This window comes from Paenibacillus sp. FSL R7-0331 (genome assembly GCF_000758645.1).
In the GTDB taxonomy this organism is placed as follows: Bacteria; Bacillota; Bacilli; order Paenibacillales; family Paenibacillaceae; genus Paenibacillus_AQ; species Paenibacillus_AQ camerounensis.
On the sequence record NZ_CP009284.1, the window covers coordinates 868,185 to 925,855 of the forward strand.

Annotated in this window: 45 protein-coding genes (2 of these 45 cut by a window edge); 31 read left to right on the forward strand and 14 right to left on the reverse strand. The window is 53.1% G+C overall.

Annotation, left to right across the window (positions count from 1 at the left end; translation table 11 throughout):
- The 10 genes from R70331_RS03775 to R70331_RS03820 form a co-directional block, all read left to right on the forward strand.
- Nucleotides 1-689: the 3' portion of an ABC transporter substrate-binding protein gene (locus tag R70331_RS03775; RefSeq protein ID WP_042172972.1), read on the forward strand. 397 nt of this gene lie to the left of the window's left edge; 689 of the gene's 1,086 nt are visible here — the last part of the coding sequence; the start codon falls outside the window, past its left edge; it ends in the stop codon at nucleotides 687-689.
- 2 nt (nucleotides 690-691) lie between these two features.
- A complete protein-coding gene (locus R70331_RS03780) occupies nucleotides 692-1,645 on the forward strand; it encodes a nucleoside hydrolase (RefSeq protein WP_042172974.1) in 954 nt (317 codons plus the stop codon).
- Between the two features lie 28 nt (nucleotides 1,646-1,673).
- Nucleotides 1,674-2,492, forward strand: coding sequence for an ABC transporter permease (locus R70331_RS03785; RefSeq protein ID WP_042172976.1), 819 nt, complete (start codon nucleotides 1,674-1,676; stop codon nucleotides 2,490-2,492).
- A 4-nt stretch (nucleotides 2,493-2,496) separates the two neighbouring features.
- Complete coding sequence (locus R70331_RS03790; protein WP_042172978.1) at nucleotides 2,497-3,285, forward strand: ABC transporter permease; 789 nt, start codon at nucleotides 2,497-2,499, stop codon at nucleotides 3,283-3,285.
- Between the two features lie 30 nt (nucleotides 3,286-3,315).
- Complete coding sequence (locus tag R70331_RS03795; RefSeq protein WP_042172980.1) at nucleotides 3,316-4,380, forward strand: ABC transporter ATP-binding protein; 1,065 nt, start codon at nucleotides 3,316-3,318, stop codon at nucleotides 4,378-4,380.
- Nucleotides 4,381-4,402: 22 nt separating this feature from the next.
- Nucleotides 4,403-6,124 (forward strand): adenine deaminase, encoded by a 1,722-nt coding sequence (locus tag R70331_RS03800; RefSeq protein ID WP_042172982.1) that lies wholly within the window; start codon nucleotides 4,403-4,405, stop codon nucleotides 6,122-6,124.
- 1,298 nt (nucleotides 6,125-7,422) lie between these two features.
- Nucleotides 7,423-7,917, forward strand: a complete 495-nt coding sequence (locus R70331_RS03805; protein WP_042172984.1) for a CYTH domain-containing protein — start codon at nucleotides 7,423-7,425, stop codon at nucleotides 7,915-7,917.
- A gap of 128 nt (nucleotides 7,918-8,045) precedes the next feature.
- Nucleotides 8,046-9,434 (forward strand): threonine synthase, encoded by a 1,389-nt coding sequence (gene thrC, locus R70331_RS03810; protein WP_042172986.1) that lies wholly within the window; start codon nucleotides 8,046-8,048, stop codon nucleotides 9,432-9,434.
- 306 nt (nucleotides 9,435-9,740) lie between these two features.
- On the forward strand, nucleotides 9,741-10,727 hold the full coding sequence (locus R70331_RS03815) for a Gfo/Idh/MocA family protein (RefSeq protein WP_042172988.1): 987 nt from the start codon (nucleotides 9,741-9,743) through the stop codon (nucleotides 10,725-10,727).
- A gap of 18 nt (nucleotides 10,728-10,745) precedes the next feature.
- Nucleotides 10,746-11,621 carry a radical SAM/SPASM domain-containing protein gene (locus tag R70331_RS03820; protein ID WP_042172990.1) on the forward strand — a complete coding sequence of 292 codons (876 nt, stop codon included), beginning with the start codon at nucleotides 10,746-10,748 and terminating at the stop codon, nucleotides 11,619-11,621.
- Between the two features lie 123 nt (nucleotides 11,622-11,744).
- Here the strand turns inward: R70331_RS03820 and R70331_RS03825 are convergent, their stop codons facing one another.
- The gene (locus R70331_RS03825) at nucleotides 11,745-12,749 is read right to left on the reverse strand and encodes a LacI family DNA-binding transcriptional regulator (protein ID WP_042172992.1); all 1,005 of its coding nucleotides are present in this window, start codon (nucleotides 12,747-12,749) and stop codon (nucleotides 11,745-11,747) included.
- Nucleotides 12,750-13,200: 451 nt separating this feature from the next.
- On the opposite strand from R70331_RS03825, the gene R70331_RS03830 reads away from it, so the two are divergent.
- From R70331_RS03830 to R70331_RS03880, 11 genes are all read left to right on the forward strand, one after another.
- Nucleotides 13,201-14,562, forward strand: coding sequence for an ABC transporter substrate-binding protein (locus R70331_RS03830; protein WP_042172994.1), 1,362 nt, complete (start codon nucleotides 13,201-13,203; stop codon nucleotides 14,560-14,562).
- Between the two features lie 206 nt (nucleotides 14,563-14,768).
- Nucleotides 14,769-17,660 carry an extracellular solute-binding protein gene (locus R70331_RS03835; RefSeq protein WP_052419283.1) on the forward strand — a complete coding sequence of 964 codons (2,892 nt, stop codon included), beginning with the start codon at nucleotides 14,769-14,771 and terminating at the stop codon, nucleotides 17,658-17,660.
- Between the two features lie 22 nt (nucleotides 17,661-17,682).
- Nucleotides 17,683-18,588, forward strand: coding sequence for a carbohydrate ABC transporter permease (locus R70331_RS03840; RefSeq protein ID WP_231576400.1), 906 nt, complete (start codon nucleotides 17,683-17,685; stop codon nucleotides 18,586-18,588).
- A 2-nt stretch (nucleotides 18,589-18,590) separates the two neighbouring features.
- Nucleotides 18,591-19,493 (forward strand): carbohydrate ABC transporter permease, encoded by a 903-nt coding sequence (locus R70331_RS03845; RefSeq protein ID WP_042172998.1) that lies wholly within the window; start codon nucleotides 18,591-18,593, stop codon nucleotides 19,491-19,493.
- Nucleotides 19,494-19,505: 12 nt separating this feature from the next.
- Entirely contained in the window at nucleotides 19,506-21,014 is a 1,509-nt protein-coding gene (locus R70331_RS03850) for an NHL repeat-containing protein (protein ID WP_042173000.1), read from the forward strand.
- On the forward strand, nucleotides 20,995-21,615 hold the full coding sequence (locus R70331_RS03855) for a YIP1 family protein (RefSeq protein WP_042173003.1): 621 nt from the start codon (nucleotides 20,995-20,997) through the stop codon (nucleotides 21,613-21,615). Before R70331_RS03850 ends, R70331_RS03855 begins: the two co-directional genes overlap by 20 nt.
- 14 nt (nucleotides 21,616-21,629) lie before the next feature.
- Complete coding sequence (locus tag R70331_RS03860) at nucleotides 21,630-24,209, forward strand: DUF5696 domain-containing protein (protein ID WP_042173006.1); 2,580 nt, start codon at nucleotides 21,630-21,632, stop codon at nucleotides 24,207-24,209.
- On the forward strand, nucleotides 24,206-25,105 hold the full coding sequence (locus R70331_RS03865) for a carbohydrate ABC transporter permease (RefSeq protein ID WP_042173009.1): 900 nt from the start codon (nucleotides 24,206-24,208) through the stop codon (nucleotides 25,103-25,105). Before R70331_RS03860 ends, R70331_RS03865 begins: the two co-directional genes overlap by 4 nt.
- Before the next feature lie 22 nt (nucleotides 25,106-25,127).
- On the forward strand, nucleotides 25,128-26,132 hold the full coding sequence (locus tag R70331_RS03870; RefSeq protein WP_042173011.1) for a carbohydrate ABC transporter permease: 1,005 nt from the start codon (nucleotides 25,128-25,130) through the stop codon (nucleotides 26,130-26,132).
- A 47-nt stretch (nucleotides 26,133-26,179) separates the two neighbouring features.
- A complete protein-coding gene (locus tag R70331_RS03875) occupies nucleotides 26,180-28,099 on the forward strand; it encodes a cellulase family glycosylhydrolase (RefSeq protein ID WP_081947456.1) in 1,920 nt (639 codons plus the stop codon).
- Nucleotides 28,100-28,220: 121 nt separating this feature from the next.
- Nucleotides 28,221-30,365 carry a class I SAM-dependent methyltransferase gene (locus R70331_RS03880; protein ID WP_042173013.1) on the forward strand — a complete coding sequence of 715 codons (2,145 nt, stop codon included), beginning with the start codon at nucleotides 28,221-28,223 and terminating at the stop codon, nucleotides 30,363-30,365.
- Between the two features lie 106 nt (nucleotides 30,366-30,471).
- Here R70331_RS03880 and R70331_RS03885 read toward each other — a convergent pair whose 3' ends face one another.
- The 4 genes from R70331_RS03885 to R70331_RS03900 all read right to left on the reverse strand — a co-directional run bounded on the left by R70331_RS03885 (nucleotide 30,472) and on the right by R70331_RS03900 (nucleotide 33,582).
- A complete protein-coding gene (locus R70331_RS03885) occupies nucleotides 30,472-31,026 on the reverse strand; it encodes an SMI1/KNR4 family protein (RefSeq protein ID WP_042182107.1) in 555 nt (184 codons plus the stop codon).
- Between the two features lie 174 nt (nucleotides 31,027-31,200).
- Nucleotides 31,201-31,551 (reverse strand): nuclear transport factor 2 family protein, encoded by a 351-nt coding sequence (locus R70331_RS03890; RefSeq protein ID WP_042173015.1) that lies wholly within the window; start codon nucleotides 31,549-31,551, stop codon nucleotides 31,201-31,203.
- Nucleotides 31,552-31,674: 123 nt separating this feature from the next.
- A complete protein-coding gene (locus R70331_RS03895) occupies nucleotides 31,675-32,586 on the reverse strand; it encodes a DUF1963 domain-containing protein (protein WP_081947458.1) in 912 nt (303 codons plus the stop codon).
- A gap of 78 nt (nucleotides 32,587-32,664) precedes the next feature.
- Complete coding sequence (locus R70331_RS03900; RefSeq protein WP_042173018.1) at nucleotides 32,665-33,582, reverse strand: helix-turn-helix transcriptional regulator; 918 nt, start codon at nucleotides 33,580-33,582, stop codon at nucleotides 32,665-32,667.
- 128 nt (nucleotides 33,583-33,710) lie between these two features.
- Here R70331_RS03900 and yicI point away from each other — a divergent pair, with 128 nt between their 5' ends.
- The 3 genes from yicI to R70331_RS03915 all read left to right on the forward strand — a co-directional run bounded on the left by yicI (nucleotide 33,711) and on the right by R70331_RS03915 (nucleotide 37,959).
- On the forward strand, nucleotides 33,711-36,032 hold the full coding sequence (yicI, locus tag R70331_RS03905) for an alpha-xylosidase (protein WP_042173020.1): 2,322 nt from the start codon (nucleotides 33,711-33,713) through the stop codon (nucleotides 36,030-36,032).
- Between the two features lie 371 nt (nucleotides 36,033-36,403).
- Nucleotides 36,404-37,579: an SGNH/GDSL hydrolase family protein gene (locus tag R70331_RS03910; protein WP_042173023.1), complete on the forward strand. Its 1,176-nt coding sequence runs from the start codon at nucleotides 36,404-36,406 to the stop codon at nucleotides 37,577-37,579.
- Between the two features lie 74 nt (nucleotides 37,580-37,653).
- Complete coding sequence (locus R70331_RS03915; protein WP_042173026.1) at nucleotides 37,654-37,959, forward strand: hypothetical protein; 306 nt, start codon at nucleotides 37,654-37,656, stop codon at nucleotides 37,957-37,959.
- 77 nt (nucleotides 37,960-38,036) lie between these two features.
- Here R70331_RS03915 and R70331_RS31800 read toward each other — a convergent pair whose 3' ends face one another.
- The 3 genes from R70331_RS31800 to R70331_RS03925 form a co-directional block, all read right to left on the reverse strand.
- Complete coding sequence (locus R70331_RS31800; RefSeq protein ID WP_197071388.1) at nucleotides 38,037-38,132, reverse strand: sporulation protein YjcZ; 96 nt, start codon at nucleotides 38,130-38,132, stop codon at nucleotides 38,037-38,039.
- Nucleotides 38,133-38,272: 140 nt separating this feature from the next.
- Entirely contained in the window at nucleotides 38,273-39,913 is a 1,641-nt protein-coding gene (locus R70331_RS03920; RefSeq protein ID WP_042173028.1) for a response regulator transcription factor, read from the reverse strand.
- Nucleotides 39,910-41,733: a cache domain-containing sensor histidine kinase gene (locus R70331_RS03925; protein WP_042173030.1), complete on the reverse strand. Its 1,824-nt coding sequence runs from the start codon at nucleotides 41,731-41,733 to the stop codon at nucleotides 39,910-39,912. Before R70331_RS03925 ends, R70331_RS03920 begins: the two co-directional genes overlap by 4 nt.
- Nucleotides 41,734-41,867: 134 nt before the next feature.
- Between R70331_RS03925 and R70331_RS03930 the strand changes: the two genes are divergently transcribed.
- The 4 genes from R70331_RS03930 to R70331_RS03945 all read left to right on the forward strand — a co-directional run bounded on the left by R70331_RS03930 (nucleotide 41,868) and on the right by R70331_RS03945 (nucleotide 47,140).
- Complete coding sequence (locus R70331_RS03930) at nucleotides 41,868-42,749, forward strand: carbohydrate ABC transporter permease (RefSeq protein ID WP_042173032.1); 882 nt, start codon at nucleotides 41,868-41,870, stop codon at nucleotides 42,747-42,749.
- On the forward strand, nucleotides 42,749-43,582 hold the full coding sequence (locus tag R70331_RS03935; protein ID WP_042173034.1) for a carbohydrate ABC transporter permease: 834 nt from the start codon (nucleotides 42,749-42,751) through the stop codon (nucleotides 43,580-43,582). The genes R70331_RS03930 and R70331_RS03935 overlap by 1 nt, the downstream gene beginning before the upstream one ends.
- 68 nt (nucleotides 43,583-43,650) lie before the next feature.
- Complete coding sequence (locus tag R70331_RS03940; RefSeq protein WP_042173036.1) at nucleotides 43,651-44,958, forward strand: ABC transporter substrate-binding protein; 1,308 nt, start codon at nucleotides 43,651-43,653, stop codon at nucleotides 44,956-44,958.
- Nucleotides 44,959-45,121: 163 nt separating this feature from the next.
- Nucleotides 45,122-47,140: a beta-galactosidase gene (locus R70331_RS03945; protein ID WP_231576401.1), complete on the forward strand. Its 2,019-nt coding sequence runs from the start codon at nucleotides 45,122-45,124 to the stop codon at nucleotides 47,138-47,140.
- A 77-nt stretch (nucleotides 47,141-47,217) separates the two neighbouring features.
- Here R70331_RS03945 and R70331_RS03950 read toward each other — a convergent pair whose 3' ends face one another.
- Nucleotides 47,218-47,457: a hypothetical protein gene (locus R70331_RS03950; RefSeq protein WP_042173038.1), complete on the reverse strand. Its 240-nt coding sequence runs from the start codon at nucleotides 47,455-47,457 to the stop codon at nucleotides 47,218-47,220.
- 190 nt (nucleotides 47,458-47,647) lie between these two features.
- On the opposite strand from R70331_RS03950, the gene R70331_RS03955 reads away from it, so the two are divergent.
- Nucleotides 47,648-48,571 carry a LysR family transcriptional regulator gene (locus tag R70331_RS03955; protein WP_042173040.1) on the forward strand — a complete coding sequence of 308 codons (924 nt, stop codon included), beginning with the start codon at nucleotides 47,648-47,650 and terminating at the stop codon, nucleotides 48,569-48,571.
- A gap of 731 nt (nucleotides 48,572-49,302) precedes the next feature.
- On the opposite strand, the gene R70331_RS03960 is transcribed toward R70331_RS03955, so the two are convergent.
- A complete protein-coding gene (locus R70331_RS03960) occupies nucleotides 49,303-50,139 on the reverse strand; it encodes an AraC family transcriptional regulator (protein WP_042173041.1) in 837 nt (278 codons plus the stop codon).
- Between the two features lie 120 nt (nucleotides 50,140-50,259).
- On the opposite strand from R70331_RS03960, the gene R70331_RS03965 reads away from it, so the two are divergent.
- Entirely contained in the window at nucleotides 50,260-52,290 is a 2,031-nt protein-coding gene (locus R70331_RS03965) for a beta-galactosidase (RefSeq protein WP_042173043.1), read from the forward strand.
- A gap of 105 nt (nucleotides 52,291-52,395) precedes the next feature.
- On the opposite strand, the gene R70331_RS03970 is transcribed toward R70331_RS03965, so the two are convergent.
- From R70331_RS03970 to R70331_RS03985, 4 genes are all read right to left on the reverse strand, one after another.
- A complete protein-coding gene (locus tag R70331_RS03970; RefSeq protein WP_042173045.1) occupies nucleotides 52,396-53,583 on the reverse strand; it encodes a Ger(x)C family spore germination protein in 1,188 nt (395 codons plus the stop codon).
- Nucleotides 53,576-54,679: a GerAB/ArcD/ProY family transporter gene (locus R70331_RS03975; protein WP_042173047.1), complete on the reverse strand. Its 1,104-nt coding sequence runs from the start codon at nucleotides 54,677-54,679 to the stop codon at nucleotides 53,576-53,578. Before R70331_RS03975 ends, R70331_RS03970 begins: the two co-directional genes overlap by 8 nt.
- 28 nt (nucleotides 54,680-54,707) lie before the next feature.
- Nucleotides 54,708-56,372, reverse strand: coding sequence for a spore germination protein (locus R70331_RS03980; protein ID WP_042182111.1), 1,665 nt, complete (start codon nucleotides 56,370-56,372; stop codon nucleotides 54,708-54,710).
- Nucleotides 56,373-56,544: 172 nt separating this feature from the next.
- Entirely contained in the window at nucleotides 56,545-57,255 is a 711-nt protein-coding gene (locus R70331_RS03985) for a hypothetical protein (RefSeq protein ID WP_042173049.1), read from the reverse strand.
- Between the two features lie 182 nt (nucleotides 57,256-57,437).
- Between R70331_RS03985 and R70331_RS03990 the strand changes: the two genes are divergently transcribed.
- Nucleotides 57,438-57,671, forward strand: the 5' portion of a protein-coding gene (locus R70331_RS03990; protein WP_042173051.1) for an SLOG family protein. The gene runs 324 nt beyond the window's last position; the window shows 234 of its 558 coding nt (coding positions 1-234); it begins with the start codon at nucleotides 57,438-57,440; the stop codon falls past the right edge of the window.

The window sequence follows — 57,671 nt, forward strand, 5'->3', positions numbered from 1 at the left end:
TCGCAAAAGCACCACTGGGTGCAGAATACGGTCCCGCGTACACGATCGGACGTCTGGGCATTGCCTATAATCCGGCTCTGACTTCAGGTGAAGTTACTGCATGGAGTGATCTGTGGAACAAGTTTGATAAAAACCTGGCGATGCCGGCAATTACCGCTACAGCAGGCCCAATGGTCGTTGATGCGGCATCCCTTGCTGCAGGCAACGCGGATTTCAATGAAGATACGGCCTTTACACAGCTTAAAGAGCTGGACAGCAATGTTGTGAAATACTACAGCCAGACCTCCGAGTACGTGAACATGTTCGGCCAGGAAGAGATTGCCGGCGGCCCGATTATGGAAATGTACTTCAAGGATCTGCAGGCGGCTGTGCCTGATGCCAAGTTCGTAGCACCGTCCGAAGGCGCTTATGCCGTAATGAATACTGTTAACGTCGTTAAGGGAAGTGACAATAAAGAGCTGGCCGAGGCGTTCATCAACTGGCAGCTGAGCGAGGAAGTACAGGATGCATCCGCCAAAGCAAAGGTAGATTCCCCGGTTAACATGAACGTAATGCTGACACCTGAAGAAGCGGTAGGCGTGACTTACGGTGCCGATGTTATCGGGCAGCTGCGTAAGCTGGATATGTCGTTTGTGAACCAGCACATCACAGAGTGGACGGACCGTTTCAACCGTGAGATTGGCGGCTAAGCATGACAGCGCGTAAAAAGGTCATTCTGGATGTCGATACAGGAGTGGACGATGCGCTGGCCATTATGCTGGCCGTAAGCAGCAGACAGCTTGATATTCTCGGGATCACCACGGTTAGCGGCAACGTCTCGCTGGATCAGGCGACCCTGAACACCTGCAAGATTCTGGAGCTGCTCGGTGTGTCCGGGCAGATTCCGGTCTTCCGCGGGGCGGACCAGCCGCTTGTCCGGGATAGCGTGTTCGAGCATCGTGTACACGGCTCTGACGGGATTGGCGGCGCACTGGCCGGTATGACGGTAACGAAGCAGGCAGAAGCAGAGCGGGCGGAGGATTTCATCATCCGCCAGGTGCTGGCGCAGCCCGGTGAGGTCACGCTGATTATGACCGCACCGCTGACCAACCTGGCACGTGCGCTGCACAAATGCCCGGAGCTGACGCAGCATGCCGCCGAGGTGATTGTGATGGGCGGTGTGGTGCAGGGCTTCGGCAACATTACGCCGACTGCCGAATATAACATGTACGTTGATCCGGAGGCGGCCAAGCTGGTGCTTGCGGCAGGGTTCCCCCGGCTGACGCTGGTCGGGCTGGATGTGACCCGCAGGGCGCTGCTGAGCGCAGACGATATAGCCAGGCTGCAGAATCCGGCGATCCGCGATTATGTGGAGAAGAGTACGGCGGATTACCGTACGCGCTATTTCGAACGAAACGGTGTGCAGGCCTGTGCGCTGCATGATCCGCTGGCTGTGGGGGTAGCGCTAAACCGCTCATTTGTTACTGTGCATGATTACCATGTGGATGTTGAAACAAGAAGTGATCTTTGCGACGGGCAGACCGTCTGCGACTTCCAGAACCGCCTGGGCAAACCGGTTAATGCCGGTGTCTGCCTGGAGGTGGACGCACCCGCTTTTCTGGAATGCTTCATTAATAGCCTGAACAGGCTTGAACCAAGAGTCTAAGAGCCGAAGAAGGACGGGAGTCATTAGAATGAACAAAAAAGCACTGTACCTGCTGCTGCCGGGCCTGTTGTTCCTGGCGGCCTTCATGCTGGTCCCGATTACGCTGACCATTGCCTCTACTTTTGTGCAGGACGGGAAGCTGACGCTGGAAGGGTATCTGCATTTTTTCCGGGACGGGTATTTTAACCGCATCCTGCTGACTACGCTCCGGGTGAGTGTGGTGACGACGCTGGTCTGCATGCTGCTCGGCTATCCGGCGGCTTATTATATCTCACGGTCTAGTGCCCGCAAGAAGAGTATTCTGCTGGCGCTGTCGATTTTTCCGCTGCTGACGAGTCCGGTGGTGCGCTCCTTTAGCTGGATGATTATTCTGGGCAAAAAAGGGCTGATCAACTCCTTTCTGGTCAACATCGGACTGATCGACAAGCCGCTGGACATCCTTTATACGCCGGTGGCGATGATGATCGGGCTTGTGCATCTGTTCCTGCCGCTGATCATTATCACCCTGCTCGGGGTTATGGAGAATCTGGATCACGAGCTGGTGCGGGCGGCACGCAGTCTGGGTGCTTCCCCGTTTGCCGCGTTCCGTAAAATCACCTTTCCGCTGACGGTGCCGGGCCTGATCATCGGCGGCATTCTCGTCTTTGTCGGCAGCCTTACGGCGTATACAACACCGGCGCTGCTCGGCGGTAAGGAACGGGTGGTCTCCACCTTCCTGTACCAGAACGCCATGACGCTGAATGACTGGCAGGCGGCCTCGGTCATCGCGGTCATTATGATTGTCATTACATTTGTGGTGGTGGGGCTGATGAACGCCTGGGCCAACCGCCTGAATCCGAAGGGGTGAGAACATGAAGGAAGGCAACCGCGTGCTGTCACTGTACACACTGCTGGTCTTTATATTTTTGCTGGGTCCGCTCGTGATCATCTCGATCACTTCCTTTGAGCCGGGCACAGTCCTGAAATTCCCCCCTGAGGGCTTTTCGCTGAAGTGGTACCGGAATATTTTTGAGGTCAGCGCCTTTATGGACACCTTCAAAACCTCCATTATCATCTCGCTGCTCGGCAATCTGCTGGCGCTCCTATTGGGTGTGCCTGCGGCCTACGCCCTGAGCCGTTACCGGTTCCGCGGGCGGGATACGCTGAATGCGATTTTCCTGTCGCCGGTGCTGATTCCCGGAATTGTGCTGGGCTTCACGCTGCTGCGCTACCTGATTGTCGTCTACGGGCTGCCGATTGTGGCCGGATTGCTGATTGGCCATACGGTGATTATGCTGCCGTTTATTATCCGGGTTATTGCTTCAAGCCTGGAGAATTTCGATTTCGCGGTGGAGGAGGCGGCTCAGAGCCTGGGAGCTTCGAGGCTGTATACGTTCTTCAAAATCGTGCTGCCCAACATCCGCTCGGGGATTCTGGCGGCGATTCTGATCGCTTTTCTGGAATCGTTCAACAACGTGGATATTTCCGTCTTCATGACCGGTCCGGGGATCAGTACCCTGCCGATTCAAATGCTGACCTATGTGCAAAACTACTTCGATCCTACAATTGCCGCGATCTCCGTCATTCTGATGGTGCTGACGGCAGCGCTGATGTTCGTCATCGAACGTCTGATGGGATTCGCTTATTTTACTAAACGATGACCTATTAAATAGTAAGGGGGGCCTAACGCAATGTCACTTTTAAGTCTTGAGCAGGTATCGGTTGCGTATGACAACCGTCTGATTCTGGAGGATTTTAATCTGTCGCTGGCCAAGGGCCAGCTTCTCTCCCTGCTCGGCCCCAGCGGCTGCGGCAAAACAACCACCCTGCGCCTGATCGCCGGGTTTCTGAATGCGGAAGCGGGAGCTTTTATGTTCGGGGGCAAGGATTACACCAAGGTTCCGGTCGAAAAGCGTAATTTCGGCTTCGTGTTCCAGAGCTATGCGCTGTTCCCGCATCTGTCGGTGTTTGATAACGTGGCGTTCGGCCTGCGGCTGCGCAAGCTGAAGGAAGCGGAAGTGAAGAAGCGGGTAACCCGGATGCTGGAGATTGTCAGTCTGGGCGGCTTTGAGAAAAGACTTCCGGCAGCCCTCTCCGGCGGACAGCGTCAGCGGGTCGCGATTGCCCGGGCGCTCGTCATTGAGCCGGATCTGCTGCTGTTCGACGAACCGCTGAGTAACCTTGACGCCAACCTGCGGGTGAACATGCGTGTGGAAATCCGCCGCATCCAGCAGGAGCTGGGCATTACCACCGTTTATGTCTCCCATGACCAGGAGGAATGCTTCTCGATCTCCGATCAGGTAGCGGTTATGAATAACGGTAAAATCGAGCAGCTAGATAAGCCGTCAGCCATCTTCAAATACCCGGCCAGCGAGTTCGTGGCCCGGTTTATCGGGTTCGGGAACTTTATCGCTTTTGACGGACGAAATGATGAAGGTTCGGATATTGAGCTTAGCCGCGGTGCGCTGAAGTTCCAGGCGGCTAAACGGCCGGGGGGCCTTGGCAATACCGGATTGCTCGGGGCAATCCGCCCTGATGATCTGCAGCTGTTTGCAGCTAGTCCGGAGCCGGGCACGGCCAGTAACATTTTGCCGGGAACGGTGCAGATCAGCACGTATCTGGGCCGCAGCTACCAATACCAAGTGGAGACGGAGCTGGGTGTGTTCACGGTGAATCAGGAGATGGGGCAGCCTTTTGTGCAGGGACAGCAGGTTACGGTTTATTTTCCAAAAGAGAAGCTGGTGCTGGTGCAGTAGCGCTTCATAAGGAGCAGACATGATGATTACAGATCAACTTATAATGAACGCTAAAGTGTACAACAGTTACTATAAACGGTTTGAGACGGCGAATGTTGCTGTAAAAGACGGGCGTTTTCTCTATATCGGCCAGCTTGGTGCGGAAACGTTCGCAGCTAGAGAGACGATTGATGCTGAGGGGCAGTATCTGGTGCCCGGGCTGATTGACATCCACCTGCATATTGAGAGCACGATGATTACACCGGAGACGTTCTCCTATGGTATTCTGCAGCACGGGGTTACGACGATTGTGCCTGAGCCGCATGAGATGGCCAATGTGTTCGGCGTTGAAGGTGTACATGAGATGATTCGGGCCAGCAAGGACTGTCTGGTGGATATGTTCTATGCGATTCCGAGCTCAGTGCCGGCGACTCCGCTGGAAACGACGGGCGGCTCGATTGAAATTGCCGATATTGATGAGCTGATGGCGACGGAGCAGATGATCTGCCTGGGCGAGGTAATGAATTTCGTTGATGTTATCCGTGATCCTAATTGTAAAAGCAACCAGATTCTCCAGCACGTCCGCAGCAAGTACCCCGGTTTGGTCATCGAGGGCCATACGCCGAAGCTGCTCGATCTGGATCTGCACCAGCTGATCTTTGCCGGGATTGATTCCGATCATACCCATCAGAGCATTGAGGGTCTGACCGCCCGGATTGCCGCCGGGATGTTCATCGAAATTCAGGAGAAGTCGATGACCCCGGAGGTTGTCGACTATCTGATCCAGCATCTGGTCAGCGAGCATTTCTGCTTCGTGACCGATGATGTGATGACCGACTCGCTCGCAGCGACCGGCCATCTGGACCATCTGGTCCGCAAGGCTATCGCGATGGGCATGGCACCGGAGGCCGCAGTCTATGCGGCTACCTACACGCCGGCTAAGCGGATGAAGCTGGACGACCGCGGCGTGATCGCGCCGAACAAAACCGCCGACTACCTGCTGCTGTCTGATCTCAGCAGCTTCACGATTGAGGCGGTGTACAAGCGGGGCGCGCAGGTCTGGGACCGCAGCCGGCCGCAGGCACAGCCTGAGCCTGCGCCGCGCTTCCCGGCGCACTTCTACAAGAGCGTGCAGCTTGCGCCGCTTAGCGCCGGTGACTTCGCGGTACGCCCGGAGCTGCCTGACGGCCGCTACGGCGCGCGCGTGATGACGGTCAACAACGTGTCCACGTTTACCGAAGAGAAGCATGTGGAGGCCGGGGTGAAGGACGGCCTGCTGCAGTGGCAGGACACCGGCTGCGGCCTGATCGCCACCTTTGAGCGGTACGGCAAGACCGGAGGCCGCGCCTACGGCCTGATCGGCGGCGATACGATCAAGCGCGGTGCGATCGCCACGACGTATTCTCACGACAACCACAACCTGCTCGTTGTCGGCCACAACGCCGAGGACATGGCGCTCGCCGCCAATACGGTCATTGCTGAGCAGGGCGGCTTCTGCGTCGTCTGTGACGGCGTAGTGCTGGCCCTGCTGGCGCTGCCGGTCGGCGGCATCCTGACCGAGGCGCCGCTCGCCGAGACGGCGGAGCGCGTGCTGGGGCTGCGCACAGCGATGGAGTCGCTGGGCTACAACCACTACAACCCGATCATGTCGATCAGCACGCATTCGCTGCCGGTCAGCCCGGCGCTGAAGATTACGGACTACGGTCTGATCGATGTCGTTGCGGGCAAGGTAGTACCGCTGCTGTTCCCGCTGGGGGAAGCGTAAGGGAGCAGCTGCTGGCGTTCCGTAGGTGAAGCGTGAAGGGGCAGTTGATGGCGTTCCGCTGGGTGAGGAGTTAGGGAAAGGTGCTTCCGCTCTGCCAGGTGAAACGTGAGGGAGATGCGCTGCCGTTGATTAGGGCGAAGCGATAAAGAAGGGGCGTCCCAAGCGGGATGCCCCTTTTTGCAATACAGTAATCGCAGCGGTAACAGAGAATCCGTGCCCGTTGCCGGGTCTGTGCTGCTCAGTAGTAACTTGGCTGAATTTGTGTGAATGGTGGATTAGCAATGATGGGCGTTTGTGCTGGGCTGCTGATGCTGAGTAGCTGAAGTTGAGTAGCTGAAGTTAAGTTGTTGATGTTGAGTAGCTGATGCTGAGTTGTTGATGTTGAGTCGCTGAAGTTGAGTAGCTGATGCTGAGTAGCTGAAGTTGAGTTGTTGATGTTGAGTTGCTGAAGTTGAGTTGTTGATGTTGAGTTGCTGAAGTTGAGTTGTTGATGTTGAGTAGCTGATGCTGAGCTATAGATGTTTTGTAGCTGATGTTGAGGTGCTAATAGTGAGCCTGATGTTAGTTGCCGATGTTAGCTGCTAATGTCGAGCTGTTGATGCCTCTCCACTGATGCTTATCCCCTAATGCTGGCCTGCCAACATTGCTCCGCTAATACGACGCTTACGGCTGGGCACATTTGTCCGTCAAACTAAATAAGTGTACTTTCTGCAGCTATATTGAGGAGAAACACTCTGTTTTTCGAAATAGCTGCACTTTGTACACTTAAAAAAGCATAAAAGCTCTTTTTTCCCCGAAACAGCCTGATATAGCTGCACAGAGTGCAGTTATTCTGAAAATAACACCGAAAAATGAAACTTTAGTTGTACAAAGTGCAGTTATCCTGAATTTCCTGTGTGTCTGGTTTAGGAGAATGATCTACAGGGGAGCGCCGACCGAGCTGATTGGAATTTCGTTGCGTATTCGCCGCCCAATGCTGAACCAGCTGGCAGGTTTGAAGAGGTCAGCGGGAAAACACCGTGTAATCCTGGGATTTTTGCTTGAAAAGGATAGAACGGCTGTATAGCGTCCCAAGCACGTCCGAGCACGTCTGAAGTATGTCGGAGCACATCCCAAGCACGTCCGAGCACGTCTGAAGTATGTCGGAGCACGCCCAAGCACATCCCAAGCACGCCCAACCGCAAATTCACAACCTGACCGATTGACTAACGTATGACCTGCCCCTATGATGATAAATAATATAAAACATCGCAGAGCGTATATTAAATACCGTACAGCGTATAGAGGAGAGAGACAGCATGTCTATGGAAATTGAACTCAAATTCCTGCTGCCGGAATATCCGGAGCAGCTGATTGAGGGCGGAGAGCTCAAGGTAATGACCCGGCACAGCATTGACCAGACGTATCTGGCGATTGAGGACGGGCAGGAGCTGCGGGTACGCAAAATTACTGATCTGGATTCGGGCGAGATAACCTTTACGCATACATTCAAGGACGGCAAGGGCATCCGCCGCAAGGAGATTGAATACAACATCTCGGAGGGGCTTTATAATCAGATGATCGAGGCGGTTAAGGCGGTTCCCCTGGTCAAAACACGCACCACAGCAGTATGGAACGGCATCACCGTAGAGATCGACGTCTACACCCAGCTTCAGCTTACTGTGATTGAAGTGGAGTTCGATTCCCTGGAGGAAGCGGAGAGCTTCAGCGCCCCTGAATGGTTCGGACAGGATGTAAGCGTCGAGAAAAAGTACAGCAATAAAATCGTCTGGAAAGAGCTGCAGAAGAAATAGGCAGCGGGATCACCATTTTTTCTGCAAAGTTAACACGGAAGTAACGGACTTTAACGCTTAAACGTGCTAATATATAGGGAAGTTCAATGCAGGATAAATAAAGAGGGGTTCAGGAGGATGAGGCAGGTATGGAGTATATAAGCACAAGAGGAAATGTAGCCCCACGGGGCTTTATTGATACGGTTCTGATGGGACTGGCGGATGACGGCGGGCTGATGGTGCCAACCCAGATTCCGGTTATTTCTGCGGATAAGCTGGAGGAATGGCGCAAGCTCAGCTTCCAGGAGCTGTTCCTGGAGATTTTCTCCTACTATACTAATGATGAGATTCCTTATAATGACCTCAAAGAAATGGTCTATACCAGCTATGGCAATTTCCGCGCGCCGGAAGTGACGCCTCTTCATAAAGTAACTGATTCCCTGTATGTGCTGGAGCTGTTCCACGGGCCGACGTTTGCATTTAAGGATGTGGCGCTGCAGTTCATGGGTGAGCTGTATTCCTATATTGCCAAGGTACGCGGTGAGATTATCCATATTCTCGGGGCAACCTCGGGGGATACCGGTGCAGCGGCAATTCAGGGCGTACGCGGCAAAGAAGGCATCAAAATCTGTATTCTGCATCCGCATAACAAGGTGAGCAAGGTGCAGGAACTGCAGATGACCACAGTGGATGACAGCAACGTGCTGAATTTGTCTGTGGAGGGTAACTTTGACGACTGCCAGAAGGTGATTAAAGAGCTGTTCGCCGATCTGGACTTCAAAGGGAAATACCATCTGCGGGCGATTAACTCCATTAACTTCGTGCGTATTCTGGCCCAGACGGTTTATTATTTCTATGCTTACCTGCAGATTGAGAATAGCGGTGACAAGAAGATCAATATCAGCGTGCCTTCGGGCAACTTCGGCAACATTTTCTCAGGCTTCCTGGCTAAGAAAATGGGTCTGCCGGTCAATAAGCTGATCATCGCCACCAACGAAAACAACATTCTTGAACGTTTCGTCCTGACCGGCGAATACAAACCAGGCGAATTTACAAGCACCTACAGCCCTTCGATGGATATCCAGGTGGCGAGCAATTTTGAACGTTATCTGTATTATTTGCTGGACGAGGATGCGGTGAAGCTGTCAGACTATATGGCAGGGCTTACGGCAGACGGTAAAATTACGGTGGATGGCAGGCTGTTTGCGCAGGTACAAGCAGATTTTGCCGCGCTTGGCGCGAAGAATCAGCAATGTCTCGATATCATCACCAAATATCAGCAGGAGTACGGCTACCTGCTTGATCCGCACACGGCCTGCGGAATTGCCGCCTATGAGGCGTTCAGCGGACCTGATGAAACTACGATTACGTTCGCAACTGCACATCCTGCCAAATTCGACGAGGCGATTGCCCTGACCGGCATCCAGCAGGAATTCCCGCCGCAGATTTCCGCATTGTCCGAAATGCCGCAGCATATGACGGTTGTGGAGTATGATAAGGCGAATATTGTACGAGAGCTGCAGGATTTTTTCGCATAAAAGGATCACTGGCATACCCGAAGGTCCGTTCTTGAAAAAGAGCGGGCCTTTTTATATTGTTCGCTGTCCACGGTTTAGCTTCTGAAGGTACTGCTGAATAGGAATGGGAGATGGCGGGTATTCTGCTGACAGCCGCTTTTTATAGCCCGATTGTGGGACGGAACAGGCCGGTTTGACAGGTGCATTTTTTCACATGAAAAATCTAGCGGAAATTGTCGGAAATTACCCTTCAAAAAGTGGACATCCCTGACATGGAGTGAGAAAATAGCAGTTATAGATCAATAAGACAAAAGGACGGGATCACTCATGACAATTCGTTTCGGGGTCGTTGGCACCAACTGGATTACAGACCGTTTTATTCAGGCAGGACTGGAGAATGAGGATTTTATTCTGACCGCGGTATTTTCACGTACTGAGGAAAAAGGCCGGGCTTTCGCCGCCAAATATGCGGGAGCCGCTATTTATACGAATCTGGAAGATATGGTGTCCAGTCCGGAAGTGGACGCTGTGTACATAGCCAGTCCTAACTCCATGCACGCTGAACAGGCGCTGATCTGCATGAATCACGGCAAGCATGTCCTGTGTGAAAAGCCGGCGGCCTCCAACAGCAGAGAGCTGAAGCTTATGATCGAGGCGGCGCGTGCTAATGATGTTCTGCTGATGGAAGCGATGAAATCGACGATGATGCCGAATTTCAGTGTGATCAAAGATAATCTCTATAAGCTGGGCACAGTGCGGCGTTACTTCGCGAGCTATTGTCAATACTCCTCCCGGTATGATGCTTACCGCCAGGGGAATGTGCTCAATGCCTTTAATCCGGAATACTCCAACGGTTCCCTGATGGATCTGGGCATCTACTGCCTGTATCCGATGGTGGCGTTGTTTGGTAAGCCGGATGCGGTGAAGGCGGCAGGCCATATGCTGACCTCCGGGGTTGACGGGGAAGGAAGTATGGTTATGAGCTACCCGGATATGGATGCCGTTATTATGCATTCCAAAATTACCGACTCCTATCTGCCTGCTGAAATTCAGGGGGAGAACGGGACGATGGTGATCGACAAAATCAACCAGCCCTATCAGGTCAAAATCCATTACCGCGACGGGACGATCGAGGAGCTTACCGTGCCGCAGGTATATGAGGCGATGTATTATGAAGCACATGAGTTTATTGAGCTGCTGAAAAGCGGACAGCGCGAGAGCAGCATCAACAGCCATGATAGCTCGCTGGCGGTAGCAGAAATTATGGAGGAGGCCAGAGCGCAAATCGGTCTCCGTTATGCGTCGGATCTATAGTGAAATGGGGAGCAGCACTTGAAGACATTTAAAAAGGTATACATCGAGATTACAAGCGTCTGCAACCTGGCCTGCAGCTTTTGTCCGCCTACGGAACGGCAGAAAAACTTCATGAAGCCTGAAACCTTTAGCAAAATTCTGGATGAGATCAAGCCGCACAGCAATCATATCTATCTTCATGTTAAGGGAGAGCCCCTGCTGCATCCAAAGATCGGCGAGCTGCTGGATATAGCGCACGCCAAAGGGTTCAAGGTTAATATTACAACTAACGGGACTCTGATTCATAAGGCCGGACCGAAGATAATCGGCAAGCCGGCGCTGCGCCAGATGAATTTCTCGCTGCACAGCTTTGACGGGCATGAGGGTTCAGAGAACCGCGGGGGCTATCTGCGGGAGATTGTATCGTTTGTGCGCGAAGCCTCAGCGCAAGGCGTGATCATCTCCTTCCGGCTGTGGAATCTGACGGAGGACAATCAGACGAACGTGACGCGGATGCGCAACCGCGAGACGCTGGCGGTGCTGGAGGAGGCCTTCAATCTGGACTACCGGATTGAAGAAAAGGTGGTTCCCGGCAGCGGCGTCAAGATTGCGCCGCGCGTCTATCTGAACCAGGACCACGAGTTCAGATGGCCGGCCCTGCATGAGCCGGAGGATGACGGCAAAGGCTTCTGCCATGCACTGCGCAGCCAGGCGGCGGTGCTGGTCGACGGCACGGTGGTGCCGTGCTGTCTGGACGGCGAGGGCGTCATCAACCTCGGCAATCTGCATGAGCGGCCGTTCTCCGAGATTATCGAGGGCGAGCGGGCGAATAATCTGTTCTACGGCTTCTCCCGCAGGGAAGCGGTGGAGGAGCTGTGCCGCAAGTGCGGGTACCGCCAGCGGTTCGGGACCTGATAAGAAGTCTGTCTACAACAAAACCTCTCTTTTAGCGAAATGGAGTATGACTATCCATTCTGCTAAAGAGAGGTTTTTTAGTTGTGATGCGTAGTGATGCGTAGCGTAGTCCTGCTCCAAATGTCAGCCTCTGATGATCAGATCAGCCTGGATAAGGATTTTTTCAAAGCTGGCGCCGGGATTAAGGATTCGCCACAGCATCTGGTCAACAGCCCGCATGCCAATCTGTCCCTTATCGACATTCACGGTAGCCAGAAGAGGCAGTGCAGGATAAGTGTTGTCAAAGCCGGTGAAGGCCAGATTGGCGGGAACCGGCAGGCCCATGTATTCCAGCGTTTCGATCGCAAACAGCGCGTAAGTGTCATTGGCACATATGAAAATGTCCGGCAGTCCGTGCTCGGTGACAGCAGCAGCGAAGGTCTCCCTGAACTGGTCAATCTCCGGCCCGATCAGCGCAGGAATCTGGCTGAGTCTGATCCCTTTGTCCTCTAGTGCTGCACGGAAGACTAGAAAACGTTCATAGAAGCTTTCGGCATCGCGGATGTTGCCGACAAACTGGAAGCGGGTGTATCCCTTCCCGAGGGCCAGGTCCATCAGCTCCTTCATCACAGTCAGGTTATCAGTAAAGATGGAGTCGCTTCTGAAGCCGGGGTCAGCGTGATCCACCATCATCACAGGAATCCCGAGGCTCCTGATCTCCAGCAGAATGGGGGTTGAAATCGAGCCGACGGTAATCACGCCCATGATAGCTTCTGGATGCAGGAGAGAGAACAGGGAGTCGCCCTTGGGTTCGGTTAACGTCACCACGTTGATGCCCCGCTGGTCGAGCCTGGAGGAGATGCCGTTAAACACCGGACCCCAGTATAGGGATTCAGGGTTCTGGTAGCGCACGTTAGGAAACAGGATTACAATGCTTCCCGACCATTTGCGGATATCCAGATCAACCGGGCCGCCTGGAGCCTGCGCCGGCAGAGAGTCCTTGAAATAACCAAGCTGGCCGGCGGCTTTGAGTATCGTATCCCGGGTCTGGGAGCTGACTCCGGGTTTGTTGGATAAGGCCCGTGAAACCGCAAATTTGGACAGTCCTGTGAAATCGGCTATAGATTGAATCGTTACTTTGCGTCGCATAAAATCATCCTACTCTAGTGAGATTGGTCAACATATCAAAAGGAAGCCGCATTACAATTTTACATGAAGCCGGCCGGACTCACACATCTTTTTTTAACTGATAATAATCAAGGGGAGAGGCAGGAAAAAGCTGCAGGGAATAAAAAAGGAATATTTATGTTTTGTTAAATGTTATTTTTGTTATTTATGAATCAATAAAATATAGATAAAACGTTCATTAAATTAGGTTTTGATACATAAATTAGAAAATGAAAGCGCGTTAAAACCGAAAAGTCGTCAAATTTTGATTGACCGTTTGCCTAACGGGTGGTAATATTTGTTATGCAAAATAAAAACAAAAATAATAACAAAAGAAAAGGTGGTATGCCGAAAAGAACGGGTTTTCTGCAAAGTTGTTATTTTTTTATACATGTCTGTAAGCGCTTTATTTAAATTATGGGAGGTTATACGAATGAAAAGAGTGAAGGGGTATTCCGTTTTAATGCTGTGCCTGGTTTTTCTGCTTACAGCCTGCAGCGGCGGGAATAATGCAGCGAACAGTCCGAAAAATAGCCCGACCGCAGAGCCGGCCGCAACAGAGGCGGTTGCAGAAGCGACGGCAGAGCCAACGGCAGCGCCGGTAAATTTGGATGGGCGCGTCATCAAGGTAGCTGCCTGGTGGGACCTCAAGCCGGCGGGAAATTCCGCTTCCGAGAAGGAGCGGCTGGCCAAGATTGCCGAGGTGGAGAAGAAATACAACTGCACATTCGAATTCGTGAATGTACCGTTTGAAGAATTTATGCCGAAGTTCACAGCAACTGCGCTTACTGGGGAACCTTTTGCGGACATCGTGATTATGGAGTACAACTCGGCGTGGCCGGCCATCCTCAAGGGACAGCTGATGAAGGTCAGCGAGTTCACAACGGCTGAATCCAACATTAACAACGAAGCGACACTGCTGGTCAAAGCCCCGCAGATCGCCAATGAATATTACGCATTTGCGGAGCCGGGAACCGGCGGCGCGGGCCTGCATTACAACCGTGACCTATTCAAGAAGCTGGGCCTGCCTGACCTGCAGGAGGTATATGCAAGCGGACAATGGAACTGGGATAAGTTCATCGAAATCGCTAAGCAGGCCACCAAGGATACCGATAATGACGGCAAAATCGATACGTACGGCTTCTCTGGCTGGGCTATCGACATCCTCCGCAATTTCTCTGCTGCCAACGGAGGCAAAATTGTGGATGAAGCCACAGGCACCCAAGGCCTGACCGATCCAAAGGTTATTGAGACCGCTGAATTCATCAACCGCCTCTACAATGTGGAGAATGTCATGAAGGTCAAAGGCACTGACAAAATCGGCTATGACGAGTTCAATACCTTCAAAGACGGCGATGTGGCTATGTTCCCGGCTCCGGTGTGGAATCTGGGCGACCTGACCTTTGATTTCGGTGTCGTGCCGTTCCCTAACGGCCCGTCGGGATCTCCGGATGTGACGTATGCGGATAACGGAAAGAATGCCTTCTTTATTCCCAAGGGTGTAAAAGACCCGGCGGCTGCTTACCAGGCGTTCGAGGAGACGTATGACATTACCCAGACCGGCGATTTCCCGAGCCAGGAATGGCTGGAAAGCATTTATGCCCATGAAGAAGATGTAGCAATGCTGCATGATCACATCAACAATACGGGCCAGATTCTGCTGGAAACGGCTTATCCCGAGTTCCCGACCTACGGCTACATGAAGGATATTATCGTAGATAACCAGTCGGTTACAGCGACTGCCGAGAAGTATAAACCGGAAGCAGAGGCTTCCATCGCCAAGCTGGGCAAGTAACAGGAGCGGCCTGGGCCGCTTTTGCGGCGGGGGAGCCTGCGGGCTCCCCCTGCTGCATACAGGTAAGATTTCACCACAGCAAGGTGAGCCTTCCCGTACAAGGGGAACTGCTGCTTTTGCTGTAAGGAGGACTTCTGGTGACCGGTAAAACTAGCCGTTTTCAACTGGCCAAGAATATAACGCTTGCCGCTTTAGCCTTGTTACTTATGCTTCCGGCAGGCTTGAACGTACAGGCAAATGCAAGTGACAAGTCAGGACCGGCAACAAAAAATGCGCAGGCAGCAGCCGCATCCGGACAAATGCCGGATAGTGCAGCTGCTGCAGGAGGAACAGCAGCCTTTAACCAGGATAAGTACACAGCTTATCTGGCCGGGCATAAGGATGCTGCCAGACCGGAGCAGGAGATCATTATTGAGGCTGCGGATTACAGCCTGACTGAGGGCAGCGGAATCAGCAAGCTGTCTGATTACGAAGGGATGGCCGGAGAGTCATTACTCACCGGAGAGGCTGGCAAGGTGGAATGGACGGTCAATGTTGCTGAAGCCGGCCTTTACAATCTGTCCATGCTGTATTACCCGGTTGCAGGCAAAAGCTCAGCAATCGAGCGCGCATTGTATATTGACGGAGAGCTCCCGTTTCGTGAAGCTGCTTTTCTGCAGTTTGACCGCATCTGGGTGAATCAGCTGGATCAGCTGGAAGCGGATAATCAGGGCAATGACCTGAGACCCAGACAGTTTGAGCAGCCGCGCTGGAGCGAGAAGCCGTTTCAGGATTCTGACGGGTATGAGAATGAGCCCTTTTTATTTTATTTTTCCAAAGGCACACATACGCTGGCACTGGAGTCTTCCAGAGAGCCGGTTATCATCAGGCAGCTGAAGCTGTACAAGCAGCCTGTGCTGTTGTCTTACGCAGAGGTGAAGCAGCAGCTGGATGCCGCCGGTGTGCAGTCTTCCGCTAAGCAGCTGCTGGTCATTGAGGGAGAAGCGGCAGCATCCAAATCATCGCCGACGCTGTACCCGCTCAGTGAGCGTTCAAGCTCTGCTGTTCATCCCTACAGCTCCTCCAAAATAAAAATCAACACCATTGGCGGATTTAACTGGCGGATACCCGGCCAGTGGATCGAATGGGAAATTGATGTGCCTGAGACCGGGCTGTACAAGATGGCCTTTAAAACACAGCAAAATTTTGTAAGAGGGATTTACTCCACCCGCAGGCTGACCATTGACGGCGTGGTGCCGTTTGCCGAAATGGCCATGGTCCCTTTCCGCTACAAAAGCGGCTACCGGCTGGATGTTATGGGCGGAGATGAACCCTATCTGTACAATCTTGAGCAAGGAAAACATGTAGTGCGGCTTGAGGTCAGCCTCGGCGAATTCGCCCCGCTGATCCGCGAGGTGGAGGAAAGCCTGTACAACCTTAATTCAATGTACCGCAAAATTCTGATGATTACCGGCACGAAGCCCGATGAATACCGCGATTATCAGCTGGATAAGAAGGTGCCGGATATGCTGGAGGTATTCGGGACCGAGCATGACCGGCTGAGAGGCGTAGCCAAACGGCTGGTAGAGCTGTCAGGTCAGTCCAGTGACCAGGAAGCGCTGCTTAAGACGATGGCGCAGCAGCTCAGCGAGCTGATCGAGGACCCGGATACCATTCCGAGAAGGCTTACCGCCTATAAGACGAATACCGGGGGCCTTGGCACATGGGTTCAGCAGGCCAGAGAGCAGCCGCTGGAGATAGATGCGCTGTATGTGGCTTCGCCGGATATGAAGCTTCCGAAGAAAGGGATGGGGCTTGGCTCGAAAATCAAACACGAGACAGCTACGTTCCTGGCCTCCTTCTTCACGGATTACAATCAGATCGGGAATGTTTCCAAAGAGAAAGACCAGAAATCAGTTACGGTCTGGATTGGCAGCGGACGGGATCAGGCCAATACGATGAAGGCCATGATCGATGAGACCTTTACCTCAGAGACAGGCATTAACGTCAATCTGAAGCTGGTGAATATGTCCACACTGCTGCCGGCCACGCTGGCCGGTCAAGGTCCCGATGTTGCGATGCAGATCGGAACGGACCTTCCTGTTAACTTTGCTATGCGTAATGCGGCTGCTGACCTGACGCAGTTTGCAGACTTTGCGGAGGTAGAGGACCGTTTCCGCGACAGTGCGATGGTACCGTTCGTCTATGACGGCGGTGCGTATGCACTGCCTGAGACCCAGACCTTCAATATGCTGTTCTACCGTAAGGATATTCTGGAGGAGCTTCATCTTGAGGTCCCCCAGACCTGGGAGGATGTATCCACGCTGCTGGCTGTGCTCAGCAAGAACCATATGCAGTTCGGTCTGCCGGTTGTGATCCAGTCTGCTATTCAAGGACAGAATATTCCGCCTAACTCAATGTACGCGGCACTGCTGTTCCAGAACGGCGGACAATTCTATCGTAACGGCGGGGAGGAGTCGGATCTCGATTCCCGGACCGGTATTGAAACGTTCAAGCAATGGACGGAATTCTACACCGATTACAAGCTTGAAAAGGAATATGACTTCGCGAACCGGTTCCGTACCGGAGAGATGCCCTTTGGCATAGCGGATTACACCGTCTACAACCAGTTGTCCGTCTTCGCTCCGGAGATCCGGGGCATGTGGGGCTTCGTACCGATACCGGGAACCGTGAAGGCGGATGGTACGATTGACCGCACGGTCTCAAGCGGCGGGAGCGGTGTCATTATGATGGAGAAGGCGGAAGACAAGGATGCGGCCTGGGAGTTCATGAAATGGTGGACGAGTGAGGAGACGCAGACCGTCTTCGGGCGCGAAATGGAAGGTCTGATGGGGGCCGCTGCGCGTTATCCGACTGCCAATATCAAGGCGCTGGACAGTCTGCCCTGGCCGGTTGCCGATTACGATAATCTGAAAGCCCAGTTTGAGTGGGCCGAGGGTGTGCCTGAGGTGCCGGGCGGATATTTTACGGGCAGGCATTTATTCAATGCCTTCTACAAAACGGTAGTCGGCAATGTGGAGGCCCGGGAATCCATCATGGACTACGTGCAGTATATACAGGATGAGATCAGCACCAAACGCAGAGAGTTTGGCCTATAGCAGCAAGGGGGAGGAGCAAGCCGTGCAGAGTTGGTGGAGCCTGAAATGGCATGAGATAAGAGCCAATAAGCATTCCTACTTTTTAATGGCACCGTACATGATCCTGTTCGCCGTATTTACGGTGTTACCTGTCCTGGTGTCGATTGTGCTCAGCTTCACATATTTCAATATGTTAGAATTTCCGAAGTTTATCGGCTGGCAGAATTACACCCGCCTGTTCCTTGAGGATGATGTCTTTCTGATTGCCCTCAAAAATACGCTGCTGTTTGCAGTGATTACAGGGCCTATCAGCTACATTGCCTGTTTTGTGTTCGCGTGGATCATTAACGAGCTGTCACCCAAGCTTAGAGCGGTAATGACACTGGTCTTCTACGCGCCATCCATTTCGGGGAACGTCTACTTCATCTGGCTGATGATCTTCTCCGGTGACCGGTACGGGATTATGAACGGCCTGCTGCTGCGCTTTGGCTTCATTCTGGAGCCGATCCTGTGGCTGAAGACGGAAGGCTATATTATGCCGATTATCATCCTGGTACAGCTGTGGCTCAGTCTGGGAACCGGCTTCCTGGCTTTTATTGCCGGCCTGCAGACAGTGGACGGTACCTTGTATGAAGCCGGAGCTGTAGACGGAATCAAAAACCGCTGGCAGGAGCTGTGGTACATCACACTGCCGTCGATGCGGCCGCAATTGATGTTCGGCGCCGTAATCCAGATTACGACCGCTTTTGCCGTAGCCGATGTCTCCATTGCCTTGGCCGGGTTCCCGAGTGTGAACTATGCGGCGGAGACGATTGTCACGCATTTGATTGATTTTGGCACCACCCGGTTTGAAATGGGATATGCGTCAGCAATTGCTACTGTCCTGTTCCTGATCATGGTCGCCACGAACCTTCTCGTACAAAAGCTCCTTAGAAAGGTGGGTGAATAATCATGAATATCCCCTTTCAGGCCAATACCAGAAGGCGGCTCGGACGCGCGGTCCGGATGCCCAAAAAACGGGTGAACCGTTCAGCCTGGGGCACGTTCTCACTATTCGCCCTGCTGACCGTCTTCGGGGCCTTTATGATTCTGCCGCTGGTTTATGCCATTAACAATGCGTTTAAGCCGCTGGATGAGATTTTCATTTTCCCGCCGACCCTGTTTGTGCGGAATCCCACGCTGAATAACTTTGTTGATCTGTTTAACCTGCTTGGGAATTCGTGGGTGCCGTTCTCCCGTTATATATTCAACACGGTGTTCATTACAGGCGCAGGCATTATCGGACACGTCATCTTTGCCTCGGCAGCGGCATACCCGCTGGCAAAGCATCATTTTCCCGGCAAAAAAGTGCTGTTCACCATCGTGGTCCTGTCGCTGATGTTCACGCCGGCCGTGACTGCCATGCCCAACTATATGATTATGTCCTGGCTGGGGCTGATCGACACGTACTGGGCCGTTATTGTACCGGCATTCGCCTATTCACTCGGCCTGTATCTGATGAAGCAGTTCATGGAGCAGATTCCGGATGTACTGCTGGAGGCCGCCAAAATCGACGGTGCCAGTGAATACCGTATCTTCTGGACGATCGTTATGCCTAACGTCAAGCCGGCCTGGCTGACGCTGATTATTCTGCTGTTTCAGATCCTGTGGGGCAGTGACGGCAACGGCTTCATCTACAGCGAACAGCTGAAGTCGCTCCATTTCGCGGCAGGGCAGGTAGTAGCGGGAGGCATTGCGAGATCCGGTGCGGCGGCGGCAGTGGCGCTTATTCTGATGAGTGTGCCGATTACGCTGTTTGTTTTTTCGCAGAGCCGGATTATTGAGACGATGGCTACTTCAGGAATGAAGGACTAGGGGGGAAGGCAGTTGATTGCAAAAAAGTGGCTGCTTGCAGGGACAATGGCATCCCTGCTGCTGAGTTGTGCGGCTCCCGCGCCAGTTAATGCCGAGGCCGTGCCATATGAGAGCTATAACTATAATTACTGGGAGGAAGCTGTACCTGCACCGGCTGCATACATCCCTGACCGCACCCTTACAGGCAAGGATCTTGGGGTTGGAGACTTTCTGGACCCCGCCGACATGGTCGTTGCGGACAGCGGACTGATCTATATCGTAGACAGCGGGAATGCCCGCATTATCTGCCTGGACAGCAGCTGGAAGGTAGAACAGGTCATCACCGGCTTTGATAACGGAGGGCAGGCGGAGACCTTTAAGAATCCGTCGGGCCTGTATGTTAATGACGAAGGCAATCTGTTCGTAGCCGACACGGATAACGGGCGCATCGTCGTTCTGTCCCCGGACGGGGAGCTGCTGCGGTTGATTGAGCAGCCGGAGTCGGATATTCTGCCGGCGGATTTCAAGTTTATCCCGGTTAAGGTAACGGTGGATCAGGCGGAACGGGTCTATGTCATTGCCAAGGGCATCTTCGAGGGCATTATGCAGTTCGATGAGAACGGCGTGTTCATCGGCTATGTCGGCACGAATAAGGTCAAGCGCGACTACACCGAATATATCTGGCGGATGTTCTCCACCAAGGCGCAGAAGGCACAGATGGCATTGTTCGTGCCCACGGAATTCTCCAATATTGATGTGGATGACAAGGGGTTCCTGTATGCGACGAATATTGATCCGGGATCGAAGGAGCCGGTCAAGCGGCTTAATCCCTCCGGTGAGGATGTGCTGAAACGGTTCGGCTACTTCGATGTACTGGGGGATATCCGTTACCGGATGTCGGTGGGACCGTCCAAGTTCACGGATATCAAGGTGCTTCCGAATGGCATGTACAGTGCGCTGGATGCGAATCAGGGCAAAGTGTTCACCTATAACGATGAAGGCGATCTGCTGTATGTATACGGCGGCAAGGGCAACCAGACCGGGACGTTCAAAATACCGGCGGCCATTGAGTATGCCGGCGGCAGCCAGCTCGTGCTTGACCGGGGAAAGGGCAATATCGTAATCTTCAAGCCGACCCGGTTCGGCAGCATTGTGAATGAGGCAGCCGGCTACCATTACAATGGTGAGGATGCACAGGCGGTTCCCGTCTGGAAGGAGGTCCTGAAGCTGAATGCCAACTATGATATCGCATATATCGGCATAGGCAAATCACTGCTGATGGAGAAAAACAACAAGGAAGCGATGAAATACTTCAAGCTCGGGATGGACCGGGACGGTTATTCCGTAGCCTTCAAACGGTACCGCAGAGAAGTGATGCAGGAGCACTTCGGAACCTTCCTGACATCGGTAATGCTGCTGGTTGTCTTATGGATTGTCTACCGTATATTTGGCTTCTGGAGAAAAAAGCGGCAATCCCGGGCTTCCAGGCAGGCTCCGCATAACCATAAGGAGGGAAACGCCCATGAGGCAGGATTTCATTAAATTCCCGCTGCACCTCATTGTGCATCCGTTTGACAGCTTTTGGGATATGAAATATGAGGGCAAAGGAAAGCTGCGGGTAACACTGACCATTCTGCTGCTTGTCGTGATCTCCATGATTCTGAAGAATCAGTTCGCAGGCTTTCTGGTCAATTATAATGACCCGCGCCAGTTAAACAGTATTACACAGCTGTTTACCGTGATTTTTCCCTTCTTCCTGTGGTGCCTGTCCAACTGGGCCATAACAACGCTGATGGACGGCGAGGGGAAATTCAAGGAGATCATGATGGCTACGGGCTATGCGCTCGTTCCTATTGTCATTATTTATACGCCGATGGTCGTAGCCAGCCGGTTCATGGCAGAGGAAGAAACGGCCTTCTATTATTTAATGATGTCAGCGGCATCCATCTGGTTCATAGCACTGCTGTTCGTCGGCATTATGACCGTTCATCAGTACACCGTGCTCAAAACGGTTGTAACCATGCTGCTGACAGTAGTGGTTATGGGCATTGTTGTATTCCTCGGAACCCTTGTCCTGAGCATGATTCAGCAGATTACTGAGTTCTTTATCAATATTTACCGTGAATTGATTTTCCGTACATGAAGGAGGCCGCATCTGTGAAAAAAAGAAAATTACCGGCTGCGGTGCTGGCCTGTGCCGCAGTTCTCTGTATTATTGCCGCGGCTGTACTGTACTTCAGCTCCCGCGGAGCGGAAGCCGTTGAAGCCTCCGCCTACATGGAGGTAACGTCTGAGCTTGAAGCGGGAAGTGAGCTGGCTGCACTGCCGGACGCCTCCGGGGGTGTGAACGGCATGCTGCTGGCAGCGGAAGATGCAGAGCTGTCCTTATACTATAATGCAGAAACGACTGAAATAGCGGTGAAGGACAAACGGACGGGCCAGCTCTGGTACAGCAATCCGGAGGGCCGCAATGAGGATGCGCTGGCCTCCGGCTTTGAGAAGGAGCTGCTGTCCTCGCAGCTGACTGTACTGTTCCGTGATGCTGTAGGCACACTTGAATCCTACACCAACTTTGCCCAGAGCATCAGCAGCAAGCAGTTCACGGCCGAGAGCCTGAAGAACGGGCTGCGGATTACTTACACCATCGGGGATACCTCGGCAGGCATTGATGCGCTGCCGCAGTATATCAGCCAGGCCCGGCTGGAGGAGACGGTGCTCTCCAAGCTGGATGCAGCGACCGCCAAGTATGTTGCGACCCGTTACTATCCAAAAGACGGCAGTCCTGAGGTACTGGAACGGATTGATGCCCAGGTATCCAAGCCGCTGGTGCTCAAGAAAATGACTGCTGCCTTTGTGCTGGCGGGCTATTCTGCTGAGGATCTGGCACAGGATAATGCGGAGAATGGAATCGGCGGGGAATCGGGAACGTCCAAGCCCAATTTCGTTATTCCGCTGGAATACAGGCTTGAGGAAGGCTCGCTGGTTGTAAAGATTCCTGTGGGCCAGGTCAAGGAGAGCGGGCAATATCAGATCCGCAGTCTGGAGCTGCTTAATATGTTCGGCGCTGCTGACCAGCTGACAGACGGCTATATGCTGGTTCCAGACGGCTCAGGCAGCCTGATCCGTCTGAACAACGGCAAAGTGAAGGAAGAGCAGTATGTGCAGCGCGTGTACGGGCCGGACCCGAATGACAACAGCTACCGGCGCGGGCAGGTCAGCCAGAATGCCCGGATGCCGGTCTTCGGCATGAAGGCCGGGGATGGCGCATGGTTCGCTGTCATTGAGAAGGGCGATGCCATCGCCAGTATTGCCGCTGATATCAGCGGCAAAAAGAATTCCTACAATTTCATTCACAGCAGCTATTCCCTGCGGGGCGAGGATGAGCTTGAGCTGTATACGGGATCAACCATCCAGGAAATACAGCTGCTTAGCGAAGAACTCTACAAAGGCGATATTCAGGTCCGCTACAGCTTCCTGAGCCAGGATAAAGCCGGCTATTCCGGGATGGCTGAGCTGTACCGGGATAAGCTGGTCTCGGAGAAGGCGCTCAAGCCTCTGTCCGAGGAGCAGGGCATTCCGTTCTACCTGGATATGCTGGGTGCTGTCGACAAGCAGAAGTCGCTGCTCGGCGTGCCTTACCGCTCCGAGATTTCCATGACCTCCTTCCGGCAGGCTGCGCTGATTGCAGGGGAATTGAAGCAGGACGGCGTCGGCCGGCTGCTGATGCGGTACACCGGCTGGTCCGGCAAAGGCGTGAATCACTCCACGCCGGATAAGCTGAAGACGGAAAGCGTGCTTGGCAGCAGGTCAGAGCTGACCCTACTACGGGACCAGCTGGCACAGGCAGGCGGGACCCTGTTCCCGGATGTGGCTTTCCAGCAGGTTTATCATGATGACAGCGGGTTCACGCCCTCCTCAGATGCCGCAAGGTTTGTCACGCGGGAGGAAGCGGAGCTGTATCCATATAACCGGGCGCTGAACCGGATGGATATGATGCTTGGCAGCTATTACTTGTTATCACCAGCCAAGCTGCCCTATTATGTTAACTCGTTCATGGATAAGTATGCCGGTTTTGAAATGGAAGGCGTATCTCTGCGGGATCTCGGCAATGTGCTGAGCTCTGATTTCCGGTCCAGCAGGGTGATCCAGCGGGAAACGGCCAAGGCTATCGTGGAGGAGCAGCTGGACAAAATTAGCCGGGATGTAGGGCAGACGATGGTTTCTGGCGGTAACGCCTATGCCTGGCCATATGCAGACCATCTGATTAATGTTCCTGAGTCCTCAAGCGGGTTTGCGCTTACGGATGAAGCGGTGCCTTTCTATCAGATGGTGGTTCACGGCTTCATCAGCTACACCGGAACACCGGTCAATCTGAGCGATGAGCAGGATATGCACACGCAGCTGCTCCGCTCCATTGAGCTGGGGTCAGCGCCTTATTTTTCCTGGTCCTATGAGCCGTCCTCGAAGCTGAAGTTCACGCATTTTGACAGCATGTATGCGACCTCCTATGAGGACTGGTATGATCAGGCGGTTTCCATGTACAAGGAAGTGAATGAGGTGCTTTCCCCGGTACAGCATGCGCAGATCGTAAACCATACACGCCATCAGGAGGGTGTTGTGGAGGTGCAGTACAGCAACGGTATATCTATCTATGTCAACTACACCGGCAAGGATGTATCCGTGGGGGGAACCGCTGTCGGTGCAGGACAATATGTGATTGAAGGTGAACCATCATGAACGGAAACAAGCTGAGCCTGCAGCATAAGCGCTCTTTGCTGGGAATTGCTTTTATAGCACCGTGGCTGCTCGGATTTATATTCCTGTTCGCTGCCCCGCTGCTCCGGTCCATCCAATTCAGCTTCAGTAAATTAACCGTTGATCCTTCAGGCTTTACGCTTCAAGGCGTGGGCTGGGCTAATTTCAACAATGCTTTGTTTGTCGATGCAAGCTTCAACCGCGTCCTGACCCAATCGGTCTGGGATATGGTGCTGAATGTGCCGATGATCCTGTTCTTCAGCCTGTTCTCGGCAACGCTGCTGAACCAGAAGTTCAGGGGAAGAATCGTCGCACGTGCCATCTTTTTTCTGCCGGTTATTCTGGCCTCCAATGCCATATCGGCAGCAGAAGCCTCGGGGCTGATCAATCTGGTCGGTGATGCGACCGCCGTGAATGAACTGGGCCAATCGGGCTCCCAGTACAACGTTATGTCCATGGTCATGATTCTGAGCGAGATCGGTCTGCCGCTGTCGTTCGTGGACTACATTGTCGATGCGATTCTGCGGATCTATGAGATTATAACAAGCTCAGGTGTGCAGATTCTGATCTTCCTTGCCGCACTGCAGTCCGTTCCCGGAGCGATGTATGAAGTGGCGAAGATTGAAGGGGCGACAGCTTATGAATCCTTTTGGAAAATCACCTTCCCGCTCGTGAGCCCGCTCATCCTGACTAATGTGATCTATACGATCATTGATTCCTTCTCAGGCAGCGCGGTAACAAAAATGATCTTCACCACGGCGTTCACCACCCAGAACTTCGGGCTGAGTGCGGCGATGTCCTGGATCTATACGCTGATTATCAGCATCATCCTGGTCATAGTGGGCTATGTGCTGTCCAAACGGGTGCATTACAACTGATTTATGCAAAGGAGGATACGGCATGCAGTCTCCGCAAGCTGTCCGTAAAGAAGCCCAGCATTACAGAATCCAAAAGGTGAGAGGCAGGGCAGTCGATATCCTGTACGCATTGTTCCGTTATGCGCTTGTCATAGGGATATCCTTCATCATTATTTATCCGCTGCTGATGAAGTTCTCCATTGCCTTCAAAGATAAGACGGATATTTACAATCCGACGATTTATATGATTCCGGTTCATTTCACGCTGGACAATATCAGAATGGCAATGCAGATTCTGGATTACTTCCCGCTGCTCGGCAATACACTGCTGTTCGTTGTCGTGACGACCCTGCTGACCACGGCCTCCTGCGCATTGGCGGGGTACGGGTTTGCCCGGTTTCATTTTCCGGGAAGCAATCTCCTGTTCGCGCTTGTCATTCTGACATTGCTGGTGCCGACCAGCACGCTGATGGTGCCGATGTACCTGCATTTCAGAAGCTTCGACATCATGGGAATCATTCAGCTGATTACCGGCAAATCCGGGCTTAATCTGCTTAATACGTACTGGCCATCCATCATTACATCGGCAACCGCCATCGGGCTGAAGGCCGGACTCTTTATCTATATCTTCCGCCAGTTTTTCAAGGGGATGCCGAAGGAGATTGAAGAAGCTGCGCTGATCGACGGCGCGGGCGGAGTAAAAACGTTCCTGCAGATCATGCTGCCCAATGCGATCTCACCGATGATTACCGTCATCCTGTTCTGCTTCGTGTGGCAATATAATGATACCTTTTTCACTTCCCTCTTTATGAGTGAGCTGGCGCTTATGCCTACCAAGGTCAGCTCGCTGGCGGCTCAGGCCAATGCCCTGATTCCGGGTATGCTGGGGGCAGGCGGAGGCGGGTCTGCGGTTAAGGCTGATCCTAACCACGTAGCCATGATTATAGACACCGGCATTCTGCTGGCTATTATTCCGCTGATTCTGCTGTATATGGTTGTGCAGCGGTATTTTGTGGAGAGTGTGGAGCGGAGCGGCATTATCGGATAAAAATAGGACGGCGTAGCCGTTTCTGCTTGTAGGAAAGGGTGCGTACAATGAAAAATAAACATCCGTTCAGCCTGATCATCCTGCTGCTGGCGGCTGCCCTAGCCTGGCCTGCTGCGCCTGCACAGGCCAAGGAAGCCGGGACACCGCTGCAGGCTTATGTGGAAGCGCTGGGTCCCGGCTGGAATCTGGGCAATACCTTTGAAGCCAGCGGGGATGAGACCTCCTGGGGCAACCCGCCTGTGACCAAGGCTTTTATTGACCAGCTTGCCGCCGAGGGCTACAAGACGATCCGTCTTCCGATTACCTGGAGGCACCGGATGGGGGATGCCCCGGACTATACCATCGATCCGGCCTTCATGGCGCGCATTCAGGAGGTAGTTGACTGGTCGCTGGAGGCGAAGCTGCATGTCATGATCAACCTTCACCATGATTCCAACTGGATTATGAACATGGCGGCAGAGCATGATGAGGTGATGTCCAGATTTAATGCCGCCTGGACGCAGATTGCCGGACATTTCAAGGATTATCCGGATACGCTGATGTTCGAGAGTGTCAACGAGCCGCGCTATTCCGACGACTGGAGTAAGGATGAGCCTGAATATTTCACAATGCTGGATGAGCTGAACGTCTCCTTCCACAGCATCGTCCGCAGCTCCGGCGGCAACAACGGCAAGCGTCCGCTGGTACTCTCTACGCTGACAGCCGCCCCGACCGAGGCCAGGCTGCAGGAGCTGTCCAAGACCATAAGTAAGCTGAAGGACAAGCGGCTGATTGCAACATTCCATTACTACGGGTATTATGCGTTCAGTGTGAATACAGCCGGCGCTATAACCTTTGATGACACGGCCAGGCAGGATTTGATCCAGGCCTTTGACCGGGCATACGACATCTTTACGGCCAAAGGCATTCCGGTTATTGTCGGTGAATACGGCCTGCTGGGGTTCGATAAATCACTGGAAACGGTGCAGCATGGCGAGATTCTGAAGTTTTTTGAGTACATCGGCTACTATGCCCGTGAGAAAAAAATGCCCTTGCTGCTCTGGGACAACGGACAGCATTTCGACAGGCGCTCGTTCAAATGGGTGGATGAGGAGCTGCATCAGGTGATGGTGCAGGGCTGGAAGGGGCGTTCCTCCAATGCGCAAAGCGATTCGCTTTACTTTAGAAAAGGCTCGCCGCTGCAGGATACCGCGCTGGAGTTGAACATGAACGGCAACACCTTCAGGGAGCTGCTGAACGGTGACAAGGTGCTTACAGAGGGCACGGACTACAGGCTTGAGGGAGAGCGGTTAATACTCACCTCCGTACTGACTGAGAGGCTGCTCAAGGAGGAGTATGGGGTGAACGCGGTGCTGACAGCGAGATTTAGTGCCGGAGCAGACTGGCCCATAAAGCTGATTCACTATGATACTCCTGTTCTGCGGAGATCGCAGGGTCCGCAAGGGATCTATTCCCTGCCGGTCCTGTTTAACGGGGACAGTCTGGCTACGCTGGAGGCAGTCTATACCAGCGGCGGTAATGCCGGTCCGGATGAGTGGACGCCGTATAAAGAATATATCCGCCATTTCTATCCGGACTACAAGACCGGTGAAATCAAGTTCACGGATGACTTCTGGAGCGGGGTGAAGGACGGGGAGATGCAGCTGCAGATGCATTTCCGCAGCGGCGAAACCGTTCCTTATACGATAACCAAGGAGGGCTTCTCCATTATTGGAGTATCCGCCGAGGATGTATTGGCGGAGGCGGCAGTGCAGGAGCCGGAACAGCCGGCAGAGAGTCCTGAGCTTTCTGCCATGCCGGAGGAATCAGCCGTTCCCGCTGTGTCACCTGCCGGAGAGGAAGCCGAATCTGTGCCGGGGAGCGGCAGCAGGCTGATGTTAATAATACTGCTCGTAACAGGATTGGCTGTCCTGGCAGCGGCCGGGATCTACTGGGGTAGAAGAGGAAAAAGGAAGCGCGGCAGATGATACGGCAGGGGTTCTGTTACAGGGACGGAGTAAGACCTTTTGGCTGCGCCTGATTCAAACGGCGGGAAGCGGGCCTATGGTATAGTAAGAACTAACTTATACATTACATAGGAGGCCTCCCATGCTGAAATCATTGCAAGCCATAGAAGCTTACCGCGAAGGCCGTCTGCAGCCTTCGGCCCGGCCGGCATGGCTTCATATTATTGTGTCTGCCGAGATGCCGATCGTTAACCTGGAACGGGTGGAATCGCTGCAGGAGCTGGATCAGCGCAATCCCGTGCTGGATTATGTGGAACGGAGCCTCAGGCTGCTTGACAGCCTGCAGCTGTCTTACTGGATCAGGGAGCTGGCCGAGGAGACGCTTGTTTGGTCAGAGACGGCCAAAGGCGGGACACCGCGCCAGCGCCGGAGTTGGCAGGAGGAGGGCATCAACTGCTTTGCCCACAATATAGGCTCTGCCCAGCTCTACTGGCAGCACACTGCAGGGGAGACGTTTGAGGTCGCCGGAAGGCCGCAGGCATCTGCTCTCAGAGCGGCTGGTGTGCCGAGTGCGGAAACGCTGGTCATTGTGCACCGCCTGATCGAGACGCATGGCCTGCTCGGCCAGCAGATCCGCGGCGAGGTTCCGCCGGAGGTCAACCGTCCTCTGGCGGTAATTATGGAGGAAGGGCTGCTGACCGCAGATGAGCTGGAACGGCTGCTGTTTGCACTGAACCACTGCATTATCGGCGCCGTTTCGCCGGTGCTGTGGCAGGATGTACGCAGCGAGATCATGGAGCTGATCGCGGCCGTCACATCCGGCGAGCCGGCTGAGCCGCTGCCGATGAAGGAGCGGCTGCGGCGCATGCGGTCCGGCCCGATCCTCCGCGGGGAGGATTTTGCAGCGGAATGGAGCCGTCTGGAGCAGGAAGGGCTGCCCGCAGAAATGCTTGAAGAGCTGCAGCCGGCTACCTTCTGGTATGCGGAATCCGCACTGCAGACCTTTTCATTGGAGCAGTTCCTGAAGGTGCTGGCGCTGGCTGCCCGCAGCAGCGGCAACAACGGCAACGGCTTAGGTCATCTCAGCTTTGAAGCCGTGATGAATACCATCTATTACGATTACAAGGGAACCAAGAAAATCAATGTATATAAGAAACGGATTATTGAAAAATATCTGTCCGGGCTGAGCTGGAGGGATATTGCCGTGGGCACGCTTGCTCCAGGCAATCCGCATCTGGTGCATAAACTTCGTCGGCAGGGGCATCTGCCGGATACGGTGTTTTTTGATTTCGAATTCTCACCTGCTGCGGAGAAGCTGATTGAGTTCTGTATGGAAGCCGAGAAGTCGGTGCTGTATGAGCGGGCAGTGCTAATGCTGTTTGACCTGTTTGAGCTGCGGCGCGACGCCTTCGACCGGTTCCATAACGAGGACAGCTATCTGAGCCAGATGAACGATACTGCAGATTATAAATCTGTCATTCTCGATTATATTACCGGCAGCACCGTGCTGGACATCGGGCCGGGCGGCGGTGTGCTGCTCGATCTGATCGAAGAGCGGATGCCTGGAGTTACACCGGTCGGCATTGATATCTCGAGCAATGTAATTGAAGCATTGCAGCAGCGGAAGGCGCGGGAAGGGCGGCGCTGGGAGGTGCTGCAGGGAGATGCGCTGAATCTGAAGGAGTACGTGGATGCAGGCAGGGTGGACACGGTTATTTTCTCGTCCATTCTGCATGAGCTATACTCCTACGTACCGATGGACGGCCGGAAGTTTAATCACCGGACTGTTGCCGCAGCGCTGGTGAGCGCTTTTGAGGTGCTGGCTGAAGGCGGAGTAATTATTATCCGTGACGGGATTATGACGGAGCCGGAGACGCAGCAGCGGAGAATCCGCTTCCTGGAGGAGAATGGGCTGGAGTGGCTGAAGCGGTATGCGGAGGATTTTGCCGGACGGGAGATTCAGTACCAGGTACTTTCAGAGCAGGAAGTACAGATGCCGGTGAACGATGCGATGGAGTTTTTGTATACGTACACCTGGGGAGCAGAGGCTTACGTTCATGAGGTCCAGGAGCAGTTCGGTTACTTCACTCCGTCGCAGTATGAAGCCTTTATCCGCGAGCATTTAGGCGAACGGGCGCAGCTTGAAGTGTTCCGCCACTATTTGCAGGAGGGGTACACAGAGGCGCTGCGCGGCCGGGTTGCCATGATGGATGAAGACGGAACCGGGGTGCCGCTGCCGGACAGCACCTGCTTTATTGTGATCCGTAAGGGGGCGGCGGCAGACTGAGATCGGTAGTGTGAAGCAAAAATCAGGCCTGAGACTGTATTGGCATAACGCCGGTGCAGTTTCAGGCCTGTTGCATGTCCGGTGCCTGGCGTGCCAGCCACTCCGTCTACCCGTTCAGCTCATCGTCCACCGCAGAGGTTCCGCTGCACAGCTCAAGGAATGACCCGGCGATAACAATAGAGTCCTCATAACCGAGACTGCCGGAATGTGACACCAGAATTGGGTACTCTCCTTCGCTGTTCGCGGGGCTGCGCATATCCCAGATATAATGATTGCCGCTCCCGTCCATTGCAAAGGGCACCGCTCCCGGCATATACTCCGGAAACTCATAAGCGAGCATCATGGCACGCAGCTCTCCGGCACTGAAGAATTGAAAATACCGGTCGCCGTTGCCGAACTCGCCGCCGTCGGAATAACGTAAAAAGTCCAGATAGCTTGCCGGCACCGGCATTTGCGGTATGGACCACAAGCCGGGATCAAACGGAGTGTACTGGGCATGCAGCGGGTGCGCTGCCGGGAAGGGATTGCGCTGTCTGCTGACAATCTCCTGCCGCTCGCTCTCGGTCAGCCGCTGGTGCCAGCCGGCTGTGAAAGAGCCAAGGTCCGCTGCGGAGATACCCGGCTGCTGCTGATAGCTGCTGCTGAATGTGTTGCTCCAGATCATATAAGGTGCCTCCTTATTCATTCATCTGATGAATGGATAATAACGTTAAGCTTAATAAAGCAGCCTGGCTAATGCAAATATCAGGGCGGGGGGCACGGCCGGAGGGGATGCAGCTCTAGATGCCGGAAATAACAAAAGGAGCCGCATGTGCGGCTCCCCTTGGAGAAAACTCTATTTCAGCGTAACATCCAGCGAACTGATTTTACCCTTACGAATCTTGAAGTCATGTCTGAACAGCTGCGGGGCGGGAACCCGGTTCCGGTTAAATTCGCCCTCCATCTCTGCAGTTACAGCGATCCTGTCTCCGGACTCCTCGATTTCATTAATGGTGAAGCGGACCTTGGCCGAGAACAGCTCTGCTTCGCCCCAGGCCTCTATGGCCTCCCTGCCCTGAATCTGCTTCCCGTTATCCCTGACTATGGCTTCTTCAGCGAACAAATCGATAAAAGCCTCCGGCTGATATTGGTTGATGGCATTGTAATATTCCTGTACTTCACTCGGCATAGTGACATGTTGATTCATGGGATCTGCCTCCTGTAAGTAAATTTACCGGACGGGGAGACCCGTCCTTACAGGTACTTAACCGTATCGGGGGAGCGGTAAGCAGAGCAAAGGCTGAATAGGGAGATAAAAAACCCGCCGACCTCACGTTCCCACACGGTATGTATAAACATTTTCGAAAAAGCCTTTTTTGAAATCATCCGCTTTGATGAAAAAATGCAATAATCCGAACGAGTCCCATTCCATCCCGATTTCATAATCAGAATCAGCCTGGAACAATTGGATCTCATCACTGGGGTGGCCTCCGTATTGTAACGCTGACATATGGCCAAGAAAACGGAATCCGATCTCGCGTTCATATGTATCCATAAAATCCGGTTTGAAGTCCAGAGAATAGCGGTCCAAATCCTCTTTATTGTTCATCAGACCGTTCGCTTCCAGATAATCTGAGTCGGGAAGTGTTAATTCAAGCTTTTTTTCGAGTATCGCGGACTTGAATATCTGTTCTTCCGATAGTGCTGCCGGCGGCTTCATCCGGACCAGTTCAGCAGTTTCCGGCACATAGTATACAACATTATTGTTCATCTTATCTTCATCATAATCCTCGTCGGTATACCATAACTCATAATCATACACATAGAAGAAGTAGAGAATCCCGGTAGACGGGTACTCCGGGTTAACCAGATTCATAGGGAATTCTTCAAGATTGATCTGAGCGACAAACGACATGGGATGATTCCTCCACGAAGGCCACTGAAAGGAAGAGGGCAGATCAGGATGTCCCCCGATTTTGCTGGCGCCCAGCTTGATTTCATTTTCATCTGTCATTGTTGGAACCATGTAGAATCCGGGCAAAATCTGATATTTCAGTGTGTCCCAATATTCCCCAAGCCCTGCTTCTTCCAGCATTTTGCGGATCTCGCGCATCGAGGGGTCTGTGATCTGGTTAGAGGCTAGGGTGTGCTTGTATGCAGGTGTATCGCTGCCTGTTAAATCACCTATTATGAAGAGGCGGAGCAGTAGTATACATGCAGTTAGTATTTTCAATATATTCATGGTTTTACCTGCCCTTCTAAATTATTATTTTATAGGGACAGGTTAAATTTGTCAGCTTAAATAATTCGTACTTTATTTTCACGGATGCAGCTGTCCCACACCCGCAATCTGCACCGCCTCTTTACGGAATTCGGAAGGCGAGCAGTTCATCGCTTTGCGGAACACTTTAATGAAATAGCTGACGTTATCAAAGCCGACCTCCAGCGCGATGTCGGAGATTTTGCGTTCAGTCTGCTGCAGCAAAGATGCCGCCTGGCGGATGCGGTAGGAGTTGATATAATCCACCGGCGTCTTGCGGGTCATCGCCTTGAAGAAACGGCAGAACTGGCCCTCGCTCATCGGAATCAGCTCAGACAGGTCACGGGTGCGGATCGGCTCCTGATAGTTCTCCTGGATATAAAGAATGACCTTTTTGAGCCGGTTGACCTTGGCGGTTTCCGTTCCCTGCGACAGGCTGTGGTTCACAGACCGGTCCGGGGCTGCAATCTGTGACAGCATAATCAGCAGGGTTCCTTTCATAAAGGCTTCAAATCCGGGCATTTTATTAGCATATGCATCCATCATCCGCTCCAGCTGGTGCAGCAGCTCCTGCTGCCAGGGAACAGCCGGGGTAAGATGCCGCGGGAAGCTCTGGCGCTTCTCCTGAAGCGGCAGAATAACCGTCTGCTGAATGGTATCGTATTGGGCGCTGGCCAGCAGATCCGGATGAAATACAAGTGCGCAAAACCGGCAGGGGCCTTCCTTCAGGACATGAGCGGCATGGATATCCCCGGATTCGATGAACACGGCTTCCCCTACCTGGAGCGGAAAATAATCGGTATCCACCTGGAAAAGGATTTCCCCCTCCAGCAGCATAAAAAACTCCGCCTCCTCATGCCAGTGGGTATCCAGGATGTGCGTTCCGGCCGGCAGCTCGATCCAGTAGGCGGCCAGCGGGAACATGACATCGCCGTGTACGCGGTCTTCTTTTAGCAATCGCTGGGATGTGCGGTCCATAATTATGCCTCCTTGGCAGATAAACATCAAAATAGTGTTATAAATAAGCTATATTATAGTAGTTTTGTTTATTTTTTATCGTTATAATGCAACTATAAACACCAAATTGAAGGGTGGCAAGCACACTTATGAAATTTACAGACGGCCTTTGGCTGGTTCGTGAAGGAATCAATATCAACGGCGCAGTGCAGAACTATGTAGTGGAAAAAACTGCTGAGGGTCTGACTGCAATTACACAAACAACTCCAATTACAGGACGTGCAGCAACACTGAACTCCACGCTCCTTACTGTTAAATTCCATTCCCCGCTTCCTGGCGTGGTAGGCGTGAAGATCATTCACAATGACGGCGTTATTGACCGCGGGCCGGCTTTTGAGCTGACCAAGGGAACTGGCGATCACGTACAAATCGAAGAAACCGAAGCACAAACCGTGCTGATCAGCGGCGGACTCCGTGTTGTCATCAACAAAGGCACGCATTGGTCCGTAGACTTCTACCGCGGTGAAGAGCGCATTACCGGCAGCGGTTTCAAATCAATGGCTTATATCACCGATCAGGACGGCAACACGTTCATGCGTGAAGAGCTGGATATCGGCGTAGGCGAATATGTATACGGGCTGGGCGAGCGCTTCACTCCTTTTGTGAAGAACGGACAGGTTGTTGATCTCTGGAACAAGGATGGCGGTACCAGCTCGGAGCAGGCCTACAAGAACATTCCGTTCTATGTGACCAGCAAAGGCTACGGCGTTTTCGTTAACCACCCGGAACTCGTTTCGTATGAAATCGCTTCGGAAAAAGTAAAGAAAGCCCAGTTCAGCGTAGCTGGCGAGAGCCTTGAATATTTCGTAATCGAAGGACCTTCGATCAAAGAGGTTATCAGCAAATATACCTCCCTGACCGGTAAGCCTGCGCTTCCGCCGGCATGGACCTTTGGCCTGTGGCTGACGACTTCGTTCACAACAGATTATGATGAAGCAACGGTTAACTCCTTCGTAGAAGGTATGGCAGAGCGTGACCTGCCGCTGCATGTGTTCCACTTTGACTGCTTCTGGATGCGTGAATACCAATGGACCGATTTCCAGTGGGACCCGCGCGTATTCCCGGACCCTGTCGGCATGCTGAAACGTCTGAAAGAGAAAGGCCTGAAGATTTGCGTATGGATTAACTCCTATATCGGACAGCGTTCGCCGCTGTTTGAAGAAGGCAAGAAGAATGGCTATCTGATCAAAAAAGCGAACGGCGACGTCTATCAGACTGACCTGTGGCAAGCCGGTATGGGTCTGGTGGACTTCACCAACCCTGCAGCATGCGAATGGTATGCCGGTTACCTGCGTGACCTGGTGGATATGGGTGTGGACAGCTTCAAAACAGACTTCGGCGAGCGTATCCCTACGGATGTTGTATACTTCGACGGCTCTGACCCGCAGAAGATGCACAACTACTACACCCAAATGTACAACAAGGTTGTATTCGACGTACTGGAAGAGAAGCTTGGCAAAAATGAAGCAGCAGTGTTCGCGCGTTCGGCAACAGCCGGCGGACAGATGTTCCCGGTTCACTGGGGCGGCGACTGCTATGCAGACTACGAGTCGATGGCAGAAAGCCTGCGCGGCGGCCTGTCCCTCGGTCTGTCCGGCTTCGGCTTCTGGAGCCATGATATCGGCGGCTTCGAGAATACGGCTCCGGCACATGTATTCAAGCGCTGGCTGGCCTTCGGCCTGCTCTCCAGCCACAGCCGTCTGCACGGCAGCACCTCGTACCGTGTGCCTTGGGCTTACGATGACGAAGCGGTGGATGTTACCCGGTTCTTCACCAAGCTCAAATGCAGCCTGATGCCTTACCTGTATGATGTTGCCGGACAGGCGCATGAGCAGGGCTGGGCTTCGATGCGGGCTATGGTGATGGAATTCCCTGAAGATCCGACCTGTGAAGTGCTGGACCGCCAGTACATGCTTGGTGACAAGCTGCTGGTTGCTCCGATCTTCCAGGAGAACGGCGAAGTGAAATACTATCTGCCGGCCGGCCGCTGGACCCATCTGCTGAGCGGTGAAACCGTAACAGGAGGTGCATGGCGCAAAGAGAAGCACGACTTCTTCAGCCTGCCGCTGTTCGTCCGTCAGAACTCCCTGCTTGCTACAGGCAGTGAAGATACCCGTCCGGATTATGATTTTGCCGACGGCGTGAAGTTTGGCCTGTACTCCCTGGAAGACAGCGCTGCAACAACTGCGGTTGTCCGCGACATCAAGGGTGCACCTGAGCTGACTGTGAAGGCTGAACGCCAGGGCAGCAAGGTAACTGTAACGGCTGAAGGCAGCGGCAAAGCCTTCTCGCTGGCTGTGAAGGACCTGGGTGCCATCGCATCCGTAGAAGGTGCTGAGCAGGCCGACGAAACAACCGTGAACGTGGCTGCCGGAGCGAAGTCTGTCTCCTTCACCATCACGCTGAAATAGGTTAGACACCAGCTCTCTAATGGCCGGGGACAGATTGTTCCCGGTTTATTAGGGAGTTTTTTTGGAGAGGAACCCGTAAGGGCTCGATCCCGCAACAGAGTACTATTTCATCCGGTTCAATCTTAATAAGTGGAAATTTGTCACCTAATTCACAAAAAAACGCTGCCGAAACAGACATAGTTGGAAAAAGGTTACTTAATTATACAGTTTACGGCTTTTATGGGCTTATGGGCTAAATTAAGTGGCTATTTTTCAATTAATAATTGCAAATGTTGAGAAATGTTGAGATTAGGTGGCGAAAATCCAACTAAATGTTGGAGTCCGATTATAGGTTATTGGATCTGCAGCGTAACAGAATAGGAGAAATGAATATGAACATTAAAGATAACGACGGAGTACTCAGCCAGGCCGATTACTCATCGGCAACAGCAGTATCTGCCGCAGCTAATTATATTATGAATACAGCAGAGCCGTTTACTCATACATACCGGACTTATGTGCGCCTGCGGGAAAATGGCAGCCTGACGCTGAAGTTCTGGCACAGCAACAGTGTTGATTCCACCTGGGATCAGGGCCAGGAGGCAACAGGCAGCGAGCCGGGCGGAGAGTGGGAGATCGAAGCCGCTTATATTGCTGACGGCGGACTGGTTCCGGACGGTACAGTAACGCCGGGATCGCAGGTCGCAGTCACTTTTGCCGGAGCAGGCTCCCGGCTGGTTGCTCCCGGCGAATGCTTCTGGAGCGACGCGGCTGAACTAGAGCTGCCGGAGGGTCACTTTCTGGTGTTCACCTGGACGATCAGGACGCTGAAGCCGGGCAAGTCTTTCCCGTATAACGTTGAGGATATGCTGGTCAGCGGATATGATGCTGAAGGCAGCCTGGCAGGCAATGAGACCGCTGAGGGATTCACGGAGTCGGAGAAGCTGCTGGTAGCCCCAAGCTATATTGGCTATAAGAAGCAGGTAGCCAAGAAGCTTGTCTTTCTGGGCGATTCCATTACCCAGGGTGTGCGTACGGAGAAGAATGCCTATACTTACTGGGCTGCCCGCATCGCGGAAGGGCTGGGCACAGAGTACGGCTTGTGGAATATCGGGTCAGGCTGGGGCAGAGCCTATGATGTCGCAACGGACGGCCCGTGGCTGAACAAGGCGAAGCAGGGTGATGAGGTGCTGATGGTGCTTGGTGTTAATGACCTTGATATCGGTAAGCGCACGGCGGATGAGCTGATCGGTGACCTGACGCATATTATTGCACGAATGAAGACGGCAAATCCGGCAGCCGCAGTTATACTCAGCACCGTGCCCCCGTTCAACTTCGCGGAGGAGCGGGAGACCTACTGGCGCGCGGTAAATGCGGTGATCCGTAACAATCCTCCAGCTGGCGTAGACCGGGTATTCGACATCGCGGCTGTATTATCGGAGCCTTCCCCGCTGGAGCACCGGATTCGTCCGGAATACATGAGCAATGAATTCGACCCGCATCCGAACGGTCACGCCGGCAAGGCGGTAGCTGATGCTTTTCTGGCCTGGTACGGCCAGACAAAGTGAAGTAAAGCAACGAACCCTGGAAGCGGAGCAGGCATACTATGTAGTACTTTGAACAGGAAGGTAGTGTGCTTACAATGGGGATTCAGGCAGGGATGCAGCAGAGAGTACTGTATCAGGCGGATAATCAATATGTACAGAATCTGAAGTCAGTCAGACATCATTTACACCATATATGCAGACAGCATGTTAATCAGCTTGTACAGGTGCAGACGATGGACGGACAGATAGTTACAGGGAGAATTCTGGGCTGTGACCGGGGTTTATTTTATCTGGGGGTACAGCAGCATGGGGGACAGCGGGCTTTTTTCGGAAGCAGCGACGAGGCCATTCTTACTCTTGTGCTGTATGAGCTGCTGGTGATTACACTTCTGTATACTTAATTACTCTGGTGCAGCACTAGCGGAGCCAGGCAGCCGATGTACGGCTGCCTGGCTTCTTGCTGCTTAGCTTTTGGTTACTAAAATGTTTTGAGGATAATTACCAGCAGAATGTAAAGTACCAGAATAGTAGTAGTTGAAGTAAACATACCGCCTACATTTGCACAACCGCTCATCGTATTACCTCCTCCGCAACATCATCTTACAAACCCATCTTATGCAGCATCTGTCTTCATTGCATAGACGTTTGACCTGTTAAATGAAATTGTGAAGGAGTAAGCAACCGGCTGTGTTGTTTATCATGTCCTGCCGGATACTAGAGGGTAGCCTGTATCCGGTAATCCTTAGGCGTAACTCCGGTCTGCTTCTTAAATACCTTGCTGAAATACTTCACATCATGAAAGCCGACCATTTCCGAAATCTGCGACAGCTTCAAGTTATGATTCTGCAGCAGCAGCTTGGCCTTTTCAATCCGCACAGAGCCGATATAGTCGGTAAAATTAATGCCGTATTCCTGCTTGAACTTGCGGGAAATATACTCACGGCTGACATAGAATTTACCGGCAACCTCCTGCAGTGAGAGGTCGGACTGGTAGTTCTGGTCGATATATTTAACGATCTCAGTCAGCGGATTGCGTTCCTTGACCTGTCCGGCTGACAGCACCCGGGACAGGCTCAGCATCAGGCTGAAGGACCAGTCGCGCCAGGCGAACAATGAGAAGGAGTAGCCTGTCGCATAAGGAGCAGGGTTATCACGGTCGGCAAGCTCCAGCTCTGCCAGAGCGCTTTCGGCCTGGCTGCCCAGCGCTTCGCGGACGAGGCGTGAGCGGAACAGGAGGGCATCCGCTTTCCAGGAGCCGAGCATCTCGGGCGTGATGACGCCGCTGCGGCTGAACTCCTCGGTCCAATGCTGAGCGGCGGCGGACAGCGCGTCCATGTTGCCGCTGACAACCGCCATTTTCCAGTCCTCCTGGACATCGGCAAAGATCGGCCTGGCTCCGGCTGCGACCACATCCTGCCGGTATTCTCCCGAGGATACACTGAAGTGGCTGTAATCCTCATGCCGCAGCAGATTGCGGCGCAGCAGGGCTTCGGCAGCTTCTATGCGCTGTGAGGCAAGCCGGCCGGGCAGGCTTCCTGCCGGGCTGATGCCGAAGTGCATCCGCAGCTGCAGGGTATGGAACAGACCCTGATTAATCTTGCCGATCAGCTCTGTGACGGATTCCTGTACATCCCACAGCAGGATGGCGATTTCCGGCGGACCGCCCCAGTAGCGGAAGGCAGTGCCTTTGCCTTGCGGCTGCAGAAATTCGTTGCAGATGTTAACGATGGCATAATAGAGCAGCTCGCTGTCGCCGCCGAAACGCCGCAGCAGCGGGTTATTGCCGGCATCGGTCTGTACCAGCAGCAGACGGGCAGCTCCGGCACTGCCGGGAATAACACCCTCGGCAACCAGCCGTCGCAGTGTAGCCTCTGCAGTGACCGGATCATCAATAAGTGCGGACAGCAGCCGCTCGCCGTAGATCGGCTTGATCTCGTTCAGCCGGATGCTCTGCCGCTGCCGCTGGCTGCGCTCTTCCGCCTCGGAGCGCCAGGCGGCGACCGCTTTGCCGACAGCTGTATTGATAGCCTCCGGCTCAATCGGCTTGAGAATATAATCGATTCCTCCATGGCGGACCGTCTCACGCACAAAGTCGAAATCGTTGTGCCCGCTGACAACAATAAACTTCGTATTCCCGGCGAATTCATTGACCCAGGTCATCAGCTCAATGCCGCTGCCGGATTCCATCATCATATCCATAATGACGAGCCCGGGCTTGTGCTCACGGATCAGCTCGATCGCTTCATTGCCGCTGCCGGCCTCCATAATCTCCCCAATCTGATGACCATCCCAGTCGACCAGCAGCCGGACCGCCTTCCTGACTCTTGCCTCATCATCCACAATCAGCGCCTTCATATGCGTTCACTCTCCGTTTGTATTTCAAATTCCAGTCTGACCATTACCCCGCCTTCAGGCAGATTGTCCACAGTAAGCGAAGCATCCTCCCCGCAGACGAGCCGCAGGCGGGCCAGCACATTGCCGAGGCCGATGCCTGCACCGGGGGCATCACGTCTCTCCTCGCTGTTTTTTAGCAGAGAAACGTCAAGGGGATCAGGGCGGGTGAGCTCCTGGCGCAGCCTCTCCAGCTTGGCTGAAGGGATGGCTGTACCGTTGTTCCGAATGATCATTTCCATCCGTCCGCCGTCCAGTCTGTTAGCAGTTATCTCAATAAATCCATCCGTCCGGGACAGATTAAAGCCGTGCTTGAAGTAATTCTCAACAATCGGCTGAAGAATCATTTTTGGCATCAGTGTACCGAGCAAAGGCTCATTCATATCGTAGCGGAAAGTGAACTTATTTTCAAAACGCTCCCGCTGCAGCTCAATATAAGCCTTGACATGCTCCAGCTCATCCTTGATTGTGACGATCTTTTCATCGTTATGCATGCTGTACCGCATCATCTTAGCCAGCGCCGAGAGCAGGGAGTAAATCTGCGGAACCTTCATCTCAAGAGCCAGCGTACCGATAATCTGCAGCGTATTGTTCAGGAAATGCGGATTAATCTGTGACTGCAGCGCCCTCAGCTCATTGGTTTTGTTGGACAGCTCAAGCCGGTATTCGCGCAAAATAAGATTGTTGATCGTGTCCATCATGCTGCGGAAATGCTCGGTCAGCACACCGATCTCATCGTTGCCCGCCGGGCGGATATCGACCTCCAGATTCCCTGTCCGCACCTGGTTCATGTACCGGGTCAGCTGCTTGATCGGGGCCGTGATCCGGAAGGAGATCAGGACTGTCAGGGCAATGATCATGCTCATCAGCAGGAACAGCAGCATAATATTGATGCCGGCAGCTTCCTTAGCTTCACGGAACAGGTAGGAGACAGGGATTCGCTTGATCAGCGTCCAGCTCAGGCCGGTGCTCTCGATTTTCTGATAAATAAAGACTGATCCGCCTTCCTCAAAATACCCCTGAGGCTCGGCATTCGCGGCAATCTGCCTGCTGTACCAGCCTGCATTCAGCGGTTTGCCGGGCTCGGCTTCATCCCGTCCGTAGACGACCGTACCATCACTGTCCACCAGATACAGGTTCTCCTGGTCCTGCTCGTACAATTGCTCAACAATCTCAGTCAGCGCCGCCAGCTTGATGTCAATCGAGAGGTAACCGAGTGCTTCCGAAGAAGGAATACGCTCAATTCTGCGGTGAAAGGTAAAGACCGGCTCGGGAACGAACTGGGTCAGCGGAAGAGCCAGTCCGTAGACATTGCTGATGTGGGTGCTCTGCACCTTGACCGGAGAGCTGTCCGTCAGATTGGAATCTTCATAGGGAGGGCTCCCCAGCCAGCGCTTGGGTGTAGTATTGTCGGTGATCAGCGTGGCTTTGCCGTCCTTGACGCCGTATAAATAGACCTGCGAGATATTGGGCAGTGAAGTGGAGATGTAGCTAAGTGAATTATAAATGGCAATATCAGAGGACAGGTCATCATAACCGGCTTCAAGCAGGCGGTAAAAATCAGAGTCGGAATACACACTCAGCGACAGCCGGTTGATCTCCTGGATCAGGCTGTTGATATTTTTGTAGCCCTGGTAGAGCAGATTTTTGTTCTCGTCGACAGCCCGTGTCCGCAAGGATTGGGTCGTGTAGGAATAGCTGATGTACATCGTCGCCATAATACAGACAAGGGTCGGGAGGAGTAAATAAACGATCAGTTTGGTGCGGATATTGTTCCATTTCATCGATTCTTGTCACATCCGATCAATATTTTACACCTTAAAGATCACTTGCGTAGGTGTAAGCGGTCCGCAAAAAAACGGATAATATGAATAGATCATAAACAAGTAAGTGAGTAAAAGAAAGGGGGGGCCAATATATGCGCGGCAATAAGTTGTCCCATCTCGGTCAACAGCTTTTCTTCGTTGGCCCGGCATTATTGTTCTTTACGATCGTCATGATTATCCCGTTTGTGATGGGGATGTACTATTCATTCACCGACTGGAACGGCGTATCCGGGAATGTGGCCTGGGTAGGCTTTGACAATTTTAAAATGATTTTTACAAATGATTCGGATTTCTGGTCATCCTTCTGGTTCACCGTGCGGTTTACGCTGCTGGGGGTTGTGCTGACCAACGTAGTAGGCTTTTTCCTGGCCTATTTCCTGACCAAGGCACTGAAGACACGCAACATGCTCCGGACTATCTTTTTTATGCCTAACGTAATCGGCGGCCTGTTGCTTGGATTTATATGGCAGTTTATCTTCATCAAAGGATTCGCCACTATGGGCGATCTGACCGGCTGGTCCTTCTTCAATCTTCCATGGCTCGGCGATGCAACAACCGGCTTCTGGGCTATCGTCATTGTATTCGTCTGGCAGTCCTCCGGTTACCTGATGGTTATCTACATTGCTTCCCTTAACAACGTATCCAAAGAAGTACTGGAAGCAGCGCAAATCGATGGCGCCTCCCGCAGCCAGGTGCTGCGCAACATCATCGTTCCGCTGATTATGCCTGCTGTAACAGTCGGACTGTTCCTGGCCATATCCTGGTCCTTCAAAATGTTCGACCTCAACCTGTCCCTGACCAAGGGCGGACCGTTCAAGTCTACAGAATCTGTAGCGATGAACATCTATAACGAAGCTTTCCTGAACAACCGATATGGACTGGGTACGGCAAAAGCACTGCTGTTCTTCCTGATCGTGGCCATCATCACAGTCATTCAGGTACGGATTACGAAGAGCAAGGAGGTTGAAGCGTAATGAAAACCGAAGGCAAGGGCAAGTGGAATTACGGCCTGGAAATCATTATGATTCTCCTCGGCCTGCTGTTCCTGTCACCGTTCTATTTCCTGCTGGCTAACTCAGTGAAATCGTTCGGGGAAATTCTCAGCAATGCGGCGGCCTGGCCGTCCGAATTCGTCTGGTCCAACTACGCGCAGGCCTGGAAGCTGGCCCGTTTCTCGGAAGCTTTCCGGAACTCGATTATCATTACAGTGATCTGTGTAATCCTGATCGCCCTGTTCGCTGCAATGGCGGCATACCGGATGGTCCGTGCAGATTCGAAGTTCAACCGGGTCCTGCTGCTGCTGTTCGTAGCAGCAATGGTTGTACCTTTCCAGACCATCATGATTCCGATTCTGCAGGTGGTTAACTTCCTGGGTGTCAATAATTCTATTGCCGGTCTGGTGATGGCCCAATTGGGTCTCAGCATTCCGATGGCGATCTTCCTGTTCCACGGATTCATCAAATCCGTACCGCTGGAGATTGAAGAAGCGGCAACGGTTGACGGCTGTAACCCGCTTACAGTGTTCTTCCGGATTGTACTTCCGCTGCTCAAGCCGATGCTGATGACGATTATCGTACTGAATGCACTGGGCATCTGGAATGACTATCTGCTGCCGTCACTGATTCTTCAGGCACCTGAGCTGCGGACCATTCCGCTGGCAACGTTCTCGTTCTTCGGCCAGTATACGAAGCAGTGGGATATGGCGCTTCCGGCGCTGACACTCGGTGTAGCCCCAATTGTTGTGTTCTATCTGTTCATGCAGCGTTACATTGTTGAGGGAATCGCGGCGGGTTCGGTGAAGGGTTAATCCCTTCTTCGAATCCTTCGTTCCATAGATTGTATCCAGCATTTAATTTTATCAAGGGGGAAAATAGAATGAATAAGAAACGTACTGCAGTAATGATGTCCAGCGTAATGCTGATGTCTGTTGTGCTCGCGGCTTGCGGCGGCAATAACAATACGGCTTCAAATAACGCACAAAATGGAAGCGCTGGCAACTCCGGCTCCGGTGAAGTGAAAACGGTTAAGGTGTTCCAGTTCAAAACGGAAATCGTAGAAGGCCTGAATGAGCTGAAGGTCGAATTTGAAAAAGAGTATCCGAACATCAAGCTGGACATCCAGACTGTCGGCGGCGGTGCAGACTATGCGGCAGCCCTGAAGACGAAATTCGCTTCCGGCGATGCGCCTGATATTTTCTCAAACGGCGGTTATGCGGAAATGGAACTGTGGGGAGACAAGCTCGAGGACCTGTCCGACCAGCCTTGGGTGAAGGATCTGATTCCTTTGGCCGCTGAGCCAATGACCAAGGACGGCAAAACTTACGGGATGCCTATGAACCTTGAAGGTATCGGTTATGTTTATAACAAGGACCTGTTCGAAAAAGCAGGCATCACTGAAACACCTAAGACCATCACTGAGCTGGAAGAAGCGGCTAAAAAGCTGCAGGCAATCGACGTCATTCCATTCGGTAACGCTTATCAGGAGTGGTGGCTGCTGGGTAACCAGGGGATTAGCGTAGCTTTTGCACAGCAGGATAATGTAGATGAATTCATCGCCGGTCTGAACGGCGGAACGGCTTCGATCGTCGGCAACCAGGTGTTCAAGGACTGGAGCGACCTGCTGAACCTGACTGTGAAATACGGTCAAAAGAACCCGCTGACTACCGATGCCAACACTCACCTGGCTATGTTCGCTAACGGTGAAACGGCGATGATGCAGGAAGGCAACTGGGCACAGACGCTGGTTGATAACATCACTCCGGACATGAACATCGGTATGTTCCCTATGCCGATCAACGATGATGCAGAGAAGAACGACAAGATGACTGTAGGGATTCCGGCCAACCTGGTTGTGAACAAGGATTCCGCATCCAAAGAAGAAGCTAAAACGTTCCTGAACTGGCTCGTAACTTCCGACATGGGTAAAGAATATATCACGAAAAAATGGAAGTTCATCCCTGCCCTGTCCACAATCGAAGCAACACCTGAAGATATCGGCGATCTTGGTTCCGACGTATTCAAATACGTGCAGGAAGGCAAAGTCTATGGACTGCAGTCCTCCAAGTTCCCTGACGGTGTAACCCAGGAATTCGCAAGCGTAATCCAGCAGCTGATCGCAGGCAAGGTTGATCAGGCTGGCTGGGAAACAGCTATGCAGGCCGCTTGGGACAAGCTGAAGAAGTAAAGGATTTCTGCAATGAAATATAGAGTCCTATAAAGGACCGTTAAAGTTGGATTAAGGAAGTGGATTTGCCGGGGCGCTCCCGCCTCTCGCATCAGTGATGTGAGGCGGGGGCGCCTTTTTGGTATGATGGAACTATGCAGGTTAGGTGAGGGAGGGAATGGGAATGAACGGTTACAGTATGGAAAAGAGTGATTACAGCAACGTTCAGATTGGGGTTGACTATTATCCTGAGCATTGGGATGAGTCCCTGTGGGAAGAGGATATGCGGTTAATGAAGGAAACGGGCGTCCGGGTGGTCCGGGTGGCCGAATTTGCCTGGAGCAGGCTGGAGCCGGTAGCAGGGCGCTTTGAATTTGTGTGGCTTGACCGGGCGATTGATCTGCTGCACAGCTATGGCATGCAGGTGGTTATCGGAACGCCTACAGCAACGCCGCCGCGCTGGCTGACAACGGGTTATCCTGATGTACTGCCGGTATTTGCTGACGGGCAGATCTATCATCCGGGTGTGCGCGGACACCGCTGCTATAACAGCCTGTCGCTGAAGCAATACGGGACGCGGATTGTGGAGCAGCTGGCCCGCCATTACAGCGGGCATCCCGCGGTGATCGGGTGGCAGACCGACAACGAATTCGGGATGATTGACTGTCACTGCGATGCCTGCAATACGGAGTTCCGCAGCTGGGTTCAGGACAAGTACGGCAGTCTGGAGAGGGTAAATGCTGAGTGGGGAACAGTGGTATGGAGCGGAGAATACAGTGACTGGAAGGAGCTGACGGTGCCTTATGGCGGATCTAAGTTCCAGAATCCCTCGCTGCTGCTGGATTTCCAGCGCTTCCAGTGGGACTCGGTAGTGAAGTTCCAGCAGACCCAGCTTGAGGTGCTGCGCGCTGAATGTCCGGGGCATTTCGTTACCCACAACTTCCATAGCTATCCGCAGCGGCTGGATATGTATGCGGTCGGTGCGGATCTGGATGTGGCCTCCTTTGACTATTATCCGAACACATCGCCGGATAAGCAGGCGACGACCCCTTACAGCGGGGCGCTGTCGCTGGATGTGACCCGCGGGATCAAGCGGAGCAATTTCTGGATTATGGAGCAGCTTAGCGGACCGCCGGGATGCTGGATGCCGATGTGGCGTACGCCGCATCCCGGATTTATCCGCGCTTATGCGTGGCAGAGCATTGCCAGAGGGGCAGATACGGTTGTTCATTTCCGCTGGAGAAGCGCGGTTGCCGGTGCCGAGCAGTACTGGCACGGGCTGATTGACCACAGCAATGTGCCAGGGCGCAGATTCACTGAATTTGCACAGCTGTGCCGTGAGGTGAACCAGCTGAGCGGTAAGCTCAAGGGAACGGTGCTTAAAGCTGAAGTGGCCATCCTGCATTCTCACGAGCAGAAGGCAGCGCTGGATATCCAGCCGCAGGCTGAAGGGTTCGATTACTATGAGAACATCAAGCTGATTCACCGGGCCTTGACAAGGCTTGGCATCGGCTGCGATGTGATCCGGGCAGGCGAGCCGCTTGACGGCTATAAGCTGGTTATTGCACCAAGCCTGTATCTGCTTGGCGAGGAACTGGCCGGACAGCTGGAGGACTTTGCAATTGCCGGCGGTACTCTGATTCTGACGAACCGGACGGGAGTAAAGAACATGGACAATGTGTGTGTCATGCAGCCGCTGCCGGGTCTTCTGAGCCGCGCCGCCGGAGTCTGGGTGCACGAGTATGATCCGGTCGGCGGTGATGCTCATGTAATCAGAGATCAGGAGAGTGACACCTTTGCCTGCAGCCAGTGGTGCGATCTGCTCACTCCGGTGACCGCAGAGCCTATCGCCTGGTATCACGATGATTTCTATGCCGGTACTCCGGCAATCACCGTTAACCGCTTCGGCAAAGGCGAGGTGTATTACCTCGGGACTCATGCCGAGGAGCGTTACTGGTCGGGACTGCTGGGCAGTCTGGCTGCGGCGCACGGGCTGCGGCGCTTCGCCGGTCTGCCGGAGGGCGTTCAGGCCTCTGTCCGCAGCGGAGAGAACGGCAGCTTCCTGTTCCTGCTGAATCTCAGCCGGACAGAGCAGGCGGTACCGCTGGACCGGGATTACCGCTGCGCGTTTAGCGGAGAGGCACGTTCAGGCTTACTGCTGCTTGCTCCTTATGGGGTTGAAATTCTGGAGCTGGAAGGGTAGCACCGGCTAGCATTAATGTTAAAAGAGCCCAAGCCTGGCTGATGCCGGGCTGGGCTCTTATCGGGTTAAGGCAGGACTCACGCTGAAGGGTGGCGTCTTCTGCCTTTGCTGTCTTTGCTGTCTTTATTGCCTATGCGGCGTGAAAGGGGAACTGGGGCAATCTGCGGTCTGCTTTCAGGGCCGGACTGCTGAGCGTCCTCTTCACCACGCATAATGGCAAGCAACTCATATACACTTGTGATCTGGCTGATATCGATAGCCTTCTCGCTGCCTTCCTGGCCTCCGGGCACCTTAAAGCTCCAACGCTTATTGTCCATTTTGTTCACTCCTTAAAGGTTTGTGGGCGGGGCTGCTTAGCTTCACTTCGTAAACCCGCGTTTGCTGCTGACAGCGCAGTCATCTTTTATATTTCCATCATATTCCCTGCAGCATTTCTTGTATAATGAAGGGAAATGATGGTGGGCATCACTGGAACTGATGGCTGCTTCCGGAGGGAGAAATGCGGTTATGGATATAGGTCTGCTTAAGGTATTTCAGGCAGTGGCTAAGGAAGGGAGCATTTCCAAAGCCGCACAAAGCCTGAGCTATGTACAATCGAATGTAACTGCGCGGATTCAGCAGCTGGAGCAGGAGCTGAAGACACCGCTTTTCTACCGGCACAGCCGGGGTATCACGCTCACCTCAGCAGGACAGACACTGCTTGAATATACAGTCCGGATCTTTAAGCTGATGGAGGAAGCGCAGCAGGCGGTGCTGGATTCTCCGGTTCCCAAAGGTACCATTATGATCGGCTCGGATACGACTGCTGCTGTCCGGCTGCCTGTCATCCTGTCTGCTTACCGCGGCTGTTACCCCGACGTTGAGGTGCAGCTGCAGATCTGCCGGCCGGCTGACCTCATTGAGGCTGTGCTCCAGCATAATGTACACGGGGCTTTCCTGGACGGGCCTGTCGATCATCCGGAGATTGAGCAGGAGCTGGTTATAAAGGAGCAGCTGGGGCTGATTATTCCGGATAGTATGGGATACGAGGGCCTGCATTCGGTTCAAGGGCAGACGCTGCTGATGCTGAATGCGGAATGTCTGTACCGCATGAGGCTAGAGGCATGGCTAAGGGAGGATGGGCTCAAGCTGGGCAAGGTAATGGAATTCGGGACGATGGAAGGCCTGATGGCCTGTGTCCGGGCGGGGATCGGATACGCGGTGCTGCCGGTATCCTACTTCAAGCGGATGAATATCACGCAGGGGATCTCCTGCTACCCGTTCCCGGACCGCTATGCAGAGGTGCCTACCGTGTTCATCCGGCGGCGTGACCTGTATATGACCAGCGCCTTCCGCGAGTTCATTGAAGTGGTCAAGGTACATCTCCCGGAGGCGGTCTGCAGCGAAGAGCATTCTGCTGCTGAGAACAGGGCAGTGGATGCGGGTAAATAAGGGAGCCTTGATATAACGGAAAACGCGACAGCTGAAGCATTGAAGCAGGGCACCAGCCCCCGGAGTCATTATCCGGGTGGCGGTGCCCTGCTCAGCTCGGCTTCTTATAATTAGGTGGAATTTCGCCGCCTAATTCTCTTCTACGACTATAAATAGGGAACTTAGTTGGAAAAAGTACATCTAAATATGTCCAATTCGCTCTCTAAGAGGCATTTCGGTAGAATTAAATGGCATATTTCCATCTAACTAGTGAAAATGATACATTTCTAGTTTAATAGGTGGCGAAAATCCACCTAATTATTTTTGAAGTAAGTGTGCGAGCCAGCTCCGGCGGTTATGCGCTTATTTGTTCTGAGAGAACCCCACCTGAAGGCGGAAACAAGATCCGTTAGCCCGGCCCAGCCGAAATCAAAGGCATGTCTGCCGTTAAATCAGTCCAAAAGCCGGCCCAACCGGATTCAAAGGCAATCCTGCTCACGAATCTGCAAATTTCCCCAATCAGCCCAAATCAAAGGCATGTCTGCCTTTGAATCTGCCCGATTCCCCCCCTGGCCCAGCCTGCCACCAGCTCAATTAGCCTACCGGTCCCAGCCTACCGGTCCAGCCTACCGCCAGCCCAATCAGCCTACCGGTCCCAGCCTGCCACCAGCTCAATCAGCCTACCGCCACTCAACTTGTTCCGCAGTGCGCACGAATTTTCCGCAAAAAAAATGTTATCTGTACTGGAACGGTCAGTGCAGCCGCCGGAACTGGTCCGGCGTTGTGCCGGACTGCTTGCGGAAGGTGGCCACGAAGTGGCTGACATCGCGGAAGCCGACAAGCCCCGAGATGGTTTTGACGGTCATCGCCGGCTTGCTTACGAGCAGTTCCTTGCTCTTGCGGATGCGCAGGCGTACGAAATAAGCATACGGGGCGAGCCCGAAGGTCTGCAGGAACAGGCTGTTGAGATAACGGCCGGACACATCCAGCTGTGCAGCAAGATCGTACAGGCCGATGGAGGGATCGCTGTAATGGGTGTCCATCCATTGGAGGAGCGGCTGAAGCTTGTCAATATTGCGGGCGATGGAGGCGTTGTTATGCAAATGCCCGTATTTATTAAGCGTCAGCAGAAACCGGTAGGCATCGGCGGACACACCCAGACTGAACATATCTGCGGCTGCATCATACCGGTCCAGCATATCCTGCAGCATACCTGTCAGCGGCGACTCATGTTCCCAGCGGTAAAAAGAATTTGAATGCATGCCGGCGGATTCCAGAATATGCCGGGATGAGCTGCCGCCGAAGGTGAGATAGTAGGTGCACCAGTTCTGTGATGAGAGTGACTCATACCTGTGCGGGGTTCCCGGCAGAAGAAGCACACCGCTGCCTTCGGACAGGGTAAGCTTCTTATCGCCGAAATGAATGATCCCTTCACCGGAAGCCGTCTGCAGCCAGTGATATACATAATAGCCGTCCGGCCGTGTTACTGCCTCCTGATCCGGATTATAGCCCATGCTGTCCAGTGTAATCGGCAGATGCTCGCCGCCTTCAAGGGCGAATACAATTCTGCGCGGGGGTGAAGCTATCAATATAAGTCACCTCAATGTAATGCCATATTATTATATGTTATGGCGCGAATTTTATATTTATCGGGGTAAGTTTAAAGGTTAAACTAAGTATATACTTATACTATAAAGGAAGTGCGAGAAGTGATCAATAATAAACTGCCGAAAATATGGTACGGCGGCGATTACAATCCTGAGCAATGGGATGCTCCGGTATGGGCAGAGGATGAACGGATGTTCAAGCTTGCCGGAATCGATGTAGCCACCATTAACGTGTTTTCGTGGGCGATGATTCAGCCCTCTGAAGATACCTATGATTTCTCGGAGCTGGACGAGCTGATGGACCGTTTATATAACAATGGAACTTATGTCTGTCTCGCTACAGGAACAGGGGCTCATCCGGCGTGGATGGCGCACCGGTATCCGGAAGTGACCCGTGTTGATGTCCAGGGCCGCAAACGCAAATTCGGCGGGCGCCATAACTCCAATCCGAACAGCCAGGTATACCGTAAATATTCGGCCAGGCTGGCCGGTAAGCTGGCAGAGCGCTATAAGGACCATCCGGCACTGCTGATCTGGCATATCTCCAATGAGTACGGCGGCTACGACTATTCCGAAGAGTCTGCAGCGGCCTTCCGGGTCTGGCTGAAAGAGCGTTACGGCTCACTGGACGGGCTGAACAAAGCCTGGAATACCAAGTTCTGGGGCCATGTCTTCTATGACTGGGAAGAGATTGTGGTGCCGAATGAGCTGAGTGAGGAGTGGAACGGCAACCGGACTAATTTCCAGGGGATTTCTCTGGATTACCGCAGATTTATGTCTCACAGCCTGCTGGAATGCTACAAGCTGGAGAAGGAAGCAATCAGAGAGCACAGCACCAGCATTCCGGTGACGACTAACCTGATGGGCTTTTATCCGGAGCTGGATTATTTTGAGTGGGCCAAGCATATGGATGTGATCTCCTGGGACAACTATCCGGCCCTCGATACTCCGGTCAGCTATACGGCGATGACGCATGATCTGATGCGCGGGCTGAAGAACGGCCAGCCGTTCATGCTGATGGAGCAGACGCCGGCCCAGCAGAACTGGATGCCGTACAACTCAGTGAAACGCCCGGGTGTGATGCGGCTGTGGAGCTATCAGGCGGTAGCACGCGGTGCGGACACCGTGCTGTTCTTCCAGCTGCGCCGCTCCATCGGAGCATGCGAGAAGTATCACGGGGCCGTTATCGAGCATGTGGGCCATGAGCATACCCGTGTGTTCCGCGAATGTGCAGAGCTGGGCCATGAGCTTGAGCTGCTGGGCGATGAGCTGCTGGATGCCGTCAGCGCGGCACAAATCGGCATTCTTTATGACTGGGAAAACCGCTGGGCGCTAGACCTGTCGAGCGGGCCTACTGTAGCCCTTGATTATGTAAAAGAAGTGCATAAATATTACGACGCACTCTACCAGCAGAATATTGAAGCCGACATCATCGGTGTTGAGGAGAACCTGTCCAAATATAAAGTTGTAATTGCACCGGTAATGTACATGGTCAAGCCGGGCTTTGCCGCGAAGGTTGAAGCGTTCGTCCAAGCAGGCGGTACGTTCGTGACCACCTTCTTCAGCGGTATCGTCAACGAGAATGATCTGGTTACTGTGGGAGGTTATCCGGGAGAGCTGCGTAAGGTGCTTGGCATCTGGGCGGAAGAGATTGATGCGCTGCTGCCGGAGATGAGCAACGAAATCGTAATGGAGAGCGAGTGGGGGGCGCTGCGCGGTTCCTATTCATGCAATCTGCTCTGTGATCTGATCCATTCTGAGGGTGCAGAGGTGCTGGCACATTATGGCTCTGATTTCTATAAAGGTATGCCGGTGCTGACCGCTAACAGCTTCGGCGAAGGTAAAGCCTATTATGTGGCCTCCAGCCCGGAAGCCGGATTCCTGCATGGTTTCCTGGCCAATCTGGCCGAGGAGAACGGCATCGGGCCGCTGGTTAGCGCACCGGCAGGCGTCGAATCCGTTCAGCGGGTGAAGGATGGCATATCCTATCTGTTCCTGCTGAATCACAATGAAGGAGAATGTACTGCAGATATCGGCGGAACAGCGCGTACAGATCTGCTTACCGGTAAGAATTACAGCGGAACCGCTGTTGTCCCGGGCCGCGGTGTGCTGATTTTGTCCGATAAGCATTAGTGCGGTTTCAATAACAGACTTTGCATAGCGTTCATCCGTGACGCCTTCATAACAGAACGTCAGACTTCCTTATATGGAAGCCTGACGTTTTTTCGTATAAATCTGCTACTTGGTAAATGCACCGAAATCCGTAATGCTGAGATCAAATTTGATATTAATAGTGGAGCTGCTGAACGTCTCGTCCCAATGATCCTTGACTTTTCTCCAGGTCTTGGGTTGCTGGATGCTGAGCGCCTTCCCGAAACCGGCCACATCTGCCTTGTACTCCTTCTGAAGCTTAACTATTAGATGATCCATCATCTCCTTCAGCTTCTTTTCAAATACCTCGCTTGTTTTTTTTGCATATTCACCAGTGGAAGGTAAGCCGGAGCTGTTCCAGGTTTCAATCAGCCGGCCCTCCGTCTCAATAGATACGTTGAAGGTAATTTCGTCTCCGTCTACCAGGGCTTTGATTTTACTGTTCATTGCTTTCATTTCATAGGTCATCGGCTCGTTGTCCCAGTCATAGGCTTTGATTACACCAGAGGAGCCTTTTTTAGTCAGCCACGAGAGACATTCCGTGTCCTCCTGACTCAGATTGCCAACCCAGTGTCCCGTATCCCCCTTGATTACTGCTGCTCCGGCAAACTCAGTTTCACCATCTGCGGTAACCAGGTTCTGCAGTGCGAAGCTGCGCTTGGCGTGCATGAGAGCATCCATATCTGACAAAATGACCGGGCTCATCACCTTACTTGTCCTGATCTGATTACGGATCATCTGCCGGATATGGAAAGAGGGGACCTCATCATTGTTTGAGATCATCGTATCCTTTGCCCGGCCCTGGCTGATGAAAACCATGGTGCTTGGACGGATATCATTATCACGCAATACAAAATCCATCAGCTGATCGATAGTCTGCCGCTTTAGAAGGTCAGCTGAGACAACAATAACCTTAAGGTGATGGCCGACGATCGGGCGGTCATTGCGGATGGAGTACTGGCGGAAAATTTCAAGCACAGAATCCCCGGTACCGGAGAGATTATGATAGGGTGCAGACTGCTGGCTGCCTTTTTTTTCTTGGATACCTATAGTTTTCACCGGGACAATCTGGACCGTTGCCGTAATCTTGTTCTCTTTTGAGTAATGAACCCCTTTTTCGGCAAGCTCCTGTTCAGCCTTGGTTAGCTCCCCGATATCCAGGGCGAGGCCGGTGTACAGCGCAAGATCCTCAATCTCCTTGCTGCTCCAGCATCCGGTCTGGGTGGCGGCAAGCAGAGAAAGGCAAAGGATAAGCGGCAATAACCGCCTATACATGCTGCTTCAATCCTTTCTTGCGGATCAGCCAGATGATGGAGAGCAGCACCGGCAGCAGCACGAACAGCACGAGTCCCGATTTTCCGATAAAATCCCCCAGGCTGAATACATCACTAATGGATTTGGGGATCATTGCCGAGATGAAAATGACCGGAATCAGCATATAAATCACCGGATGTACCTTAAGCCGGAAGATTTGCGAAATGCCCAGCGAGGCCTGGAAAAAGAAGCTGCAGAAGTTGCAGAACATCTGCATCAGCCAGATGACCATCAGCGGAAACTCCATCCGTTCGAAGAGAAATCCTGTAATTTCAAAGCTGCGGATCAGGTCGATGGTCGGCCAGGTGCTCGTTACAACCGAATCAATGGATAAACCGCCAATGACCATCACTACAGTCAAAAAATACAGTCCTACCGGAATGCCGATGCCGATCAGCATTGTTTTTACTGCTTTTTCAGGCCTCTGCATAAAGGCCACGAGTGTCATGACAACCTCACATCCGCTGTAGACCAGTACCGTTGATTTCAGGCCATGAATGACAGGCAGAATGCCCTCTCCGAGGACAGGGCGAAGATTATTGATATCGAACAGCCGGAGGCTAAGCGCGTAGCAGATAATCAGAATCATGAGGCTGATTGGAAAAACAATCTGGAACACCCTGGCGATAGAGTTGATTCCGCCGTAAACGAGATAGGTCCCCGCCCAGATAAAGGGCAGGATAATGGCCCAGATTGGCGTTCCCTCCAGCAGAAAGAACAAGGTGACCTCTGCCAGCGAACGAATCTCAAAGCCGGCCAGAACCAGAAAGTAGAGAACCAGCGGCAGGCAGAGCAGTGCACCGGGAACCCGACCGACGATGCTTCCTGCATACTGGAAAATGGTTTTGCCCGGGAACTGCTGGCTGATCTTCACCATCAAGGTGACAACCGCCATCACGATAACACCGCCGAGCAGGACGGACAGCCAGGAATCAGGCGTCTTTACAGCTTCGCTTACTCCCCGCGGCAGGGTCAGAATCCCGGCCCCAAGCACGGTGTTATTAAGGAAGATTGCGGCTTGTGTAGCGGTGATTTTGTCATCTGTACGGGTAAACATGTTATGGCCTCCCTCCGTTAGTACAAGATTAGGATTTACGCCTGTTATTCTGTGTTTTCATCATAATGGGCCTGCGTTTCATAATGCTGAGCGGTGACCGTAAGAACAGGTCCTTCCAGTCTGACAGCCGGTACGGTGTCACTGGGGTAAGGTAGGGTACGCCGAAGCTTTTCAGCTTGGTGAGGTGGCTGCAGAGCAGCAGGAAAAACAAAATGGTCCCGAACATTCCCAGCAGCGCAGCAAAGCCCATCCCGACAAATCGGAGCATCCGCAGTGTAAGGCCGGCACTGTACATTGGAATAGAAAATGAAGAGATAGCAGTGACCGCAACGACAATAACCAGGAACGGGCTGACGATACCCGCATTTACAGCAGCATCGCCGATAATCAGACCGCCGACAATGCCCATGGCAGGTCCGACCGGCTTAGGCAGCCGGATTCCAGCCTCGCGCAGGATTTCAATGGAGATCTCCAGAATCAGCACCTCGATAATCGAGGGAAAGGGAACCCCCTGCCGTGTCTCAATAATGGACAGCGCCAGCTCTGTCGGAATCAGTCCGGGATGGAAGGAAATAAAAGAGATGTACAGGGCCGGAGCCATCAGCGCCATAAAGGAGGCGGCGAAGCGCAGCAGCCGGATCATGGAGCCAGGCAGCCAGCGCTCATAATAATCCTCCGGTGACTGGAGCAGCATGCTGAAGGTGACCGGGACGATTAGGGCGAAGGGTGTCCCGTCCAGCAGAATAGCAATCCGTCCCTCCAGCAGAGCGCTGATTACCCGGTCAGGACGTTCCGTATTCTGCACCTGCTGAAACGGGCTCAAATAATTATCTTCAATTAGCTGTTCAATATATCCCGATTCTGCCAGGAAATCGATATCCAGCTTGCTGATCCGTGTCTCTACCTCCTTAAGCAGCTCCGGGTTAACGATATCCTTCATATAAGCGATCACCAGATCCTTCCTGATTCGGGTTCCGGCCTTGTATGAGCTTATGACCATCTGATCAGTGAGACCCTGACGGCGCAAGATGGAGGTATTCTCGCTGAGCACCTCCGAGAACCCCAGTCTTGGCCCGCGCAGCAATGCTTCCGATACCGGCTCGCCAAGCGTACGGTCAATACTGTCAGGCGGTTCAATCAGCATGCCATTCGGCAGGCCTTCAACCAGCAATCCGGCATGACCGAACAGCACGGACTTATTGAACGATATCAAATCACTAACCTCGCTGAGCTGGCTGAAGGGCAGACCCGTCTCTATATTTCCGGGAGCTGTCAGCGGGTCCATTGCCGGTTCAGACATCAGGTACTGCATGATCTGCAGATTTAGCAGCCGGTCGTTCTGCATGCCATCCACGAAGATGAGCACGGCCTGCTTCTGCGGTCCGGCTAAAGTAAATTCCTTGAATTTAAGATCAGAGTTATTACCGATTGTATCCTTGATGTATTGTAGATCAGAGGCATAATCACCACTGAAGCATTGCGGAGCCGGTATCGGGCCGGTATCGGGAGCCGCATGCTGGTTCTTGTTCGGATCAGAATTTTTGGTTCCCGGCGACTCCACGGCTCTTCCGCTGCCCACCTTGGAATACAAGGCTTTGTAAAGGCCGTGACCCAGAAGCGGGAATAGCAGGGCGATGCCTGCCTGTCCAAATATAGCCCAGCCCGGGATATAGGATATGACGGTAGCAAGCAATGCGATCACCCGACTTTCATTGAAGTAGACAGCTGTGTATATGAAGTTTTCCAAAGTCTGCTTCAATTTAGTCATTTATGCTAAAAAATATGTTGAACCCGCAAACGGTTAACCTAAAAAGAGGACCAGCCCTGTTCATGGGCTGGTCCTCTTTCACAACATTGTACCAGGCTTACTTGCTTCCTGTTCCGGCCGCAGCTGAGCTGTCAGCGCCGTTACGGCTGTTCCCGCCATCCGGAGCACCGCCCCGGCCGCCACCGCCGAAGCCGCCGGTGCTGACTGTGATTTTTTCAGCAATGGCGGTGTCAGCCTGCAGGGTATATTGAATAATATCATCAGCCTTAAGATCTGCGAGACTTAGCACGGTTTCCTTCTGCTCTCCGTTTTCAAAGGTAACAGAGACGTACTGAGTATCCGCGGTGACCGTAAGACCGGTCGTCTCTTCCGAGAAGCTTTGCATCATGCCGCCCTGACGTCCGCCGCCCTGCTGGCCGGCTTCACCGCTTTGCCCGTCCCCTTCGGGCGGAGTGCCCTGCTGGCTGTCGGCCGGCTGTCCGCTTTCGCCACCCCCGGGTGGAGTTCCCTGTCCATCAGAAGGTGTACCTTGTCCGCCTTCGCCGCTATTCTCCGGACGGCCCTCCGGCATTTGCGAAGTATAGACGGTGATGGTGCTGCCGCTGATGCTTTTGATTTTGCCGATATTCATCCCGGCTCTGTTCATGCCGCCCGGCCCCTGCCCGCCTTCTGAGCTGCTGCCCTGAGTCTGGGTGCTTTGGCTGTCTGCAGCTGCGGGTGCTGCGGTATCGTTACCGGAGCTGCAGCCCGCAAGCAGAACTGCGGCAATAAGAGCGCCCGCCAGCATATAAGAGACATGCTTTTTCATATTCAATTCTCCTTTTATTGTAAGGTTCAAGTGATTTCCGAGGTTACTATAGCAGATGTTTCTGAAAGCTGGCTTAAAGTCGCTGTATGGTAATCTGCACGGGAACCAGAGAAGCGAATGTTATATAATTAAGGGAAGAATATGAAGAATGAGATGAGTACTTTTGGGGAAAAGAGGAGCACATGACAACTTTACTGGTAACAGGCTACCGTGCACATGAGCTCGGGATATTTGACAATAAGCATCAGGGGATTCCTTATATCAAAAAAGCGCTGGAAAGCAGGCTGATTCCGTTAATTGAGGATGGGGTGGACTGGGTGATTACACCCGGTCAATACGGAGTGGATCTCTGGGCCTGCGAGGTTGTGCTGGAGCTGAAACGGGAATATCCGCAGCTGAAGCTGGGGATTATTACG

What these genes read in the sequence shown, in the direction of transcription:
- R70331_RS03910 (WP_042173023.1), top strand. Translation starts at nt 36,404, where the DNA reads ATGAACATTAAAGATAACGACGGAGTACTCAGCCAGGCCGATTACTCA.
- R70331_RS03780 (WP_042172974.1), top strand. Translation starts at nt 692, where the DNA reads ATGACAGCGCGTAAAAAGGTCATTCTGGATGTCGATACAGGAGTGGAC.
- R70331_RS03940 (WP_042173036.1), top strand. Translation starts at nt 43,651, where the DNA reads ATGAATAAGAAACGTACTGCAGTAATGATGTCCAGCGTAATGCTGATG.
- R70331_RS03875 (WP_081947456.1), top strand. Translation starts at nt 26,180, where the DNA reads ATGAAAAATAAACATCCGTTCAGCCTGATCATCCTGCTGCTGGCGGCT.
- R70331_RS03970 (WP_042173045.1), bottom strand. Translation starts at nt 53,583, where the DNA reads ATGTATAGGCGGTTATTGCCGCTTATCCTTTGCCTTTCTCTGCTTGCC.
- R70331_RS03925 (WP_042173030.1), bottom strand. Translation starts at nt 41,733, where the DNA reads ATGAAATGGAACAATATCCGCACCAAACTGATCGTTTATTTACTCCTC.
- R70331_RS03975 (WP_042173047.1), bottom strand. Translation starts at nt 54,679, where the DNA reads ATGTTTACCCGTACAGATGACAAAATCACCGCTACACAAGCCGCAATC.
- R70331_RS03870 (WP_042173011.1), top strand. Translation starts at nt 25,128, where the DNA reads ATGCAGTCTCCGCAAGCTGTCCGTAAAGAAGCCCAGCATTACAGAATC.
- R70331_RS03845 (WP_042172998.1), top strand. Translation starts at nt 18,591, where the DNA reads ATGAATATCCCCTTTCAGGCCAATACCAGAAGGCGGCTCGGACGCGCG.
- yicI (WP_042173020.1), top strand. Translation starts at nt 33,711, where the DNA reads ATGAAATTTACAGACGGCCTTTGGCTGGTTCGTGAAGGAATCAATATC.
- R70331_RS03825 (WP_042172992.1), bottom strand. Translation starts at nt 12,749, where the DNA reads ATGCGACGCAAAGTAACGATTCAATCTATAGCCGATTTCACAGGACTG.
- thrC (WP_042172986.1), top strand. Translation starts at nt 8,046, where the DNA reads ATGGAGTATATAAGCACAAGAGGAAATGTAGCCCCACGGGGCTTTATT.
- R70331_RS31800 (WP_197071388.1), bottom strand. Translation starts at nt 38,132, where the DNA reads ATGAGCGGTTGTGCAAATGTAGGCGGTATGTTTACTTCAACTACTACT.
- R70331_RS03800 (WP_042172982.1), top strand. Translation starts at nt 4,403, where the DNA reads ATGATTACAGATCAACTTATAATGAACGCTAAAGTGTACAACAGTTAC.
- R70331_RS03835 (WP_052419283.1), top strand. Translation starts at nt 14,769, where the DNA reads ATGCTTCCGGCAGGCTTGAACGTACAGGCAAATGCAAGTGACAAGTCA.
- R70331_RS03815 (WP_042172988.1), top strand. Translation starts at nt 9,741, where the DNA reads ATGACAATTCGTTTCGGGGTCGTTGGCACCAACTGGATTACAGACCGT.
- R70331_RS03795 (WP_042172980.1), top strand. Translation starts at nt 3,316, where the DNA reads ATGTCACTTTTAAGTCTTGAGCAGGTATCGGTTGCGTATGACAACCGT.
- R70331_RS03920 (WP_042173028.1), bottom strand. Translation starts at nt 39,913, where the DNA reads ATGAAGGCGCTGATTGTGGATGATGAGGCAAGAGTCAGGAAGGCGGTC.
- R70331_RS03895 (WP_081947458.1), bottom strand. Translation starts at nt 32,586, where the DNA reads ATGAATATATTGAAAATACTAACTGCATGTATACTACTGCTCCGCCTC.
- R70331_RS03790 (WP_042172978.1), top strand. Translation starts at nt 2,497, where the DNA reads ATGAAGGAAGGCAACCGCGTGCTGTCACTGTACACACTGCTGGTCTTT.
- R70331_RS03890 (WP_042173015.1), bottom strand. Translation starts at nt 31,551, where the DNA reads ATGAATCAACATGTCACTATGCCGAGTGAAGTACAGGAATATTACAAT.
- R70331_RS03985 (WP_042173049.1), bottom strand. Translation starts at nt 57,255, where the DNA reads ATGAAAAAGCATGTCTCTTATATGCTGGCGGGCGCTCTTATTGCCGCA.
- R70331_RS03880 (WP_042173013.1), top strand. Translation starts at nt 28,221, where the DNA reads ATGCTGAAATCATTGCAAGCCATAGAAGCTTACCGCGAAGGCCGTCTG.
- R70331_RS03915 (WP_042173026.1), top strand. Translation starts at nt 37,654, where the DNA reads ATGGGGATTCAGGCAGGGATGCAGCAGAGAGTACTGTATCAGGCGGAT.
- R70331_RS03930 (WP_042173032.1), top strand. Translation starts at nt 41,868, where the DNA reads ATGCGCGGCAATAAGTTGTCCCATCTCGGTCAACAGCTTTTCTTCGTT.
- R70331_RS03805 (WP_042172984.1), top strand. Translation starts at nt 7,423, where the DNA reads ATGTCTATGGAAATTGAACTCAAATTCCTGCTGCCGGAATATCCGGAG.
- R70331_RS03935 (WP_042173034.1), top strand. Translation starts at nt 42,749, where the DNA reads ATGAAAACCGAAGGCAAGGGCAAGTGGAATTACGGCCTGGAAATCATT.
- R70331_RS03900 (WP_042173018.1), bottom strand. Translation starts at nt 33,582, where the DNA reads ATGGACCGCACATCCCAGCGATTGCTAAAAGAAGACCGCGTACACGGC.
- R70331_RS03950 (WP_042173038.1), bottom strand. Translation starts at nt 47,457, where the DNA reads ATGGACAATAAGCGTTGGAGCTTTAAGGTGCCCGGAGGCCAGGAAGGC.
- R70331_RS03865 (WP_042173009.1), top strand. Translation starts at nt 24,206, where the DNA reads ATGAACGGAAACAAGCTGAGCCTGCAGCATAAGCGCTCTTTGCTGGGA.
- R70331_RS03785 (WP_042172976.1), top strand. Translation starts at nt 1,674, where the DNA reads ATGAACAAAAAAGCACTGTACCTGCTGCTGCCGGGCCTGTTGTTCCTG.
- R70331_RS03830 (WP_042172994.1), top strand. Translation starts at nt 13,201, where the DNA reads ATGAAAAGAGTGAAGGGGTATTCCGTTTTAATGCTGTGCCTGGTTTTT.
- R70331_RS03955 (WP_042173040.1), top strand. Translation starts at nt 47,648, where the DNA reads ATGGATATAGGTCTGCTTAAGGTATTTCAGGCAGTGGCTAAGGAAGGG.
- R70331_RS03945 (WP_231576401.1), top strand. Translation starts at nt 45,122, where the DNA reads ATGAACGGTTACAGTATGGAAAAGAGTGATTACAGCAACGTTCAGATT.
- R70331_RS03855 (WP_042173003.1), top strand. Translation starts at nt 20,995, where the DNA reads ATGAGGCAGGATTTCATTAAATTCCCGCTGCACCTCATTGTGCATCCG.